61 protein-coding genes and 1 riboswitch (2 of these 62 cut by a window edge) are annotated in these 57671 nt (G+C 45.6%); of the genes, 46 read left to right on the top strand and 15 right to left on the bottom strand.

Annotated features, from left to right (window positions below):
* The 6 genes from FILTAD_RS01470 to FILTAD_RS01495 all read left to right on the top strand — a co-directional run.
* Positions 1 to 277, top strand: partial view of an NADPH-dependent FMN reductase gene (locus FILTAD_RS01470; RefSeq protein WP_124068730.1) — the 3' end only. 287 nt of this gene lie to the left of the window's left edge; only the last 277 of its 564 coding nucleotides appear in the window; the start codon falls outside the window, past its left edge; its stop codon occupies positions 275 to 277.
* A 160-nt stretch (positions 278 to 437) separates the two neighbouring features.
* The gene (locus FILTAD_RS01475) at positions 438 to 2603 is read left to right on the top strand and encodes a DNA topoisomerase III (RefSeq protein ID WP_124068731.1); all 2166 of its coding nucleotides are present in this window, start codon (positions 438 to 440) and stop codon (positions 2601 to 2603) included.
* 96 nt (positions 2604 to 2699) lie between these two features.
* Positions 2700 to 3191 carry a Cys-tRNA(Pro) deacylase gene (gene ybaK / locus FILTAD_RS01480; RefSeq protein WP_124068732.1) on the top strand — a complete coding sequence of 164 codons (492 nt, stop codon included), beginning with the start codon at positions 2700 to 2702 and terminating at the stop codon, positions 3189 to 3191.
* Positions 3192 to 3821: 630 nt separating this feature from the next.
* Complete coding sequence (locus FILTAD_RS01485; protein ID WP_124068733.1) at positions 3822 to 4481, top strand: YczE/YyaS/YitT family protein; 660 nt, start codon at positions 3822 to 3824, stop codon at positions 4479 to 4481.
* A gap of 54 nt (positions 4482 to 4535) precedes the next feature.
* A complete protein-coding gene (locus FILTAD_RS01490) occupies positions 4536 to 5612 on the top strand; it encodes a hypothetical protein (protein WP_148085375.1) in 1077 nt (358 codons plus the stop codon).
* A gap of 78 nt (positions 5613 to 5690) precedes the next feature.
* Entirely contained in the window at positions 5691 to 6881 is a 1191-nt protein-coding gene (locus tag FILTAD_RS01495) for a glycine C-acetyltransferase (protein WP_124068735.1), read from the top strand.
* A gap of 454 nt (positions 6882 to 7335) precedes the next feature.
* Here FILTAD_RS01495 and FILTAD_RS01500 read toward each other — a convergent pair whose 3' ends face one another.
* The gene (locus tag FILTAD_RS01500) at positions 7336 to 8007 is read right to left on the bottom strand and encodes a hypothetical protein (RefSeq protein WP_124068736.1); all 672 of its coding nucleotides are present in this window, start codon (positions 8005 to 8007) and stop codon (positions 7336 to 7338) included.
* Positions 8008 to 8198: 191 nt separating this feature from the next.
* Here FILTAD_RS01500 and FILTAD_RS01505 point away from each other — a divergent pair, with 191 nt between their 5' ends.
* Complete coding sequence (locus FILTAD_RS01505) at positions 8199 to 9149, top strand: L-threonine 3-dehydrogenase (protein ID WP_124068737.1); 951 nt, start codon at positions 8199 to 8201, stop codon at positions 9147 to 9149.
* A gap of 89 nt (positions 9150 to 9238) precedes the next feature.
* Positions 9239 to 9610, top strand: a complete 372-nt coding sequence (locus tag FILTAD_RS01510) for a hypothetical protein (RefSeq protein WP_124068738.1) — start codon at positions 9239 to 9241, stop codon at positions 9608 to 9610.
* An 81-nt stretch (positions 9611 to 9691) separates the two neighbouring features.
* Here the strand turns inward: FILTAD_RS01510 and FILTAD_RS01515 are convergent, their stop codons facing one another.
* The 5 genes from FILTAD_RS01515 to FILTAD_RS01535 form a co-directional block, all read right to left on the bottom strand.
* Complete coding sequence (locus FILTAD_RS01515; protein ID WP_124068739.1) at positions 9692 to 11044, bottom strand: YjiH family protein; 1353 nt, start codon at positions 11042 to 11044, stop codon at positions 9692 to 9694.
* A gap of 168 nt (positions 11045 to 11212) precedes the next feature.
* Positions 11213 to 11896: a bacillithiol biosynthesis deacetylase BshB2 gene (bshB2, locus tag FILTAD_RS01520; RefSeq protein WP_203229615.1), complete on the bottom strand. Its 684-nt coding sequence runs from the start codon at positions 11894 to 11896 to the stop codon at positions 11213 to 11215.
* Positions 11897 to 11909: 13 nt separating this feature from the next.
* The gene (locus FILTAD_RS01525) at positions 11910 to 12260 is read right to left on the bottom strand and encodes a YojF family protein (protein WP_124068741.1); all 351 of its coding nucleotides are present in this window, start codon (positions 12258 to 12260) and stop codon (positions 11910 to 11912) included.
* Between the two features lie 232 nt (positions 12261 to 12492).
* Positions 12493 to 13326, bottom strand: coding sequence for a bifunctional hydroxymethylpyrimidine kinase/phosphomethylpyrimidine kinase (gene thiD / locus FILTAD_RS01530; RefSeq protein WP_124068742.1), 834 nt, complete (start codon positions 13324 to 13326; stop codon positions 12493 to 12495).
* Between the two features lie 63 nt (positions 13327 to 13389).
* On the bottom strand, positions 13390 to 13656 hold the full coding sequence (locus FILTAD_RS01535; RefSeq protein ID WP_124068743.1) for a hypothetical protein: 267 nt from the start codon (positions 13654 to 13656) through the stop codon (positions 13390 to 13392).
* Positions 13657 to 13875: 219 nt separating this feature from the next.
* Between FILTAD_RS01535 and FILTAD_RS01540 the strand changes: the two genes are divergently transcribed.
* From FILTAD_RS01540 to FILTAD_RS01565, 5 genes are all read left to right on the top strand, one after another.
* Positions 13876 to 14640, top strand: coding sequence for a DUF4230 domain-containing protein (locus FILTAD_RS01540; protein ID WP_124068744.1), 765 nt, complete (start codon positions 13876 to 13878; stop codon positions 14638 to 14640).
* Between the two features lie 8 nt (positions 14641 to 14648).
* Positions 14649 to 15335: a uracil-DNA glycosylase gene (locus tag FILTAD_RS01545; RefSeq protein WP_238988117.1), complete on the top strand. Its 687-nt coding sequence runs from the start codon at positions 14649 to 14651 to the stop codon at positions 15333 to 15335.
* A gap of 220 nt (positions 15336 to 15555) precedes the next feature.
* Positions 15556 to 15819: a YwdI family protein gene (locus FILTAD_RS01555; RefSeq protein ID WP_124068745.1), complete on the top strand. Its 264-nt coding sequence runs from the start codon at positions 15556 to 15558 to the stop codon at positions 15817 to 15819.
* Positions 15820 to 15843: 24 nt separating this feature from the next.
* Positions 15844 to 16224 carry a DUF423 domain-containing protein gene (locus tag FILTAD_RS01560; RefSeq protein ID WP_124068746.1) on the top strand — a complete coding sequence of 127 codons (381 nt, stop codon included), beginning with the start codon at positions 15844 to 15846 and terminating at the stop codon, positions 16222 to 16224.
* A 201-nt stretch (positions 16225 to 16425) separates the two neighbouring features.
* Complete coding sequence (locus tag FILTAD_RS01565) at positions 16426 to 17475, top strand: beta-carotene 15,15'-monooxygenase (protein ID WP_124068747.1); 1050 nt, start codon at positions 16426 to 16428, stop codon at positions 17473 to 17475.
* A 182-nt stretch (positions 17476 to 17657) separates the two neighbouring features.
* Here FILTAD_RS01565 and gerQ read toward each other — a convergent pair whose 3' ends face one another.
* The 3 genes from gerQ to hemQ all read right to left on the bottom strand — a co-directional run bounded on the left by gerQ (position 17658) and on the right by hemQ (position 19292).
* Positions 17658 to 18005, bottom strand: coding sequence for a spore coat protein GerQ (gerQ, locus tag FILTAD_RS01570; RefSeq protein WP_124068748.1), 348 nt, complete (start codon positions 18003 to 18005; stop codon positions 17658 to 17660).
* A gap of 24 nt (positions 18006 to 18029) precedes the next feature.
* Complete coding sequence (locus FILTAD_RS01575; protein WP_148085376.1) at positions 18030 to 18398, bottom strand: cell wall hydrolase; 369 nt, start codon at positions 18396 to 18398, stop codon at positions 18030 to 18032.
* Between the two features lie 144 nt (positions 18399 to 18542).
* On the bottom strand, positions 18543 to 19292 hold the full coding sequence (gene hemQ, locus FILTAD_RS01580; RefSeq protein ID WP_124068750.1) for a hydrogen peroxide-dependent heme synthase: 750 nt from the start codon (positions 19290 to 19292) through the stop codon (positions 18543 to 18545).
* A gap of 177 nt (positions 19293 to 19469) precedes the next feature.
* Between hemQ and pta the strand changes: the two genes are divergently transcribed.
* A complete protein-coding gene (pta, locus tag FILTAD_RS01585; protein WP_124068751.1) occupies positions 19470 to 20441 on the top strand; it encodes a phosphate acetyltransferase in 972 nt (323 codons plus the stop codon).
* A gap of 16 nt (positions 20442 to 20457) precedes the next feature.
* Positions 20458 to 21297: an octanoyl-[GcvH]:protein N-octanoyltransferase gene (gene lipL / locus FILTAD_RS01590; RefSeq protein ID WP_124068752.1), complete on the top strand. Its 840-nt coding sequence runs from the start codon at positions 20458 to 20460 to the stop codon at positions 21295 to 21297.
* Here the strand turns inward: lipL and FILTAD_RS01595 are convergent.
* Positions 21249 to 21569: a hypothetical protein gene (locus FILTAD_RS01595; protein WP_124068753.1), complete on the bottom strand. Its 321-nt coding sequence runs from the start codon at positions 21567 to 21569 to the stop codon at positions 21249 to 21251. The two genes, lipL and FILTAD_RS01595, sit on opposite strands and share 49 nt — an antisense overlap.
* A gap of 18 nt (positions 21570 to 21587) precedes the next feature.
* Complete coding sequence (locus FILTAD_RS01600) at positions 21588 to 22223, bottom strand: RsfA family transcriptional regulator (RefSeq protein ID WP_124068754.1); 636 nt, start codon at positions 22221 to 22223, stop codon at positions 21588 to 21590.
* Between the two features lie 178 nt (positions 22224 to 22401).
* Here FILTAD_RS01600 and FILTAD_RS01605 point away from each other — a divergent pair, with 178 nt between their 5' ends.
* On the top strand, positions 22402 to 23700 hold the full coding sequence (locus FILTAD_RS01605) for an HD domain-containing protein (protein ID WP_124068755.1): 1299 nt from the start codon (positions 22402 to 22404) through the stop codon (positions 23698 to 23700).
* Positions 23701 to 23714: 14 nt separating this feature from the next.
* Positions 23715 to 24221 carry a YwgA family protein gene (locus FILTAD_RS01610; protein WP_124068756.1) on the top strand — a complete coding sequence of 169 codons (507 nt, stop codon included), beginning with the start codon at positions 23715 to 23717 and terminating at the stop codon, positions 24219 to 24221.
* A gap of 83 nt (positions 24222 to 24304) precedes the next feature.
* Here the strand turns inward: FILTAD_RS01610 and FILTAD_RS01615 are convergent, their stop codons facing one another.
* Positions 24305 to 24493 carry a 2-hydroxymuconate tautomerase gene (locus tag FILTAD_RS01615; RefSeq protein ID WP_124068757.1) on the bottom strand — a complete coding sequence of 63 codons (189 nt, stop codon included), beginning with the start codon at positions 24491 to 24493 and terminating at the stop codon, positions 24305 to 24307.
* Between the two features lie 68 nt (positions 24494 to 24561).
* Between FILTAD_RS01615 and FILTAD_RS01620 the strand changes: the two genes are divergently transcribed.
* Complete coding sequence (locus FILTAD_RS01620; RefSeq protein WP_124068758.1) at positions 24562 to 25092, top strand: YwhD family protein; 531 nt, start codon at positions 24562 to 24564, stop codon at positions 25090 to 25092.
* 534 nt (positions 25093 to 25626) lie between these two features.
* On the opposite strand, the gene FILTAD_RS01625 is transcribed toward FILTAD_RS01620, so the two are convergent.
* The gene (locus FILTAD_RS01625; protein WP_124068759.1) at positions 25627 to 27684 is read right to left on the bottom strand and encodes a transglycosylase domain-containing protein; all 2058 of its coding nucleotides are present in this window, start codon (positions 27682 to 27684) and stop codon (positions 25627 to 25629) included.
* A gap of 158 nt (positions 27685 to 27842) precedes the next feature.
* Here FILTAD_RS01625 and FILTAD_RS01630 point away from each other — a divergent pair, with 158 nt between their 5' ends.
* The 15 genes from FILTAD_RS01630 (at position 27843) to FILTAD_RS01700 (ending at position 40839) form a co-directional block, all read left to right on the top strand.
* Positions 27843 to 28277: a YwiB family protein gene (locus FILTAD_RS01630; protein ID WP_160117542.1), complete on the top strand. Its 435-nt coding sequence runs from the start codon at positions 27843 to 27845 to the stop codon at positions 28275 to 28277.
* Positions 28274 to 29941, top strand: coding sequence for an arginine--tRNA ligase (gene argS / locus FILTAD_RS01635; RefSeq protein ID WP_124068761.1), 1668 nt, complete (start codon positions 28274 to 28276; stop codon positions 29939 to 29941). The genes FILTAD_RS01630 and argS overlap by 4 nt, the downstream gene beginning before the upstream one ends.
* 309 nt (positions 29942 to 30250) lie before the next feature.
* Positions 30251 to 30437, top strand: a riboswitch (cobalamin riboswitch).
* A gap of 117 nt (positions 30438 to 30554) precedes the next feature.
* On the top strand, positions 30555 to 31517 hold the full coding sequence (locus FILTAD_RS01640) for an ABC transporter substrate-binding protein (RefSeq protein WP_124068762.1): 963 nt from the start codon (positions 30555 to 30557) through the stop codon (positions 31515 to 31517).
* Entirely contained in the window at positions 31510 to 32505 is a 996-nt protein-coding gene (locus FILTAD_RS01645) for a FecCD family ABC transporter permease (protein ID WP_124068763.1), read from the top strand. Before FILTAD_RS01640 ends, FILTAD_RS01645 begins: the two co-directional genes overlap by 8 nt.
* Before the next feature lies 1 nt (position 32506).
* Complete coding sequence (locus tag FILTAD_RS01650) at positions 32507 to 33979, top strand: adenosylcobinamide amidohydrolase (protein WP_124068764.1); 1473 nt, start codon at positions 32507 to 32509, stop codon at positions 33977 to 33979.
* Entirely contained in the window at positions 33979 to 34935 is a 957-nt protein-coding gene (cbiB, locus tag FILTAD_RS01655) for an adenosylcobinamide-phosphate synthase CbiB (RefSeq protein WP_124068834.1), read from the top strand. Before FILTAD_RS01650 ends, cbiB begins: the two co-directional genes overlap by 1 nt.
* On the top strand, positions 34922 to 36001 hold the full coding sequence (gene cobD, locus FILTAD_RS01660) for a threonine-phosphate decarboxylase CobD (RefSeq protein ID WP_124068765.1): 1080 nt from the start codon (positions 34922 to 34924) through the stop codon (positions 35999 to 36001). The genes cbiB and cobD overlap by 14 nt, the downstream gene beginning before the upstream one ends.
* Positions 35983 to 36576: a bifunctional adenosylcobinamide kinase/adenosylcobinamide-phosphate guanylyltransferase gene (locus FILTAD_RS01665; RefSeq protein WP_124068766.1), complete on the top strand. Its 594-nt coding sequence runs from the start codon at positions 35983 to 35985 to the stop codon at positions 36574 to 36576. The genes cobD and FILTAD_RS01665 overlap by 19 nt, the downstream gene beginning before the upstream one ends.
* Complete coding sequence (locus FILTAD_RS01670) at positions 36573 to 37409, top strand: cobyric acid synthase (protein WP_124068767.1); 837 nt, start codon at positions 36573 to 36575, stop codon at positions 37407 to 37409. The genes FILTAD_RS01665 and FILTAD_RS01670 overlap by 4 nt, the downstream gene beginning before the upstream one ends.
* The gene (cobS, locus tag FILTAD_RS01675) at positions 37406 to 38170 is read left to right on the top strand and encodes an adenosylcobinamide-GDP ribazoletransferase (RefSeq protein ID WP_160117543.1); all 765 of its coding nucleotides are present in this window, start codon (positions 37406 to 37408) and stop codon (positions 38168 to 38170) included. Before FILTAD_RS01670 ends, cobS begins: the two co-directional genes overlap by 4 nt.
* A complete protein-coding gene (locus FILTAD_RS01680) occupies positions 38143 to 38733 on the top strand; it encodes a histidine phosphatase family protein (protein ID WP_160117544.1) in 591 nt (196 codons plus the stop codon). The genes cobS and FILTAD_RS01680 overlap by 28 nt, the downstream gene beginning before the upstream one ends.
* Entirely contained in the window at positions 38685 to 39083 is a 399-nt protein-coding gene (locus tag FILTAD_RS01685; protein ID WP_124068770.1) for a bifunctional adenosylcobinamide kinase/adenosylcobinamide-phosphate guanylyltransferase, read from the top strand. Before FILTAD_RS01680 ends, FILTAD_RS01685 begins: the two co-directional genes overlap by 49 nt.
* Positions 39080 to 39670, top strand: a complete 591-nt coding sequence (locus FILTAD_RS01690) for a cob(I)yrinic acid a,c-diamide adenosyltransferase (RefSeq protein ID WP_124068771.1) — start codon at positions 39080 to 39082, stop codon at positions 39668 to 39670. The genes FILTAD_RS01685 and FILTAD_RS01690 overlap by 4 nt, the downstream gene beginning before the upstream one ends.
* Before the next feature lie 3 nt (positions 39671 to 39673).
* Positions 39674 to 40159, top strand: coding sequence for an ECF transporter S component (locus FILTAD_RS01695; protein ID WP_124068772.1), 486 nt, complete (start codon positions 39674 to 39676; stop codon positions 40157 to 40159).
* Positions 40156 to 40839 carry a hypothetical protein gene (locus tag FILTAD_RS01700; protein ID WP_124068773.1) on the top strand — a complete coding sequence of 228 codons (684 nt, stop codon included), beginning with the start codon at positions 40156 to 40158 and terminating at the stop codon, positions 40837 to 40839. The genes FILTAD_RS01695 and FILTAD_RS01700 overlap by 4 nt, the downstream gene beginning before the upstream one ends.
* Here FILTAD_RS01700 and FILTAD_RS01705 read toward each other — a convergent pair.
* Complete coding sequence (locus FILTAD_RS01705; RefSeq protein ID WP_124068774.1) at positions 40833 to 41126, bottom strand: hypothetical protein; 294 nt, start codon at positions 41124 to 41126, stop codon at positions 40833 to 40835. The two genes, FILTAD_RS01700 and FILTAD_RS01705, sit on opposite strands and share 7 nt — an antisense overlap.
* Before the next feature lie 140 nt (positions 41127 to 41266).
* On the opposite strand from FILTAD_RS01705, the gene FILTAD_RS01710 reads away from it, so the two are divergent.
* From FILTAD_RS01710 to pyrG, 10 genes are all read left to right on the top strand, one after another.
* Entirely contained in the window at positions 41267 to 43414 is a 2148-nt protein-coding gene (locus tag FILTAD_RS01710; RefSeq protein ID WP_124068775.1) for a (Fe-S)-binding protein, read from the top strand.
* 168 nt (positions 43415 to 43582) lie between these two features.
* Positions 43583 to 44776 carry an acetyl-CoA C-acetyltransferase gene (locus FILTAD_RS01715; protein WP_124068776.1) on the top strand — a complete coding sequence of 398 codons (1194 nt, stop codon included), beginning with the start codon at positions 43583 to 43585 and terminating at the stop codon, positions 44774 to 44776.
* 21 nt (positions 44777 to 44797) lie between these two features.
* The gene (locus FILTAD_RS01720; protein ID WP_124068777.1) at positions 44798 to 45649 is read left to right on the top strand and encodes a 3-hydroxybutyryl-CoA dehydrogenase; all 852 of its coding nucleotides are present in this window, start codon (positions 44798 to 44800) and stop codon (positions 45647 to 45649) included.
* A 79-nt stretch (positions 45650 to 45728) separates the two neighbouring features.
* Positions 45729 to 46865, top strand: coding sequence for an acyl-CoA dehydrogenase (locus FILTAD_RS01725; RefSeq protein WP_124068778.1), 1137 nt, complete (start codon positions 45729 to 45731; stop codon positions 46863 to 46865).
* A gap of 197 nt (positions 46866 to 47062) precedes the next feature.
* On the top strand, positions 47063 to 48202 hold the full coding sequence (locus FILTAD_RS01730; RefSeq protein WP_124068779.1) for an acyl-CoA dehydrogenase: 1140 nt from the start codon (positions 47063 to 47065) through the stop codon (positions 48200 to 48202).
* A gap of 14 nt (positions 48203 to 48216) precedes the next feature.
* A complete protein-coding gene (locus FILTAD_RS01735; protein WP_124068780.1) occupies positions 48217 to 48852 on the top strand; it encodes a TetR/AcrR family transcriptional regulator in 636 nt (211 codons plus the stop codon).
* A 54-nt stretch (positions 48853 to 48906) separates the two neighbouring features.
* Positions 48907 to 52164: a fused isobutyryl-CoA mutase/GTPase IcmF gene (gene icmF / locus FILTAD_RS01740; RefSeq protein ID WP_124068781.1), complete on the top strand. Its 3258-nt coding sequence runs from the start codon at positions 48907 to 48909 to the stop codon at positions 52162 to 52164.
* A gap of 132 nt (positions 52165 to 52296) precedes the next feature.
* Positions 52297 to 52461 carry a hypothetical protein gene (locus tag FILTAD_RS15735; protein ID WP_160117545.1) on the top strand — a complete coding sequence of 55 codons (165 nt, stop codon included), beginning with the start codon at positions 52297 to 52299 and terminating at the stop codon, positions 52459 to 52461.
* A gap of 66 nt (positions 52462 to 52527) precedes the next feature.
* Positions 52528 to 53091 (top strand): DNA-directed RNA polymerase subunit delta, encoded by a 564-nt coding sequence (rpoE, locus tag FILTAD_RS01745; RefSeq protein WP_203229617.1) that lies wholly within the window; start codon positions 52528 to 52530, stop codon positions 53089 to 53091.
* 160 nt (positions 53092 to 53251) lie between these two features.
* On the top strand, positions 53252 to 54856 hold the full coding sequence (gene pyrG, locus FILTAD_RS01750; protein ID WP_124068782.1) for a CTP synthase: 1605 nt from the start codon (positions 53252 to 53254) through the stop codon (positions 54854 to 54856).
* Positions 54857 to 55311: 455 nt separating this feature from the next.
* Here the strand turns inward: pyrG and FILTAD_RS01755 are convergent, their stop codons facing one another.
* Positions 55312 to 55821, bottom strand: a complete 510-nt coding sequence (locus FILTAD_RS01755; protein ID WP_124068836.1) for a DUF2529 family protein — start codon at positions 55819 to 55821, stop codon at positions 55312 to 55314.
* 340 nt (positions 55822 to 56161) lie between these two features.
* Between FILTAD_RS01755 and FILTAD_RS01760 the strand changes: the two genes are divergently transcribed.
* From FILTAD_RS01760 to fsa, 3 genes are all read left to right on the top strand, one after another.
* On the top strand, positions 56162 to 56521 hold the full coding sequence (locus FILTAD_RS01760) for a response regulator (RefSeq protein ID WP_124068783.1): 360 nt from the start codon (positions 56162 to 56164) through the stop codon (positions 56519 to 56521).
* 107 nt (positions 56522 to 56628) lie between these two features.
* Positions 56629 to 57486: a class II fructose-bisphosphate aldolase gene (locus FILTAD_RS01765; RefSeq protein WP_124068837.1), complete on the top strand. Its 858-nt coding sequence runs from the start codon at positions 56629 to 56631 to the stop codon at positions 57484 to 57486.
* 82 nt (positions 57487 to 57568) lie between these two features.
* A protein-coding gene (gene fsa / locus FILTAD_RS01770) for a fructose-6-phosphate aldolase (protein ID WP_124068784.1) crosses the window boundary here: on the top strand, positions 57569 to 57671 show its start. It continues 545 nt past the right edge of the window; only the first 103 of its 648 coding nucleotides appear in the window; its start codon is at positions 57569 to 57571; its stop codon lies beyond the right edge, outside the window.

Raw genomic sequence — 57671 nt, forward strand, 5'->3', positions numbered from 1 at the left:
CCCACATACGATGCGTTACAAACCGGTATCCATCGTTGCAAATGGCGGTACATACCAGCATCACCTCGTCATCGAGAATCAGCTGAAACCAATCTTGGATTACTTCCGCTGCCTCGTGACACCGAATTATGTTTATACACATAGAAGCCATTTTGATCGTGACAACAACATTATCGACAATGATGTGCACGACCGCCTACGTGAACTCGCAAGGGTCTTTGTGAAATACGCAGAAATGAGCAAAAGGTTATCGAAGGATGCATTGGACGATGACTGATTAAAAACCCCACCAACGCCATGTCAGAATGGTATTGGTGGGGATTTTTTGATTTATGGAAAGGGGGATGTCGGGAATGTTCAGGGTATCTCTATTCGCTCGACATGCAGAAATCACCGTTCTCCCGTATAATCGACTTATGTAGAAGGGGGATTATGTTATGTCCAAATCACTGGTACTAGCTGAAAAACCATCCGTAGCACGCGATATTGCACGAGTGCTCGGTTGCAATAAAAAAGGGAACGGTTTTCTTGAAGGCACAAATTATATCGTCACATGGGCGCTAGGGCATCTAGTGACACATGCAGATCCGGAAGGCTATGGCAATGAATTCAAGGAGTGGAAACTCGAACATCTACCCATTATCCCGGAGCCATTCAAATTGATACCGATTCGTCAAACCTCGAAACAATTCAATGCAGTGAAAGCCCAACTCAAACGCAGTGATGTAAAGGATATCATCATCGCAACAGATGCGGGACGTGAAGGGGAACTTGTCGCACGTTGGATTCTGGAGATGGCGAAAGTCAACAAACCTGTCAAACGGTTATGGATTTCATCCGTCACAGACAAGGCCATTAAAGACGGTTTCAATAATTTGAAAGACGGCCGTGCCTATGAAAACTTGTACCAAGCGGCGGTCGCTCGCGCAGAAGCGGATTGGGTCGTCGGCATTAACGCAACACGCGCACTGACAGTGAAACACAATGCACAACTATCGACGGGCCGCGTGCAAACGCCTACGCTTGCGATGATTGCGGAACGTGAAAAACAAATCCGCGACTTCAAGCCGAAAGCGTTTTACGGTATGCAAGCATTGACGGAAACTGCCAAATTCACTTGGCATGATAGAGCAGGTCAAACACAGTCGTTCGATAAAGAAGCAGTTGAGAAATTAATCGCGAAATTAGATAGCGTACATTCTGGAAAAATAGTAGACGTGAAAACGACACCGAAATCGCAACCTGCACCACATCTATTCGATTTAACGGAGCTGCAAAAAGAAGCCCATCGTCGGTGGTCATGGTCTGCAAAAGAGACGTTATCAACATTGCAAGGCTTATATGAACGTCATAAAGCAGTTACCTATCCACGTACCGATTCGAAACACCTGACATCCGATATGGCAAATACACTAAAAGAACGCATCAAAGCAGTCGATATTGGACCGTATCGAAAATCTGTCAATACACTTCTCCGTTCGGGAGCAGTCAAACCGCAGAAAGGCGTTATTGATGATAAAAAAGTTTCGGATCACCATGCCATCATCCCGACAGAGGAAACGCCGCTTCTTCAAAACTTATCCGATAAAGAGAAACGGTTGTACGACATCATTGTCAAACGTTTCTTGGCTGTATTCTTCGGTGCGTTCCGTTACGACCAAGTGACTGCAGAGCTAGCCGTAGGGACTGAAACATTCAGTGCAAAAGGCCGGACAATCGCTAATGAAGGATGGAAAAAGGTATACAACACGGATGAGGAAGAAGCGGATACCGATACCCTTCCAGCATATACAATTGGCGAAGACGTGAAGATCCGAGCCGTTGTCATGACAGATGGAAAAACGAAGCCACCTGCGCGGTTTAATGAAGGTACGCTACTTGGTGCCATGGAAAACCCTGCCCAGTTCATGCAAGGTGAATCAAAAGACCTCATCAAAACACTGGGTGAAACGGGCGGTCTGGGAACGGTCGCAACCCGTGCAGATGTCATTGAACGTTTATTCAATTCATTTGTCATGGAGAAAAAAGGGAACGATATTTATACGACTTCAAAAGGGCGTCAACTACTTGAACTTGTCCCGGAAGATTTGAAATCTCCTGCACTGACAGCAGAATGGGAACAAGGACTTTCGAAAATCGCGAAGGGCCAAATGAAAAAAGCAGCCTTCATGAAAGATATGATTGGTTTCTCTAAAAAAACGGTTATCGACATTAAAACAGACGATAAAAAGTACAAACATGATAATGTCACTGGGAAAGCATGCCCGGATTGCGGAAAGCTCATGCTCGAAGTGAACGGCAAACGCGGCAAGATGCTTGTCTGTCAAGACCGTGAATGCGGTCACCGGAAAAATGTTTCCACATTGACGAATGCAAGATGCCCGGTATGTAAAAAGAAATTGGAGTTGCGCGGCGAAGGCGACGGGAAAATTTTCGTTTGCAAATGCGGACATCGCGAGAAATTATCAGCATTTGAAAAGCGTAGAGAGAATTCCGGCGGCAAAAAAGCTGACAAGCGCGATGTCCAGAAATTCATGAAAAAACAAGAGGAACCGGAAAATACCGCAATGGCGGATGCCCTAAAAAAGCTATTCGATAAGTAACTGTTATATCCCGCTTATCGCGGGAGGCATCTCCAAGCGCGGAGCGGTGTTAGAAGGATTCTTTAAGTCGACGGGGTTGAAAGGGGATGTAAGAAAATGGCGAAGCACAATAACAAGGCAAAAACAAATGCCGTCCGGATTCTCGATGGAGAAAATATCGCCTACGAACTGATGGAATACGACGTAAACGACGGGCTTCTAGACGGTGTCTCCGTAGCAGAAAAAACAGGACAAGCAGTGGACACCGTTTTCAAAACCCTTGTCACGATTGCAGCACCAAAAGAACTTTTCGTATTTCTAGTGCCCGTTGCACTGGAACTTAATTTAAAAAAAGCCGCAAAGGCAGCCGGCGTCAAAAAACTAGAAATGCTGCCATTGAAAGAGCTAACGAAAGAAACGGGCTATGTACGGGGCGGGTGCTCCGCCATCGGCATGAAAAAGAAATACCCGACAACTATCGACAAATCTGCGGAATCGCTCAACAAAATGATTGTCAGCGCGGGGAAACCTGGAATGCAAATGAAGCTCACTCCTAGTGAGCTTGCTCGTATAGCAGAAGCGACATTTTGCGACATCGTAAAAGAATAGCTCCCTATCTCGAGAACAGCGGACATGCTACAATGAATAGATTAGGTAGATGACCTGAATAGTTTTTTAAATGGCAAGGAAGTAAGCATTTTTCACCCTATTCGAGGCGCTGTCGCTTTTCTTATTGTCTAGCTCCAGCGCCTAGGGGCTCGGGTCATAAGCCATCCCGAATATGTGGCAAAGTACGCCACATTTCCGTGCTGTCTTATGCCTGTCGCCCCAAAACAGGCGCTGTCGCTTTTCTTATTGTCTAGCTCCAGCGCCTAGGGGCTCGGGTCATAAGCCATCCCGAATATGTGGCAAAGTACGCCACATTTTCGAGTTGTCTTATGCCTGTCGCCCCTGAACAGGCGCTGTCGCTTTTCTTATTGTCTAGCTCCAGCGCCTAGGGGCTCGGGTCATAAGCCATCCCGAATATGTGGCAAAGTACGTCACATTTCCGTGCTGTCTTATGCCTGTCGCCCCTGAACAGGCGCTGTCGCTTTTCTTATTGTCTAGCTCCAGCGCCTAGGGGCTTGGGTCATAAGCCATCCCGAATATGTGGCAAAGTACGCCACATTTTCGAGCTGTCTTATGCCTGTCGCCCCAAAACAGGCGCTGTCGCTTTTCTTGATAGAAAGAAGGAATTGTATGAATAAGAACTTAGTATGGAGATGGACATTCTTTATAGGCGGAATGCTTATTCTTTCCCTTGGTATTTCAATGACCATTAAAGGGCAACGTCTGGGTATCGGTCCGTGGGATGTGTTGCATGTCGGTTTATATCGTAATTTCGGGTTAACGATCGGTACATGGGGAATTATCACGGGTTTTATCATAGTTGTGTTGACCGCAGCTATTTTGAAAGAGTGGCCGAAAATTGGTACATGGTTGAATATGATTCTTATCGGTGTTTTCATCGATCTATTCAACTGGTTACTTCCCGAATTCACAACGCTTTGGGGTCAATCAATCATTTTTGCACTGGGCGTTATTGTCATGGGATATGGTATCGGCGTATATGTGTCTCCCAATATTGGGGCGGGTCCTCGGGATAGTCTGATGCTACTTTTCGTAGAAAAACTTGGAATCAGTGTGAAAAAGATTCGGACAGCAATCGAAGTAATTGTTGCTGTATTTGGTTGGCTGCTCGGCGGCCCTGTTGGTATAGGAACGGTGCTGGTTGCCCTTCTTATCGGGCAATTCGTCCATTACACACTCCCTCAATCTCGTAGGCTTTTGTTGAAATTAATGCGAGAGGAAGATGAAGGGGCTTTATTAGAAAGTGAAAAATGTGAAGCACAGGCATAGTCGCCGTGCTTTTTTTCGTTGTCTGTGCATACGTTAACCGTATGTACAGAAAGGATGATCGACATTTACGGATCGATAACTCAATACATGGGGACAGCCTATACAGGCCGAGGAATCTCCCATAAATACGATAAGCTGATTGCATCAGCGGCAGAAACAATTTTCCTGAAATGCCCTCCGACAAATGCACTCTCGGATGTGTTGAATGAAACCGCAATGTACTTTGTGAAACGAGGATTGGACGTTGACAAATTCATGGATCCAGTTCAAATCGAACAGACCCATGCAGTTTACGTTAAAGGACCGAACCTATTTTACCTTCAGGCCTCGCATCCAGTTTCACTTGAACCAACAGATATAGGTGGACGACACCGCGTTATCAGCTTTTACGATATGTACAATGAAACGGAATTACGCGAGCAAAACCAGTTCATTGTGGAAAAACTAGCCGAATCAGAAAAAGCGCTCGACAAAGCATTGCAATCACTCGCGGATGGAAAGAATATACATGATGATTGGGAAAAGGTTAATATCGCGCGGATGCAATGGCAACTTCATGAGGAATTGATTGCTTCATTGAAAGAAGAGTTATTTGGAACAATCGAGCTGAATAAGGAAGCATCAGTATCGCATAGACTCATCGGTTCATTATCGTCTGATGGCGCATATGATTTCATCCCCTCGATTACAAAACGCTTGAATAGACGCATCCTTATTAAAGGACTTGCTGGAACCGGAAAATCCACTCTTATGAAATCACTAGGCGCAGAAGGGGAAAAACGAGGATTCGACGTGCTCTACGGCTGGTGCGGACTTGACCCAAGCGGGGTGGATCTTGTTTTATTCCCCGAGTTATCAGTTTGCTTTCTCGACGCAACGCAACCGCACGCATATGATCCCGAACGTCCCGGTGATGAAGTGCTGGACCTGGTGCATATGTGTAAAGAGGATGCAGATGCGGAGGAAAAAGTTGTCGCAATACGAGATACCTATAAGGAGAAAATGCTTGATGCGGCGGGATATATGCAGTCCTATGCACAAGCTCTAAATAGTTTGCGGGTGGCGATGGATTCAGCCATCAACCCATCTATTTTCAAGGAGAAATCAGAGCGGTTAATCGAACTTTCCTAGCGGCAATGCGCTTCGTTCTACGCAAAAGTCTGCTGTGTGTTAGAATGGAAGCAACATCTGTTTGAAAGGAAGATAGCCTTGTCTAAAATACTCGATGCTTTTTTACAGGAAAATTTAAAAGAACTACGTGACCAAGGATTGTACAACGAAATTGATCCGATTGAAGGACCAAATGGACCCGTTATTAAAATTAAAGGCAAGGACCTCATCAACTTATCGTCGAATAACTACCTAGGCCTTGCAACAGACGAGGATTTGAAAAAGTTAGCGATTGATGCAACGAACAAGTACGGCGTGGGTGCAGGAGCTGTACGTACGATTAACGGAACGCTCGATATCCACGTTGCGCTTGAAAAGAAATTGGCGGAGTTCAAAGGAACGGAAGCTGCAATTTCCTACCAATCCGGTTTTAACTGTAATATGGCGGCTATTTCCGCAGTTATGAATAAAAAAGACGCCATTCTTTCGGATGAATTAAATCACGCATCCATTATCGACGGCTGCCGCCTTTCCGGTGCAAAAGTCATCCGCGTTAATCACCAGGATATGGATGACCTTCGCGCCAAAGCGAAAGAAGCAACAGAATCCGGTCTATATGAAAAAGTGATGTACATCACAGACGGCGTTTTCTCGATGGACGGCAACATTGCCAACCTTCCAGGTGTAGTTGAAATCGCAAAGGAATTCGACTTAATCACTTATGTCGATGACGCACACGGTTCTGGTGTTACAGGTAAAGGGAAAGGCACTGTGAAGCACTTCGGTCTTGAAAAAGAAATCGATTTGCAAATGGGTACACTGTCGAAAGCAATTGGCGTTGTCGGTGGATATGTCGCCGGAACACAGGCGCTGATTGACTGGTTGAAAGTACGCTCTCGTCCGTTCCTATTCTCAACAGCACTTCCAGCAGGTGATATCGCAGCTACCATGGGCGCGCTCGATAAAATTTCAGCGTCCACCGAACTGCACGATAAGCTGTGGGAAAACGGCAATTACCTAAAAGAAGGCCTATCCAAACTAGGCTTCGATATCGGCGTTTCCGAAACGCCAATCACGCCATGCATCATCGGCGAAGAGAAGTTAACACAACAATTCTCTAAACGGCTAGCAGAAGAAGGCGTATACGCAAAATCCATCGTCTTCCCAACAGTCGCCAAAGGAAAAGGCCGCGTTCGCAACATGCCAACCGCAGCCCACACAAAACAAATGCTCGACGACGCCCTCGCCATCTACGAAAAGGTAGGTAAAGAACTCGGTGTCATCTCATAATAAACTCAAAACCAGACAGCCTAGGCTGCCTGGTTTTTTCGATTTCACCAGTATGAATGGCCCGCCGAAACTGTCAAGGCAAATCGCGGAACTGTAAGGGCAATCCGGGAAACTGTCATGGCAAAATGAAAAACTGTAATGGCCCGCTGGAACTGTCATGGCAAATCGCAGAACTGTAAGGGCAATCCGGGAAACTGTCATGGCAAAATGAAAAACTGTAATGGCTCGCTGGAACTGTCATGGCAAATCGCAGAACTGTAATGGCAATCTAGGAAACTGTCATGGCAAAATGAAAAACTGTAATGGCCCGCCGAAACTGTCATGGCAAATCGCGGAACTGTAAGGGCAATCCGGGAAACTGTCATGGCAAAATGCATAACCAAGAATAGACAAGCCACTCCTCGCACACACTTACTACATACAAAAAAGCCCGCCTTTAAGCGGACTTTTACTGTTAAGCTTTTGCAAAACCGACTGTCTCAAATCGATTCAGCGTATGGTGTAAAACATAGCGCTGCATGCCAACCGCACTACTGACGGATTGATCCGCTTCTTGACGAAACTCTTCTTGGGATCCTCGTTTCAGTGCAGCGAATGCTTTTAAAGCATGAATCATCCACGGCGTGCGCAATTTACCAAGGAACTCATTAGCCCTGTCAAAGTTGCCTAACATCACATAGGCAAAGCCACTGTAATAATCTTTGTATTCCTGGCTACTAATGTTATCCACATGCTCAAGTAACTTTTTAGGGTCATTTTGAAATAAGGCAAGATTTGAACCGTATACATCATACATATCCTCTTGTTTATACGTATTCATAATCCGTTTCAACGACTCTTCGATATCACGTTCATTGCCATGCGCCAATGCATAGGAATAACCGAAAATAGGCTTTTTATGATTGCGGGCAACATAGCGATCAATCGAACGAAGGGATTTTGTTTTGTAAATAATATACATCGGTCTGAATGCAGACACTGAAATATATATAACAAGAATAATGATGAAAATAATCCATCTCTGCAAACCGAATGACAGGAGAATAAACGTCAGCAGAATACCTCCAGCAATAAGTAAAACCCATTGGAACACATTTGAAAAAACAGCCGGTTTCTTTTTAGACATCGTACACCTCAAGTTTTCTTTCATTATACCAGAAAAGTCCGACGAGTGGTTGCGGTGCTGTAATTCAATGTTGTCTTTTTAAGAAGAACATTTTATAATGAATTAAAGCCTATAAATCAGTATTTGATATAAAATAAATAACCCAGTGTACTCTCCAAAAACACAATCGTTCCGGAAGCGAGGAATAATAGATGAAAAAGATTATGGTAACAGGTGCCCTTGGGCAAATCGGTTCTGAATTGATTACAAAGCTACGATCAGAATATGGTGCGGACAACGTGTTGGCAACGGATATACGGCATAAGGATTCGGAAGTTACTGCAGGAGGGCCTTTTGAAGTACTTGACGTGACTGACGCAAAACGTATGCATGCACTTGCGAAAGACTTTGGCGCGGGCACGATGATGCATATGGCCGCTTTATTGTCCGCCAAAGCTGAATCCGAGCCACTGTTTGCTTGGAACCTTAATATGGGAGGGCTCATGAATGCCCTTGAAGTATCACGGGAATTGGATATGCAGTTTTTCACACCAAGTTCCATCGGTGCATTCGGACCGTCAACGCCTAAAAAAGATACACCACAAGATACACTACAACGACCGACGACCATGTACGGTGTCAATAAAGTCGCAGGTGAATTGTTGTGTGATTATTACTACAATCGATTTGGTCTGGATACGCGTGGCGTACGTTTCCCGGGTCTCATTTCTTATGTTGCACAACCCGGCGGCGGAACAACGGATTACGCGGTTGATATTTATTACAAAGCATTGCAAGAGGGGAAATACACGTCATTCATCGCCGAAGGCACATACATGGATATGATGTACATGCCGGATGCATTGCAAGCGATTGTCGATTTGCTAGAAGCAGACCCTGAAAAACTTATCCACCGCAACGCATTCAATGTAACGGCGATGAGCTTTGATCCGTCCCAAATCGCAGCTTCCATCAAGAAACAAATCCCGACATTCGAAATGGCCTATGACGTTGATCCGATGCGTCAGGCGATTGCCGATAGCTGGCCTGATTCAATCGATCCATCGGCTGCAATGGCTGAGTGGGGCTTCAAAACCAATTATGATTTGGACAAAATGACCATAGATATGCTTTCAAAACTGAGAACAAAATTGAATATCTAATCACCCAGACTGCGGAATATCACCCGCAGTCTTTTTTGAATCATTCTCGGCCCTATGCTAAAGTGTTGGTAAGAACGGAGGGATTGGGCATGCGATTGTATAGGGAAGCATACATATTTGTTTTAAAGAAAAACTACATGTTGTTGACTATTGCAACGGCTCTATTGATCCTTACGTTTGGATTTTGGATTGGAATTCCCTTGTTTGTGGTCGGAAATATTTTTGCTGAATTAAATGCATCTATACTCATTCAAGGTGTTTGTGTCTTTATCTCTGCCGGCTTATTATTCTCCCTATTTTTCATTCCACTAAATTTAAAAGTTGCAAAAAGAGTTGGGGAAATGAAACAACAAAGTACATTGCAGACATTCATTCGTTTGCATCTAGCATTTATCCTACTCAGTGCAGTCGTTTTATGTCTACTTTTTCTCCTCATTCTTTGGGTAGAAGGAACATTTTAGTGAACAATTTGAAATCTGGATAGGTAATAAAACAAGCCCGATTCTCTTATAGAATCGGGCTTGTTTTTACTAATATCGAATTTAAAACAACAAATGTGCAACCACTGCGATAATCGGTAAGGAGATGATTGTACGCAAAAGGAAAATAACAACGAGTTCAAAGAAGTTAACCGGGATTTTCGACCCGAGAAGCAAGCCACCCACTTCAGCCATGAAAATCAATTGCGTCACAGATACAGTCGCAACAACGAATAAGGTCAAATCAGAAGTGATCATTCCATCCGCCAAAATAACCGGCAGGAACATATCCGTAAACCCAACAACCATAAGCTGTGCCGCATCTGCCGCTTCAGGAATCTGAAGGACAGCTAGCACTGGTTCAAACGGCTTTCCTAAAAACGTGAAGACGCTTGTATATTCCGCAATAATAAGGGCTGTCGTACCAAATGCCATTACAACAGGTATGACACCAATCCACATATCAAGTACGTTCTTCAAGCCTTCTGAAACAGTTTTAATGAATGAACGATTCGTATCGGCTTTCTTCAGCGCGCTTTCCAGTCCGTGGGAAAATACATTGTAGCCTTCCGGCAATTTTTCGTCATCACCCGTAAAGGGCCTGCCATCAATATACTCTTGTTTCTTTCCGACCAACGGATAAATCCGTGGCATAATGAAAGCCAATATAAGACCGGTCAAAATGACAGTTCCGTAAAAGGGTAAGAAGTATTCCCCAAGACCGACTTCTTCAATGATAATAATGGAAAATGTAATAGATACAACGGAAAAAGTCGTCCCGATAATGGCGGCTTCTTTTTTCGTGTAATAGCCTTCCTCATACTGTTTGCTAGTTAGCAGGACACCGATTGTTCCGTCCCCAATCCAAGAAGTTAGGGCGTCAATCGACGAACGACCAGGCAGTTTGAACAATGGACGCATGACTTTCACCATCATTGTTCCGAAAAATTCGAGTAGACCGAAGTTCAGTAAAAGCGGCAATAGAAGTCCGGCAAATAAGAAGATGGTAAATAAAAATGTAACTAGACCATCTGAGCTAAGTAACATACCGCCTGTCGATTCACCCCATATTGCTTCGGGACCCACTTTCAACATAACAAGTACCGCGTAGACAGCCCCCACAATTCGAGTAATCACCCAAACCGGAGAAACCTTAAATAATCCCGTTATAAACGATTGGGAAGAAGTATCTTTTTTAATACCCAAAAATACTAGTGAACCAACTGCAGCGATAATTAAGATAATCGTCGCGACCCAAGGCATAACAGGGCCTATTGCAACGGATAGAATGTCTGCAAGTTTCGCAATTGGAACTTTCCAACCGCCGTTGAACTTTAGTGGAATCATAAATAATACTATCCCAAGAACGGATGGTACTATGAATAATAGCCAAGTAGATAGACTGAACTTTTTCAAAATCATTTCTCCCCTTTTATAAAACGTGCATATTATGTATAAATATACATGATACGCGGTTTTTTTCTCCCTGTAAATAAAGTGTATACCATTTCTACTTTTCAGTCTATTAATTTAACAAAAAAAGAGCCATAGTCAACTTCGACTACGACTCTTTCAAATCGGTTGTTATTCAAAATCCTTGTCCCATTGGTACGTATAGAAACGCTCGTATAAAAGGCGTTGAATGGCTTCGGGATCATTTTCCTGTAATTTTTTCTCCATCTCACGCATCATCCAAACGGTTTGGGAAGCATGTGCGTTCAATGTTGCGATTTTTTTATCAGAAACTGTCGAAACCTCATTAATAACGTCGGGTTCGCCTAATACTTCAGCCGTATTATGTGCAAATGCAATTGTATGCAACACAGGACGTTCGGATTCCGTCATTCTTCGGATAGCCCGAACAACCGCACGTGCACTAGCATCGTGGTCAGGGTGGACAGACAAGCCAGGGTAGAACGAAATGACAAGTGAGGGATTCGTTTCCTCGATTAAATCGGTAACGAGTTGTATCATCTTCTCGTCATCTTCAAATTCAATCGTCTTATCCCGAAGGCCCATCATCCGTAAATCATCAAGTCCCATAGCCTTGCAAGCTTTTTGCAGTTCCGCTTTGCGGATTTGGGGTAATGTTTCGCGATTGGCGAAAGCTGGATTTCCTAAGTTCCGACCCATTTCACCAAGCGTTAGGCATGCATAAGTGACTGGCACACCCATTTCCCTGTAAATTGAGATGGTGCCTGAAACACCGAATGCTTCGTCATCAGGGTGAGGGAATATGACTAATACGTGACGTTCTTTTTTTATCATCAAGATGACCTCCTTAGTAAGTGAACGGCGTTTCACTGATTTCGAGTGCGACCGCCAATTTGCCTTCAGCCTCAAGACCAGCCATTAGTAAACGACCATGTACGTCGACTGTATAATGCGTTATCCCTTGTGCATAAATCCAACCCGAAGGAAGTTTCAATCCAACGCGGTGCGGCGAATCTCCAGCCACTTTTCCCAGTTCGAAATTGACAACAACATTGCGGATAAATGCGCCCGCATTAAAAAAGCCCTCTTTAAAATGACCGGCATACGAGCCGTTTGTCGTCTCCAGGTGGATGTAAACATCTTTATTCGCAAAAGATGTAATGAGTTCTTGTAAATGATCCGGTTTTACGATTTCCATGCAAAATCCTCCTTAAAACTAAAGCACTACTTTACTCTAGTATATAGAATTCATTCCTCGAATGCGATTCCCGCGGCTTGCTGGGAGATAAGAAGTGTCTGATGAAAAGCGTGAAGTCTCCAACGAAACGCAAGTAATGTTTGACAAGTCACCAACAAATCCCCAACCAAAACAAAAAAACGTCAAAAGAGAACATTCTCTCTTAACGTTTTCATTCATTCATCTATCTATCTCACACTTCAGTCAACGTAATTTCCGGTGCGCCGAATTTATTTTTCGCACCGTGCATGACAGGGCCGACGTATTCGTTCAGTTTCCAGCCGTTTGCAATTGCAGCAGAGACAAACTTTTTCGCTTCAATGACAGCTTCTTTCACTTCAAGACCGTTTGCAAGATTCGCAGTGATTGCAGCGGCAAATGTGCAGCCCGCGCCGTGGTTGTAATGCGTTTCCGCTTTTTCCCCTTCAAGAAGTGTGAAAGTCTTTCCGTCATAGAATAGATCTGCCGCTTTATCGTGCTGTAGTTGTTTACCGCCTTTTACAACAACGTTGCGTGCGCCACGTGAATGGATCTTTTCCGCCGCCGCTTTCATATCGTCGATTGTCTTCGGTGTTTTGATACCCGCAAGCTGTCCTGCCTCAAATAAGTTAGGCGTAACGATTTCAGCTTTTGGAAGAAGATATTCTATCATCGCACCTACATTTCCTGGATTAAGAACTTCATCTTCACCTTTACAAACCATGACCGGATCGATGACAACATGATTCAAACCTGACTCTGCAATCGCATTTCCGGCAGTTTTGATCACTTCTTCCGTGCTGAGCATACCTGTTTTAATCGCATCGACGCCTGTCGATAATGCCGTTTTGATTTGCGCTTTCAACACATCAACCGGCAATGAATACACATTATGATTCCAATTATTAGCTGGATCCATCGTAACGACAACTGTTAAAGCCGTCATGCCGTATGTACCGTGTTCTTGGAATGTTTTCAAGTCAGCTTGGATGCCCGCGCCACCTGACGTATCTGAACCTGCTATTGTTAACGTCTTTTTCAATGTCATTATGGAAAGTCTCCTTTTATATGGATTTAATTCACTATTAATCTTAATCAAGTTAAACGAAAATTACAAATCCCTGATATCGTCGGCTTTCATCATTTTAAAGACGGAGTACGTCAACAAGGCAACGATTATGAATGAAACGACAGCGCCCAAAGGATGCCCATTCATGACAAGTCCAATCCCGAAAGCAAGTAAGACAAACATCCCGATTCCGAAAAGTATAAGAAAAACGATAAGTCCCATACTTTTTGAACGCTCGGGCACGTGTTCTCCGTGTTTCACCGCATCCGCTAATGTTCTCATTTTTTCACGTAACTGCATATCTGCCAAGTTGCATCCCTCCTACTCTAATCCTACCATGTCTTGCTGTACATATTGAATAAATGACTTTCTATAGAAACTAAGCGTAGGCGCCTTAAAACGGGTAACCGAGCGCGTAGCGGGTTCAATGAAATACTTTATTTCACCCTATATAGTTGTTTGTTATGAAACTTTTCGAGAGTCTAAACGTACAAATATATGTAGAAAATGATGGAAAAGGGGGATTAAATGTCGAACGAATATAAAAATGAACGTAAAATAGATGAAATCGAACAGCTGTTAAAAGAATTGAAAGCTTCTGAAGAGGAAACTGCCGTCACGGTAGAAGAGGTTGAAAACCGTCCGACCGGATTTTGGCGTGTAGGAAAAGTTTTCTTTTCATTGTGGAAAAAGACATTCATCTCTATTGCACTGATTATACTGCTACTAATTGTTACGATCCCGTTTGCGACAATGCATTTTCTGAAATCGGGAAGTACATTTACGGAAAGTAAAGGTGCATTTCTTGAGCAAATCCAAGAATTGAACGAATTAGCAACAGCGGAAGCTTACACAAAAGTCGTCATCGAACGACAAGACAATACATTATTCGGACAAAGCATCGGCCTTAACTTGCCGGGTACTAAACGGCAATTGCTCGTCGTTGTTCCGGGTTCGATCAAAGCGGGAGTTGACTTGTCCGCGTTGACCGAAGAAGACATCGAGATGGATGAAGCGAATAAAACAGCTAAAATCACACTTCCTCCTGCATCATTTTTAGGTGGCGCAGAAATTTATTTTGATAAAGTCGAAGTGTACTCCTACGAAGGAGCATTCCGTGAGAAAGCGAATATTGAAGAGGCATACGAACTGGCTGAAGAAGCGAAAAAATTGATTTTGGAAGAAACGACTGGACAAGGTGTCTTGACGACGGCACAACAAAATGCAGAACGAACGCTACACGAAATGTTTTCATTTGCAGGCTATGACGTGGCAATTGAATTTAAGGAGTGATGCTATTGTTGGATAAAATCCGTTTCAAAAATGACTGGGATACAGTGCTCAAGAATGAATTCAATAAACCATATTATGTGGAACTCCATGCGTTTTTAACCAAAGAATATGAAGAGCGAACAATTTATCCACAAAAGGAAGAGTTATGGACCGCCTTCAAATTGACACCGTTCAATGATGTGAAAGTCGTTATTTTGGGACAAGACCCATACCACGGGCACGGTCAGGCACATGGGTTGAGTTTTTCAGTGAAACCGGGTGTGAAAATTCCACCGAGCCTTCGCAATCTATTCAAGGAACTCGAGACGGATATGGGGTGTCCACTTCCTGAAACGGGTACGCTAACAGGGTGGGCAAGTCAAGGCGTGCTGATGCTCAACACGGTCCTTACCGTTCGCGAAGGGGAAGCTCATTCCCACCGGGGGCAAGGGTGGGAAACGTTCACTGATGAATTGATCCACAAATTATCAAAGCGCGAAAAGCCTATTATTTTCATTTTATGGGGGCGCCCCGCGCAATTGAAGAAGAAGCACATTGACACATCGCGCCATGCAATTATCGAATCGGTTCATCCGAGTCCGCTTAGCGCACACCGGGGTTTCATCGGCAGTCGTCCATACTCACAAACCAACCAAATTTTAGAATCGTGGAATGAAGCACCAATCGACTGGTGTAAAACGAGCGACTCTCTGTAACTCGTAGAAAAACCGTGGTAAAGTTAGATGAAAAGAGGGTGGTGGCTGTGGCTGTCAATTGTTTTGAATGTCGCCACTTTTATGTGACATGGGACCCGCAGAATCCGCGCGGTTGCAGAGCACATGGTTTTAAAACCCGTGAATTGCCATCGGCCGTTGTCAAACGGTCGTCAGGTATGGACTGCCTATTAGTTGAGCGGAAAAAGGGAGATGGAAAAAGATGATTCCATACGACCGGATCATTTTAGAAATGGAACGTCAACTGTCAATCGCAAAACGAGCTGGAGAAGAGCGTACAATGCGAGAGGCACTGTCCGCCGTCAGATCACTTTGTGAGGTCGCGCTTGGCGACGAAGTAAAGCAGGAAAAGAAGATTGTTCCCAAAATGCTTTCGACTGGCAATGAAGTAAAGCCACTCACATCATTTGAAGGGACACTACTTGAAGAAGAGGACGCGAATGGCGGATCTATCTTTGATTTCTAAAGGAATAAGAAAGAGGGGGAAAACATGCCGTTTTTCATTATCGCGGGAGCTGTCAACGCCGCTATTGCTGTCGCATTCGGTGCTTTCGGTGCGCATGCGCTAAAAGATAGGTTATCGGAGCATTATTTAGCTATATGGGAAACCGCCGTTCAGTACCAGATGTTCCATGCACTTGGCCTCATCATTATCGGTGTACTAATGAGCAAATCAATACTCGGCCCAATTACGCAATTGAGTTGGGCGGGCTATTTAATTCTTGCGGGGATCATCATTTTCTCAGGCAGCCTGTACATACTCAGCCTATCGGGTATCGGTATCTTGGGCGCTATCACACCAATAGGCGGCGTTGCTTTCATCGCCGGCTGGATCATGCTGATTATTGCAGCTGTTAAATTTGGAAAGTAAGACGAGGGGAGTCACCCTTGTCTTTTTTTATTCAATTAAATGTCACAATAATGTAATTCTTGCTTTGTTGTTTTGGTATACTATATATGTAGACATAAAGAATCCTCTCAACAACGCTCAGCTACCCCAGTGAGGCGCCTTCGCTAGAGATTTTATAGAATCATTAGTTCAACATATATAATAGAAAAGGGAGGGGTTTCATTGGTTATAACACGCCCAAAGTCAAAACAATGGCTATTCGGGCTATTGCTGTTGCTTGTCCTTGTTAGTAACTTCCTCGTCTATCGTCTATCCATTATCCCGATGCCGGCGGATTCAAAAGGCGTGGTCATCGGTTCACTAATCGATTTTTTTATTGTTGCACCGCTTCTCATTATTGCGATGACCCGCAACAAAGGATTCAGCGTAAAACGGTTCATCACATTTATGGTACTTGGGATTGTTGCAGCACGTTTTGTCATTCCCGCTGCATACTTCAAGCCATTTGCGTTCATTCCTTATGCGGCAATTGGCTTCGAAGGGATTCTATTAGTTGCGGAAATTGGCCTTATTGTTCTTCTTTTGAAGCATGTGCCGACCATTGCTCGAGAAATAAAAGAAGGGAATACGAGTGTCTTGTTCGCATTTCCTGAAAAAGTAAAAGATAGAGTATCCGCTCAACCAGTTATTACACTAATTGCAGCTGAGGCACTCATGTTTTACTATGCGTTTGCATCATGGAAACAACAACCATCCATTCAAGAGAAAGCATTTTCTTTGCATCAGAAAACAAGCCTCATTGCATTCAATATCATGCTTATCCATGCAATTGTCATTGAAACACTCGGCTTTCATTGGTGGCTGCATGACAAATCAATCATTTTGTCGATTGTACTGCTCATTTTGAATATTTATTCGGTCATCTATGTCATCGCTGATATTCAAACAGTGCGACTTAATCCGCTTACAGTTGAAGATGATAGAATCCGGGTTTCCCTTGGACTTGGAAAGCGAATGGAAATTCCATTTGATGCTATCACTCGGATTGATTGGGGGGAAAAGGCGGCTTCTACTAACATAAAAGAAGAAGGGATAATTGATTTTATCGCCCGCGATTTTGAAGAACTGAAACCCCAATGTGTCATTCATTTCGATCAGCCACAACAGGCAACGCTGTTCCTCGGCATGAAAAAAGAATTTCATGCAGCTGCAATCCGCGTCGATGAGCTTGAAAGATTCCGGCTTACAGTTGAACAAAAAGTGGGGGAATAAAAAAGCCTTTCGCAGAGCCTTTAGTAGGCCTTGCGAAAGACTTTTTAAATTTGGATTACTGTTTAGTTCAAGCGCTTAGTGGCTTGAGTCATAAGTCAGCCCGGCTGCGCAGTAAGGAACGCCGCATAGCCATTTCAACTTATGGTTGTCGTCCCTGACCAAGGCGCTGTCGCTTTCCTTGTTTATGGCCGTTGTGGAAAATAACTAAGCTCGTCATCAAATTTCGCGAAATCGAAATAGATCATTGGAAACAGGTATCGATCCTTTGTCTTCAAATCACTAAGAATGACGTGGTCGCGGCCGGCCGCTTCCACAATACCACGTACAACTTTCGTATTTGAGCCCGCCTCCACAGCGTGTTCAAATGAAAAATGAAAAGTACCAGGCTTACCCCGGTTGAGTCGCAAAATGTTTTCAATGTATGATTCCTCTCGCGGGGGTGGAGCAGTCGGCCGCCCGCTAGGAATTGTCACTGGTGGTGGTCCGACATGTTGATTTTGATAGTTAGGGTTCCAATAATATTGAACCAATTTTTCATCCTTTCATCGTTTGATTTACACTCTTGGGCAATCCTGTTCAGTGGGAGAGAAAAAGCAATGCGCTTTGTATCTGCCGGTATTCCATTGGTTATACCACTGGGCAGGGCATTCCCCGGTCGGTTCGAAAAACCAGAGTGAGCGGCTTGCGGGATGGAAACGTTCGCCTGCAATTACCCGTCTTGCAAGTTTTTTATCCCGTTCACGTGCTCGTTGATAAAAATAAGACTTTGTCGTCGCCTCGAAACCTCCCGGAGACTGGAAGACCATATCCCTTAAGTTGCGGATATTCTTAAAGTCCAGACAATCCGAATACACGCGATTTACTCCCACATTACCAACCATAAGCATTCCCAAATTACCTTCACCTTCCGCTTCAGCACGCATTAATCGTGCAAGCAGCTCGACTTGCTCTTCAGTGGCTCGTATCGCTGGCACGGCACAACCCCCTTGCAACTACTTTATGCAGTATGTAATTCAAATATGTGAACAATAAAAAGAAGCCGCATACAAGATGCGACTTCACTTATATCACACAGTAAAGAATGATGCTTTTTTCTCGTCATCCATAAGTGTACCGACGAAGAACGAACCGAATTCAGCGTAGCGTGCGCTCACTTCATCAAAACGCATTTCATAAATGAGTTTCTTGAACTGGAGTACATCATCTGCAAACAGTGTTACACCCCATTCGTAATCGTCGAAACCGACAGACCCGGAAATGATTTGCTTCACTTTTCCTGCATAACTACGGCCGATTAAACCATGGCTGCGCATCAATCCTTTGCGTTTGTCCATATCGAGCATATACCAGTTGTCATCGCCATCGCGTTTTTTATCCATCGGGTAGAAACAGATATACGGTTTGCGAGGCAATTCAGGATACAAACGTCCGCGTACATACGGATTCTGGTATGGATCTTCATCGGAATCGCCACCAACGTAGTTCGACAGTTCAACGACCGAAACGTATGAATACGCAGGAATCGTGAAATCTGCAATTGCTAGCTTATTGAATTCTGCTTCAAGCTCTTGCAATTCATCCATTGTGGGACGTAAAGTCATCAGCATGAAATCCGCTTTTTGTCCAACAATTGTATAGAATGCGTGGCTGCCTGTTTTTTCGTCATCTGCTTTTTGAAGTTTCTCAAGGTAGACAAGGAATTCATCAACGGCAACTTGGCGCTCTTCTTTTGATAGTAATTTCCAAGAAGCCCAGTCCATTGAGCGTAAATCATGTAATACATACCATCCATCGAGTGTAGTAGCTGCTTCGTTCATTTTGTTTGCACTCCTTCGAATCGAATTATGTGTCCAGTTTAAGTGTAGCACAAACGAACAAAAAACAACCGTGACACGTGGCCCCGTCACGAATTTGACATGAACTGAATCTCTTTTAACACACGGGTGGTTGGTGTATGCTAGGAGCAAACGACTCCCCGAAAAGGTGGCATTAAAATGACGAATCTATTTGATGAAATAAAAACTACTTTGATTGCCAATAAAAAGAAGATTGTACTACCAGAAGGCACAGATTCCCGTGTCTTGGAGGCGGCATCCCGTCTGCATAGTGAAGGATTAGTGGAGCCGGTCTTGCTGGGCAATGAACTCTTGGTGAAGCAAGCGGCATTGGAAACGGGAGCTGAAATAGCGGGAATTACAATTATCGACCCAGTAAGCGCCCCTTATTTAGGAGAACTTGTTGAACAATTCGTCTTGCGTCGCAGTGGAAAAGCGACAGTTGAACAAGCACGTGAGCAAATTTTAGATGTCAATACATTCGGCACGATGCTTATTTACACAGGACGGGCGGATGGTCTTGTCAGCGGAGCTGCACATTCGACGGCTGATACAGTCCGACCGGCTCTTCAAATCATTAAGACAAAACCGGGTATTTCACGGACAAGCGGGGCGTTTATCATGATGAAAGGTGAGGAGCGTCTCGTTTTCGCGGATTGTGCCATCACAGTTGCGCCAACCGCACAGGAACTCGCGGAGATTGCAGTTGAAAGTGCAAAAACGGCTGGGGCATTCGGTATCGAACCGCGTATTGCAATGTTGTCTTTCTCGACGAAAGGATCGGCCGTAACAGAGGAAACGGTTAAAGTGGCAGAAGCTGTAAAAATTGTTGGAGCGCTTGCACCTGATTTAGTGATCGACGGGGAATTCCAGTTTGACGCTGCATATGTTCCCGCAATCGCAGCCAAAAAAGCACCGGATTCAATTATTCAAGGTGATGCAAATGTCTTCATATTCCCGTCGCTGGAAGCTGGGAACATCGGCTATAAAATGACGGAACGACTTGCCGGTTACGAAGCAATCGGACCGATTCTACAAGGATTAAACGCACCCGTAAATGACTTGTCCCGCGGTTGTTCCGCAGATGACGTCTATAAGCTTGCCCTTATCACCGCAGCACAAAGTCTATGAGCAGGAGAACGTTGAAATGACAAACTACGAAAAAGAATTACGTATACCCGAATGGCGTTTCATCGATGAATCGATGACGGCACGCACACGTTCTGCGCTGGAATCATTTGCAGCAGACGATACATTGTGTCACCTTGTCGGCCAAAAAGTCAGCATCCCGACCATCCGGACATGGGTCCATAATCGCACCATTGTCCTTGGCATCCAAGACCACCGACTTCCGCATATCGAAGAAGCGGTGTCGATGATTCAAACGGCTGGCTACACGCCGATTGTCCGCAATTCAGGCGGTCTAGCAGTCGTGTTGGACGAAGGCGTTCTCAATATATCAATCGTCCTATCTGAAAAAGACACTGCAATCGATATTCCAGCGGGTTATGAAGTGATGCTGGCATTCGTTCGCAAGCTATTCCCCGAGGCTGCCAATCAGATAGAAGCTTACGAAATCGTAGGGTCATATTGCCCCGGTTCTTACGATCTCAGCATCGGTGGACGTAAATTCGCCGGCATCTCACAGCGCAGACTACGCCAGGGGATTGCCATCCAAGTCTATTTATGCGTCGAAGGAAGTGGGGAGGAACGAGCCGCCTTCATCCGCGATTTATATGACACTGGCCTGCAAGGCGAAAAAACAAAATTCACATACCCCGTCATTGAACCTGAAGTGATGGCATCACTATCCGAACTGTTAGAAACACCAATCACCGTAAGCGACATTATTATCCGCATCCAACTGGCATTGCGCGAACTCACGGAAAACATTCAAATGGGAAGTTTCAAACCGGAAGAAATGGACTTATACACATTCTATTTAAACCGCGTCGTCGAACGCAACAATAAACTATTAACAAAGTAATAACAAACGGCCGTCCCCCGGAAATCGAGTGGGACAGTCTTTTTTTGTGCAATGAAAAACGGAGACTCACTATGTTTGCGACTCTCGGAAAAACCTCCCAAGGCCCGGGAGAAACTTTGCAACGTTTTCGGGCAACCCGCGCGCTCAAAGCAAGCACCGAAGCGATCAATCCACCAACCCGCGCGCTCAAAGCAAGCACCGAAGCGATCAATCCACCAACCCGCGCGCTCAAAGCAACCAACAAAACCTCCCGAAGCCCAATCAACCCCCATAAAAGAAAAAACCACCCATCAATGGTTGATGGGCGGTTCTTTCGATACTAGATTACCATTCTGTTCCATCTTAAAAACCGGTGCAGTGCGATCGTCTTCTCCGTTAAGTGTGACAAGGCGGCGTGCGCGGTTCATGATTTGGACAAATTGTTCATAATCGGAGCGCAAGGTTTTATTCTCCTGACGAAGTTTTTCAACCTCTTGCTCGAGATTTTCCGCCCGATCATTTGCAAGCTTCGCCGTATGCCGCCAACGTAATGACTCACTGTCGCCGACACCTGTATGGTGCATGCGGACGAGATAAGCGATAACGGTGTCCAGGGAAAGGGCTGATAATGGAACTGCCGCTTTACTATCTTCCTGTTCACCCTGTGAAGGGACATAAAGTTGTTGCCCGCGTCTTTTGAAATCTTTGCCGAGCACACGCATGGCTTGCTTGCGTTCTTTCTTTGCATCTTCTAGTTCTTTTTCATAGTCACGTCTGACAACGGCGTTCCATCTGAATCCGCAAGCTGCCGCCGTACGATTTAATGCGTCACCAACTTCTTCAAATGCACTCAGTTGTGTACTGCCTTCACGCACATGCCGTAAAACTGTGTCTGCTAGTAACGTATCATTTTCTTCAATCCAAGCATCCTGTCTAACTTTCACCATCTCCGTGCCTCCTGCCATGTTCATAGTTTCTTTCTACTGTCAGTGTGGACAGAGTTTCACGGTTTTATTCACAGGGTGAAAGCATTCTATCGATTTAAAAGTGGAATGAGTCTTTTTCATCTTCCTACAAAGCTCTTTATTGTTTATACTAAAGGGAATGAGTTGGAGGAGGTGCACGATGGAATATAGAGATGAAAAACTACCAGAAGAGAAAGTTTTCAAAGATCCGGTGCACCGTTACATCCACGTACGCGATAAAGTGATTTGGGATGTCATCGGTACACGTGAGTTTCAGCGACTCCGCCGGATTAAGCAATTGGGCACGACCTATCTCGTTTTCCACGGAGCTGAGCACAGCCGCTTCCATCACTCGTTGGGCGTTTACGAAATCGTTCGGCGCATCATCGACGACGGATTCAGTGGAAGACGTGAGTGGAACGATGACGAGCGACTTGTAACGCTTTGTGCAGCGCTCTTACATGATCTTGGGCATGGCCCTTTCTCACATGCGTTCGAAAAAGTATTCGATTTGGACCATGAATTATTCACACAACAGATACTGCTTGGCGACACCGAAGTAAATGCGGTACTCAAGCGTGTTGGGACTGAATTTCCGCAAAAAGTGGCAGACGTAATCGGCAAAACGTATCCTGACAAGCTTGTGGTCAGCCTTATTTCAAGTCAGATTGATGCGGACAGGATGGATTACTTGCAACGTGATGCCTATTTCACAGGTGTATCCTATGGCCATTTCGATATGGAACGTATTCTACGCGTCATGCGACCGACGGAGGAGCAGGCAGTTATTAAATATAGCGGTATGCACGCAGTTGAAGATTACATCATGAGCCGTTACCAAATGTATTGGCAAGTTTATTTTCATCCCGTATCACGCAGTGCGGAAGTCATTTTGACGAAAATATTGCATCGTGCCAAACAGTTATATGAAGCTAGCTATATATTTAAATTTGAGCCATTCCATTTCAAGTCGTTCTTTGACAGGACATTTGAGCTGGAAGATTATATTTCATTGGACGAAAGTATATTGCTGACTTATTTCCAAATGTGGATGAAAGAAGTTGACCCAATTTTATCGGACCTTTGCTATCGGTTCATCAACCGAAAATTGTTTCAGCATACAGAGTTTAATCCGGCGACGGAATATCGTAAAATTGGCGAACTGGAACAATTATTCAAAGAAGCGGGAATCGACCCCGCCTATTACCTCGTAGCGGATTCTTCATCCGACCTACCTTATGACTTTTACAGACCAGGTGAGGAAAGTGAACGATTGCCGATCTACTTACAAATGGCGACGGGCGAGCTAAGCGAATTGTCTAGGTCATCGGATATTGTGGATGCCATTTCAGGAAAGCGCCGGACAGACCATAAATTGTATTTCCCGGAAGATATATTGGAACAAGGAAAAGAGGGTAACCCTTTGTATAAGCAAATTTTGGACATGCTAAAAGGGTAGAAAGGAGTGGCATCTTGCTACAAGAACACGCTAGAATCGCGCAGTTCATTTCACTTGCGACTGAAGTGAACGGCCGAAAAAAGCTGCAAAAAATGGTTTTTATCGCAAAAAAGATGAATTTCCCATTCGCTGAAAAGTATGAGCTACATATGTACGGGCCCTATTCGGAAGAGTTGACCTTACGCATAGAAGAGCTTTGCGAAATGGGGTTCTTATCAGAACAATGTTCAGACAAAAAATCTTATATCCAATACACATACCATGTGTCGGATGAAGGAAAACAGTTCCTTGAAACAGCCGAACCGCCGCATGATAAATTGGCACAGTGCATCGAACGGATGAACGGCAAAAGCTCCCGCTTCCTAGAACTTGTATCGACGCTGCTCTACTTCGACCACTTAACAAAAGACGAGCAAATCGCCAAAGTTCACATCGTGAAAAATAAACTGAACTTCACCGAACAAGAAATGGATACTGCATTCACGTTTATCGACGAATTGCAACAAAGCACAGTGAATTGACAATCGAAGCTGCCTACTAGGGTGGCTTTTTGTGTGGCATTAATTGAAAACAAAAAAAGCCGGCAAGCGCCGACTCTTAATCCTTACTCAACATCACTTAAACGTTTTCCACCAAGCGCATAATTATTTTTCGTCATTTCTTCGATGAAAACAGTGATCTTTTCAGTCGGTGCTCCAGTTGTTTCAGAGACGGCCGCCGTCACTTTCTCGCAAAGTGCACGCTTCTGGTCCTCCGTGCGACCTTCAAGCATTTTTACCGTTATATATGGCATTCCATTTCCCCCTCTCCACCATTATCCGTTATAGTATATATACTATCAGAAATGGAGGGGACAGACGAATGGCAAATGAGCAGAAACCGAAACAGAAATTAGGTTTCACGATTATAAAGAATGATCCGACCGATGGACACAAAGGATTCGGCATCGGGGCATTGTCACTGGAAAACGTGTCACCTGTCATTGTTGACATCAATGAAGGAATCGCCAAAATTGAAATTGGTGCTATGCACGCAAGAAGCGATACGGAACGCGGTGTCAAATTCACGTTGAACCGTGAAGATTCCGAAGGTGGAAAACCATATTGGCTCGTCTGGGTCACAATCGATTTCAGAGAAGAAGGTCCATATTATGCAGGTGTCACCGCATGTGAAATGGTCGTCAATCGTGAAAAACGTCGTGGCTACAAAGTGCTTGCAGATCACGTGAACCGGATGGACAAATCGATGAAGCGTCACATTATCGTCGACCAGATGGATGACAAGTCGAAAAAAATCCTCGCCGAATTCCTAGAAAGTCATAATAAGGAAATGTGGGAACGCAGCGAACCGAAACTTCGCATCGATCTTGGCGTGGAATCACCCGGAATATGAACAACATGTGACATCTTTCGCATACTTTTGCTTCCAAGGTTGAATGTCAGCCTAAAACGAAGTAAACTAAAATCATGGCTTGCAGTTGTAAGCTAGGACAACCGGAATCGAATTTGTCCATCCGATTGGTGCATCTTTCAAACCCAAGCAAGATACCCTTTTCAACAGGACGCCGTGAACGGTAAAAAAGCTTTCCAACCTGACTCAACCCAGGTACGGAAAGCTTTTTTGATGGGAATAAATTGCCGAACAACACGCAATCGTCTAAATTAATACGCACCCCGCTCAATAAACGAGAAAAGCGATCAATCCCTCGCGCGCCCCGCTCAATAAACGAGAAAAGCGATCAATCCCTCGCGCGTCCCGCTCAATAAACGCGAGAAGCGATCAATCCCTCGCGCGTCCCGCTCAATAAACGCGAGAAGCGATCAATCCCTCCCGTGCGCCGCTCAATAAACACGATAAGCGATCAATCCTTCGCGCGTCCCGCTCAATAAACCCATAAACCGCTCAAACCAACCAACCTACACATCATCAATCAAAAAACGAAAACGGGAACAAGTCGAACTTTTTGCTATCGTTTTTACCCGAAGACCGTTTTTCCCTTAACGTTTTGTCCGTACATAACTTTTGTGGCATATTTTTCTCCTTCACATAGACAAGTCGTTGCTTTGAACACCCCTCAACTGCAATGCCGCCTGTTAAAACATCGATGACGACGCCATTGACGCCCTCAGGTGGGATGAATGGCTCGGGTTTTTGTCCCTCGTGTGCGGTTTCCATGAATTCAATCCAAATATTTTTAGATGCAGCTTTGTCCTGCTCATCCGTCAATTGTTCACCCACGTCATAGCCTGTCCAGATGCCGGCCGTTAGTGAAGGAGTGAAACCAATCAAGTACTGATCCGAAATCGTCGTTCCTGATTTCGCCGCGTACGGACGAGTCTGTTTTTGCCGCATCGACAAGCCGGTGGAAGACGTGTAATCATTGAATACAGGATCGAACATGCCCGTCATAAGATGAGTTAGAACGAATGCATCCTGTTCCGAGATAACATGTTTTTTGCTCTGTTTCGGATGTTCGTAGACTAATTTTCCTTCAGAGTCGGTAATCGATAAAATCGTCATCGGTTCAACCGCAGTCCCGCCTGAAGCAATCCGGTTATAGGCGTTCGTCATATCGGATAGCGTAACGATGGACGTACCCAACGCAACAGCCGGTGATGGGGGAAACTTCGCGTCAATGCCAAGACGATCTGCCATTGTTCCGAATTCTTTATAACCGATTTCTTCCAGTGTCTTTACCGCGAAAATATTGTCTGAAATGGCTAACGCCTGTGCAAGCGAAATGGGATGATCGGCGAATTTACCATTAAAATTCTTCGGTTCATACTCAGCATTTCCATCGTCATACGTAAAAATTGTCTTCTCAGTTGATAAGAAAGTCAGCGGATTAAAACCGTTCTCAAGCGCAGCAGCATACAATACAGGTTTCATCGCAGAACCTGGTTGACGTTTTGCCATCGTCGCGCGGTTGAATGGACTTTCCTTATAATCCACTCCGCCCACGAGCGATGTAACGGCCCCGGTCTCGGGTTCGATTGACATGAAACCGACTTGTAAGCCACTGTCCGGCATCCACTTTTCAATGACTTCTTCGGCAGTCTGCTGATGATGCTGGTCCAACGTCGTGCGAATCGTCCAGCCACCTTCAGCAGGATATCGACCTTTCTCCGTCAGCACTTTTTCTGCCTCTTTCCATACTTCATCAAGAAAATAGGGGGCGACCCGCTTTGAATCTGCCCATTCACGTGTCTTCAATGCAATTTGCTCATTCTTTGCTCTTGTTTCCTGCCGTTCTGTAATATATCCTTGTTCCTCCATGAGCGATAAAACAACGAGTTGACGTTCCCTCGACTTTTCGGGATTTTCAATGGGTGAATAAATAGAAGGTCCCTTTGCAATTGCGGTAATAATCGCCGATTCTTCAAGTGTAAGATCTTTCGCAGACTTTCCGAAATAAAACTTACTCGCCGCTTCAACGCCATACATCCCATGACCGAAGTAAACGATATTCAAATAGCCTTCCAAAATCGTTTCCTTATCGTAAAATACTTCCATCCGATAAGCATACAGGGCTTCATTAATTTTACGTTTCCACGTTTTTTCGTTTGTCAAATAAAGGTTACGAGCATACTGCATCGTAATCGTACTAGCACCTTCCGTTTTACTACCTGATTTTATATCTTTCAAAAGGGCCCCTGCAATCCTCCGATAATCAAGTCCATTGTGATCGTAAAAACGTTTGTCTTCTGTTGCGATAAAGGCGTCGATAAGGAACGGGGATATTTCATCAAGGTCAACCCAGTATCGTCGTTCTGCCGTAAAACGGTCGCCAATCTGTTTGCCGTTATTATCGAGAAACACGGAGGCTTTAGGTACAGTTAAAGAAGGTGCTCCCGTAATTTGTGCGTAGAGTCGAAGTGAAAGAAAGATGGTCAACACCGCTGTCAGCATCGTAATGATTAAGAGAATCGACCGTTTCAAAGTCGTACGCCTCTTTTTCTTTTTCACATAGACTGTCCGTTGCAAAGCATCACATCCCGTTTTAAGTCGTTGCATCTAGTATGCGACGCACGAGAGGAGATTAAACGGAAATTCATGAAAAACATCCAATGCTCGGAAGATTGATATGTAAGGTGGAAAAGAGCTATAATAAGAAGATATTTTCCAGAAAAGGCGGTGACCAGATGGAATCACGGAAAAACGTGACTATACGGCTCCATTCAACAATCCGTCATCCGGGACAAGACGAGGAAACGCACGACTTGCTTGCTATAGGAGAACTCATCGAAAAAGCAGGTACAGCCTATTTAAAATTTGAAGAAGAACAAAATGGGGATAAAGTCCGTACGACCGTCAAACTTAGTGCAGAAAACGCACTTATTATGCGCAACGGAGCGGTTACGATGCGACTTCCATTTCATCCAAGCGAAGTGAAAGCGGGGAATTTTGGGAGCGGACCTGCGGCATTCAACTTGGTCGTCAAAACGCATCGACTTGAATACAAGGAAGAAGTGAACGGTTCCGAAGGAAGATTCAGCGTGAACTATGCACTGCATGCAGATGGTTCACTACTTGGCGAACACGAACTAACGATTACCTATGCGGAGGGAAAACAATGAATGCAATTGAAAAAATTCAACATGAAGTGAAAACGGCATTGCGTCAAGCTGTAATTGAAGCGGGACTTGCTGCAGAGGCAGACATTCCGGACATTATGCTGGAAACACCCAAGAATAAGGAAAACGGCGACTATGCAACGAACATTGCAATGCAACTGACGAAAATTGCGAAAAAACCGCCACGCGCAATTGCAGAAGCGATTTTGGAAAAACTGAACACTTCCGGCACATCCATCAAATCGATTGAAATCGCAGGCCCCGGTTTTATGAATATTAAACTGAAAACGGATTTCTTAGGCGATATCGTGAAGACGGTTTTAGACCAAAGCGGAAATTACGGTCGATCCAATGCGGGCGAACATGAAAAAATTCAAGTTGAATTCGTCTCGGCAAACCCGACTGGCGACCTTCACTTAGGACACGCACGCGGAGCTTCATTAGGGGATTCCCTCTGCAATATCCTAGACTTTGCAGGATACGATGTTGCACGTGAGTATTATATAAACGACGCGGGCAATCAAGTACATAATCTCGCAAAATCCGTTGAAGTTCGTTATTTCCAGGCACTTGGAGTAGACAAAGAAATGCCTGAGGACAGCTATCGTGGGCCGGACATCATCGAACTAGGAAAGCAGCTTGTTGAAGAGTTCGGCGATAAATATGCCAACGTTCCTGAAGAAGAGCGTTACTCGTTTTTCCGTGCATACGGATTGCAGTATGAGTTGGAAAAACTGAAAAAAGACCTAGCAGATTTCCGTGTTTCATTTGACAATTGGTTTTCTGAAACATCGTTATACGAAGACGGTAAAATCGATGTTGCATTGAACAAACTACGCGAAAATGGCCATGTGTATGAAGAAGACGGTGCCACTTGGTTCCGCTCGACGACATTTGGGGACGATAAAGACCGCGTACTTATTAAAAACGACGGCACATACACATACTTGACACCCGATATTGCCTACCATGAAAACAAATTGTTCCGCGGTTTCGACAAACTGATCAATATTTGGGGTGCAGACCATCACGGCTATATTCCGCGTATGAAAGCGGCAATCGAGGCCCTCGGCTATAACCGTGACACGTTGGAAGTGAGCGTTGCACAAATGGTCCAGTTATACAAAGACGGAGAAAAGTTCAAGATGAGTAAACGGACAGGAAAAGCCGTCACATTACGTGAATTGGTCGAACTAGTAGGCTTGGATGCCACACGTTACTTCTTCGCAATGCGTTCAGGCGACTCGCAGATGGACTTTGACCTGGATCTTGCCATTTCGCAGTCCAATGAAAACCCGGTATACTACGCGCAATATGCACACGCACGGATCTCTTCGATTCTGCGACAAGCTGACGAAGCAGGCATATCCGCATCCGTAGAACATACCTCTTTACTGCAAGCTGAAAAAGAACTTGAATTATTGAAGAAAATAGGGGATTTCCCGAAAGTCATCAGCGATGCAGCAAGATTGCGTGCACCGCACCGTGTCACAACATACATCCAAGAACTCGCATCCACATTCCACAGCTTCTATAACGCTGAAAAAGTTTTGGATCCGGAAAATCGTGAACTATCAGCAGCGCGACTAGCACTGATTACAGCGGTCCGCACAACAATTGCAAACGCCTTGAAATTAGTCGGCGTCTCCGCACCGGAAAAAATGTAAAGTAAATCATCGACCGCCGCACATCCAGTGTGGCGGTTTTTTACGTGAATTACGCTGGTGATAGTTTCTGTATAGGGCTGTGAATGAGTGCGCACCGAAAAGTATTGATCGGAATACCGCCAAGAATGATCGCAAAGCTGCCTTGAATGATCGCAAACCACGTAGTAATGATCGCAACCCGACCGTTATTGATCGCGTACCACGGAACATTGATCGAAACCCGGCCATATTTGATCGCCCACCAATATACAAATACCGCCACCCCTCGACACACTCGAAATATATAGTATAATGAAACCGAACACCAACTACATACCAAAACGTAAAGGTGCCCCGCACTCAAAACGGGGTTAAAAGGGAAGCCGGTTCAATGCCGGCGCGGTCCCGCCACTGTAAGTGTGAGCAAGTCGCAAAAAGTCACTGGATTACTGAATCCGGGAAGACGCGACAAGCGTTGAGCACAAGCCAGGAGACCTGCCTTTGCGAATCAACCGTAAAACCTACGAGGATAGGATTGGTGAAAGTCAACGTAAATCAATCTGATTTTCACTGAAACCATTCTTCCGGCAACACGCGGAGGATTTTTTTTTGGAACAAACAGGAGGAATTAAACATGAAGAAGTTATGGCAATTAGGACTAATGGCTGTCCTAACCGTATTGCTGCTCGCAGCATGTGGCGGAACAGCAACAGATGACAAAAAGAAAGTAGACGACACGCCGAAAGAAGACGTAGTCAAAGCTGATTTCCCGATTACATTAACAGACGCTATTGGCAAAGAAATTACATTCGAAAAGGCTCCAGCGACAATTGTGTCCATGATGCCAAGCAACACGGAAATCCTTTTTGGACTTGGACTTGGAACTGAAATCGTAGGTGTCAATGACTTTGATAATTACCCTGCAGAAGCATTGGAAAAAGAAAAAATCGGCGGTATGGAATTTAACGTTGAAAAAATTGTTGCTATGAACCCTGAAATCGTCTTCGCACACGAATCTGGACTTTCAACGGGCGAAGAAGGCTTGCAACAAATCAGAGACGCGGGAATCCCTGTCTTCGTTGTGAAAAACGCAGCAAACTTTGAAGAAACATACAAAACGATTGAAACAATCGGTCAAGCAACAGGGAAAACAGAAGAAGCTACAAAAATCGTAAGCGATATGAAAGCGAAAGTGGAAGAAGTCGTCGCGAAAACGGCAAAAGCAGAAAACAAAAAAACGGTGTTTGTTGAAACATCTGACGCCCCTGAAATCTACACACCGGGAAAAAATACATTCATGCAAGAAATGTTGGATATGATTGGTGCGGAAAACGCAGTGTCAGAAGAAGGTTGGGTTATGATAGATCCCGAAGCGATTGTTGATAAAAATCCAGATGTCATCATCGTTATGTATAACTATGTACCGGATATTATTGAAAGCGTTAAAAAACGTGCCGGTTTCGATACCATTACAGCCGTTAAAGAAGATGCAGTCGTTCAAGTTGATGAAAACTTGACAAGCCGTACAGGCCCACGTCTGGCTGAAGGTCTTGAAGAAGTTGCGAAAGCCGTTTACCCTGAGGTTTTCGGTGAATAAATCAAGCGTTGCCTACATCGTATCCGCCGCCACACTCATAGTGGCGGTCTGGCTCGGTGTTTCAATCGGTACGGTGAAGTTACCGATTAGTACGTTATGGAATGGGTCGGCAGATGCAACGGCGACAACAATTCTATGGAAAATCCGCATGCCGCGCGTCGTACTTGCTGGACTTGTGGGTGCTTCTCTCGCAATCGCGGGGGCAGCTTTCCAAGGATTATTGAAAAACCCGCTTGCAGATCCATACACACTCGGAGTGTCATCCGGCGCCTCGGTCGGTGCTGTGGTGACACTCTTTTTCAGTATTTCCATCCCGTTCTTAGGCGCATATACGCTGCCCGTATTCAGTATGATCGGCGCCGCTCTGACCATGTTTCTTGTACTCGGTTTCGCCCGTCTTGTCGATCGTTCTATGAAAATGGAAACCATCATTTTAACAGGTATCATTTTCGGTTCATTCCTCGGCTCCGTCTTGTCGCTCATGATAGCGCTGACAGGGGAAGAGCTGCGACAGATCATCGGCTGGCTTCTAGGAAGCGTGTCGATGCGCGGCTGGAACTACATTACAATGATTTTACCGTTTGTTATCGTCGGTTCACTAATGCTGTGGTTCAATCGACGTGAATTGAATGCCATGCTTTTCGGCGAAGAACGGGCGCACCATTTAGGTGTCAATGTAAAGCGACGGAAATTCATGATTTTAATCGGCGGTTCAATTCTGACGGGCGCGGCTGTCGCTGTTTCAGGGACAATCGGTTTCATCGGTCTTGTCGTGCCGCATATGACGCGTCTGCTGTGGGGGTCGGATCACCGTCATCTGCTCACATTGTCATTCATGAACGGCGCAACACTGCTGATTATTTGTGATTTGATTGCCCGCACGATTATTTCACCGACGGAATTGCCGGTCGGCGTCATTACTGCATTCATCGGTGCGCCGGTTTTTGCATTCATCTTTTACAGACAAAGAAAGAAAGGGGCCATGTAACATGTTGCATGTCGAAAACGTAGCGGGCGGATACGGCAAAAAGAATATAGTGAAATCCGTCTCATTTCACGTCAATAAAGGCGAAATGCTCGGCATCCTCGGTCCGAATGGCAGTGGTAAGTCAACGCTTCTGAAGATCATTTCAGGGATTCTCCCCAAAACGCAAGGGACCGTCACCATCGATGGTAAAGACGCATCGAATTACAGTCAAAAAGAATTCGCGCGAAAAGTGGCCGTCTTGCCGCAACTCCATGCACATGCATTTTCCCACACGGTTCTGGAAACCGTTTCGCTCGGCAGATACCCGTACCAATCAGGCCTCTTTTCCTCTTGGTCGAACGAAGATGAACGTGCTGTTACAGAAGCTATAAAACATACGGCGATTACCCGCTACAAAGATACACATATCGAATTGCTATCAGGCGGCGAGCAACAGCGTGTGTTCGTTGCACAAGCACTCGCACAGGAAGCACCGATTTTATTGCTCGACGAACCGACGAACCACCTGGACATCGCTCACCAACAGCAATTGCTCGATACCATCCGCAAACAGGCGGTCGACAAAGGAATCACTGTCATCTCGGTATTTCACGACATCAACCTCGCTTCTTTATATTGCGATCGCCTATTGTTAATGAATAATGGTGAAGTTGCGAACATCGGATTGCCGCTGGATGTCGTCAAAGAAGAGGCGGTGCGCGCTGTCTACCAAGCACGCGTTAAGACGCAACCGCATCCTGAACTCGCAAAGCCGCAAATCACACTTTTATCCGACGCGGATGAAGAACTGAAGCCGTTCAGCGTGACGAAAGCGGATATTAGCATATCGTCGGATTATGTCGCGCTACATTCAGAAAAACCGCTTAAAACACTTTCTTCCGCCGTACATAATGCAGGGATGGGCTGGTTCCGGACATTCGTCAACCGCCATGTCGATGCTGATTACCATTGCGATGATGTCAAAGTAGAAATGGCGTCCTACCTTGAAGGGCAAGGGTTCCACGACACAGACACCGTCGGCATGATGACCGCAGTCACGACGCAACATGCGGAAGTCGAAGAATACCATGCGGATTTTGGCAGTGTCATTATCGTCGTAACAGCAGGTGTCGGTAACGCGGTCGATGTATCTGAAGCACTGACACGCGACCGCGAACACCGCATCGGGACCATCAATACATGGGTCATTGTCAATGGACAGTTGCCCGACGAAGCCTTCATTCAAGCGATGATCACGGCGACAGAAGCAAAAGCCAAAGCGTTGCAGACCGAAAAAGTATTGGACCCGCTTACAGGCACAATCGCAACCGGGACTTCAACGGATAGTTTGCTTGTCGCCGCAACTCAGCAAGGCGAGCATCTGCCGTACGCTGGCCCGATCACTGAACTTGGAAAACGGATTGGCCACGGCGTTTACGATTGCACCGTACGGGCGATTCAAGCTTATAAGAAAGCGAAAGGGTGGACAAATTGATACCTGCACATTTCATCGCCATCGCCGTCGGTTTTCTTCTCGACCGCATCATTGGAGATCCGCCGAAATGGCCGCATCCTGTTCGATGGATTGGCGCGTTCATAACCAAATGCACAACCATGTTGAATAAAGGACGGAACCGCACACTAAAAGGGGCATTCGTTCTTTTCATAACTGTCGTCATTGTATCGATCATCGTCTTTTCCCTCGTAGGAATCGCGTATACTGTCAGTCCGCTAATAGGTATCCTCGTAGAAGGGGTGCTGATCGCCATCGGACTTGCACAGAAAAGTTTGCGGAGTGCCGCACTCGATGTGTATAAGCCGCTTGCTGCTGGGGATTTACCGGAAGCACGGACTAAACTGTCATGGATTGTCGGTCGTGATACGGAAAAGTTGAAAGAAAGCGACATTACACGCGGTGTCATCGAAACCGTCTCCGAAAACACATCGGACGGCATTACAGCACCTCTTTTTTGGGCGTTTCTATTAGGCGCACCAGGCTTATGGATCTACAAAACGGTGAATACGCTGGATTCAATGATTGGTCATAAAGACGAACGTTTTCAGAAGTTCGGTACTTTTTCCGCACGCGCGGACGACGTCTTAAATTTCATTCCGGCACGGATCACAGGACTACTTATTCTTTTATACACGCCGAATGAAGGAAAGGTACCGTTTGGTAAGCGGTTGAAGGGATGGAGCCAGGATTCCAGACGCCATCCAAGTCCGAATAGCGGATTCCTGGAAGCTGCTACCGCCTGGCAACTAGGTGTCAAACTAGGTGGAAAAAGTACCTATCGTGGCGTCGTTTCCAATAGACCGGAACTAGGTCCGGGCACGGTTCCACTCACTGCGGCGCATATTCAATCAGCTATCACACAAATGCATTCAGTATCCATTGTCTTTTGGATCATGATGGCTGTAGTTGGGATGATGATCTATGCAGTTGCCTAATCACGGAGCAAATCCACACCATGTATACGCGAAACTCGGTATCGAGCCGCCGGATACCCTATTGGATTTTAGTGAAAATGTCAATCCAGCTGGTCCACCGCAAGCCGTTAGCGACAGCTGGCCCGCGCTGCTCTCGAAACTGTCTGCCTACCCGGATCCGTTCGGAGAACCTTTCCTATCAGCAGCGGCAAATTTTCACGGCGTTTCTACCCCGTATTTATTCGCAGGGAACGGGGCTGCGGAGTTGCTCGCGCTTATCGCGGAACGCTATCAAGGCAAAAAGGCGCTCATCGTGCACCCGACATTTTCCGAGTATGAAGCGACATTGACTGCGAAGAATGTCGAAGTCATCCAGATTATCGCATCGGAAACGGACGGCTTCGACTTGCCGCTTGCAACGATTTTGGAAAAAATGAAAGAAGTATCCGTTTTGTATCTATGCACGCCCAATAATCCCACTGGTCGCTTGCCGACACGGGACCAATTACAAACGATTGTCCGTCGCGGTGCAGAAGTGGATTGTGACTGTGTATTTGACGAAGCGTTCATCGATTTTGTGGATGAATCCCTGTCTTTCATTCCCGAAGTAGAAAACTATCCACATGTCACAGTTGTCCGGTCCATGACTAAAATGTACGCTATTCCTGGAATTCGACTCGGCTATGTCGTTGCAAGCCCAAGTATCATAATGGACATTAAAGCCCGCGCGCCGCATTGGAACGTCAATGGAATCGCGGCACAAATCGGGGCAGTTTGTTTGCGGGAAGAAACGTATCGGCAACAAGTCATTCACCAAAGTACAGTTGAACGACAACGTTTAACTGAATTTCTACGGCGACACGGCTGCACAGTGACGGATTCCGTTGCAAATTTCCTGTCATTTAAGCCGGGACCGCATCAGCAAGCAAGTAAACTGTTCCAAGATTTATTGCAACAGGGAATCGTACTCAGACACTCTGAAAACTTCCTCGGAATGGATGGACACTGGTTACGCGTCGGCATGAAGAAAGAAGCGGAGATGACACGATTGAAAGAGGTGTTGGCTATATGGTTCGCGGAAAACTGACAGTCATTATAGGCGGTGTGCGAAGTGGAAAAAGTGCGTACGCCGAAAAAATGCTTGTTGACGAAGCCAGCCACGTGGCAGGACGCCTCGTGTACATCGCATCGGGCACAGCGACGGATGCTGAAATGCAGGCACGCATCGATAGGCACAAACAAGACCGTGCCGAAATCGATTGTACAACGATTGAACAACCTGTGGAACTAGCGGGAGTTGTGCCATCCATTCAACAAGGTGATTTGGTTTTATGGGATTGCTTGACCACATGGCTTGCAAATGAATTGTACAGCGGATGGGAAACCGCAACGCCTTGCATCAGCGAACCAGGCTGTATGGAACAGAAAGAAGCACAACTCTATGAAACAATTAATGACATTCTCGCAAAAACGTCACATCTAGTCATCGTTTCCAATGAAGTGCTGGATGAATTACCGTCAACCTACATGGAAACACGTACGTACAGTAAATGGATCGGTCGCATACACCAAAAGCTTGTAGCACAGGCGGACGAAGCAATTGAAATTGATTATGGTCTGGCAACGGATTGGAAAAACGGACAGCGGGAGGTACTTGCATGAATGGATTGATTGTATTAGGCACAGCATCCGATACAGGGAAAACACTGATTGCTACAGCGTTATGCCGCCTATTAGCCGACGAAGGCGTTTGCGTTACGCCGTTCAAATCGCAAAACATGTCCCGCTTTTCATCGATAACGCAAAACGGTGAAGAAATGAGCCGCGCGCAATTCATCCAAGCACATGCCGCTCGAACCGTTCCGTCCATTTACATGAATCCGATATTGCTGAAACCGGGCCAGGATATGAAATCGGAAGTGCTCATTTTCGGGAAAAAACTCGGTCTTCTCGGGGGGATAGCATACCGGGAACAATTTTTCGAACAAGGCATCAAAGCCATCCATCTAGCACTTGCTAAGCTTGGCGAAACATATGAAACCATCATTATTGAAGGTGCCGGAAGCCCCGCGGAAGTGAATCTCAATGATAGGGAAATCGTCAATATGCGCGTCGCGGAAATTGCGGATGTACCCGCTATATTGGTCGCCGACATCGACCGCGGGGGTGCTATTGCGTCGATTGTCGGCACCTTGCAACTTCTTCCACCTGCACATCGATCGCGCGTTAAAGCGATTATTATCAATAAATTCCACGGAGACGTAACTCTATTTCAAGACGGCATTGATTTCATCGAATCCTACACGGGAATACCGGTTGCGGGCGTGATTCCATTCAAAGCGAATCACGGCATTGAGGAAGAAGACGTGGACCGCCCCGTCATCCCAGCACTCACAGGCGTCGATGTCTATGCTGAATGGGCAGCGCATGTGAAAGTGAATCTGGATTGGCCGCTCGTCAAGCGAATCATCGCACAACCAGGCGGTGTAACATGAACGGTATTTTACTGGCGCTTCAATTTTTCACCGCCATTCCAGTCAAGAAAGAATTACCGCTTGGTCGAAAAGAAGTCACGGCAATGTACGTCGCACTGCCTTTTGTAGGCGCGGCAATCGGTCTTGTCATGTACGCCGTCTCGGTGTTGCTGTTGATCAATCTGCATACCGGCACATTGCTCGCGGCTGTATTCGTCGTCTTAACGGCAATTTTCCTGACAGGTGGCTTGCACTTGGACGGCTGGGCGGACGCCGGGGATGCATTCTTTTCCTACAAGGATCGAGCGAAGCGACTGGAAATATTGGATGATCCGCGGCTCGGCGCTTTCGGCACAATGGCTCTCGTCTTGTTGCTCATCGTTAAAATTGCCTTGTTGAATGAAATCCTGATGCGCGGTACGGCAAGTCTCGTATTCTTCATCATGATTCCTTTGTTGGCACGCGCTGGAATGAATGTATATTTCACAACTGTAGGACTTGCTAAAGACAAAGGGATTGCCCATTTCTTCAAAGAGAAGATGGACATGAAATTCGTCGTCGTTCTGTCGTTAAGTACAACTGTGTTGGCTTTAGTCATCCTCGGTTTCATTGTGGAAAGTGTTTTCATTCCGATAACATTATTTGGCGTTCTGGCAGTTGCACTTTACATCTATCGTCGATGGTCGATCCGTCATTTCGGCGGCGTATCAGGTGACTTATGCGGGGCATTCATCGAAGGAATGGAGGCGGTATTATGGCTGACAGTTTTGTTCTTCATCTAGTGCGTCACTTACCGACTCAAGGCAATGAAGACCGGAAATACATCGGCTGGACCGACGAACCTATTTTGGAATCGGCTAAAGCGGTCCATCCACTGGCACTTGCCCGATTTGTTTGCGGAAGCGATTTACTAAGGGCCCGTCAGACGGCCGCACTTTATTTTCCGAATGAAAGGTACAAGGAGGATTGCAATTTCCGGGAATGCAATTTTGGTGAATTTGAAGGGAAAACCTATGCGGACCTTGAAAAGGATACAGATTACCGGCAATGGATTGACGACCCTTACGCAAATGCACCAAGGGGTGGGGAAAGCTTGGTTGAAGTCGAAAATCGTGTAATGTCGGCACTCAAAATGGTACCGAAAGACGCAATTATCGTGACGCATGGCGGTCCGATTCGCATCATTCTAACGAAATTTTCACCTATCCAAAACGAGTTTTGGTCATGGAAGATTCCACGTGGATACTGTTACCGTCTTGAATGGGAAAATCAGCGGGCGTTCAAGGAGGGACAAGCATGCATATCTATATCGGCGGTGCCCACAACGGCAAACGGCACTATGTAAGAACAAAATTTGCACATGAAAAACTGGCATGGTTTGATGGCGAATTACCTGAAACGGATACCTTCATCAACCATAAAATCGTCATCGCGGGCCTCGAAAACTGGCTTGCGCAAACGGATTTGGATGAACAACAAGCTATCGAGCATATCATGAGAGTACAAAAGGATCGTAGCGTTATCATCATTTTGACCGACATCGGACGGGGTATTGTACCGATGGATGCTGATCAGCGCAAGTTGCGGGACACTTGCGGACGGCTCTATCAACGATTAATTGCCGAAGCGGATGAAGTGACGCGCATTTGGTATGGTCTCGCACAAACAGTGAAGAAAAGGGGAGAAAAACAATGAAAATTTACACGCGAACAGGGGATAAGGGGAAAACAGGTTTGATCGGTGGACGTGTCGATAAAGACAGTTTGCGCGTCGAAGCATACGGCACAATGGACGAATTAAATTCGTTTGTAGGAAAAGCAATGATTGAACTTGACGCAAAGACTTTCGCAGATATACTTGCAGATTTGGAAGCGATTCAACACGAATTATTCGACGGCGGAAATGACCTTGCAAACGTCATGAAAGAGCGACACTACAAACTGACCGATGAACCAATCGAAGTACTTGAACAACGTATCGATACATTAATGGAAGAAGCACCGCCGCTAGAGCGATTCATCCTACCGGGCGGCTCACCGGGGGCAGCGTCACTCCATATTGCACGCACTATCGCAAGACGCGCAGAACGGCAAACGGTGACGCTTATGAAGGCGGAAGATGATGTTCCTGCAACTGTCCAACGGTATTTAAACAGACTATCGGATTACTTCTTCGTTGCAGCGCGGATTGTCAACGCACGCCTTCAAGTAAAGGACATCGAATACGTCCGTAGCGCAAAAGTATTCCGTACAGAAGACACAAAAAAGAAAAAGGATAACTAAGTCATGAAGCTCAAACGACTTACTTTAACAGCGCTGTTCGCAGCGTTATGCGTCATAGGGGGACTCATCAAAATCCCGTCCGGCATCGGTTCGCTCGCACTCGACACAGTTCCAGCGCTCGTATCCGCCGCATTCCTGCCCCCTGTTTTCGCAGGGACTGCCGCCATGCTTGGACACGCAGCGTCAGCCATGAACGCGGGATTTCCCTTAGGACCCTTGCATGTAATTATCGCGCTTGAAATGTTCGTCATTGTCATCGCTTTTGCCCGTCTGCATAAGGCGGGGCATGACTTGTTGAAATGGGTATTTTTCATAGTAGCAAATGGATTGCTCGCGCCATTGCCATTCTACTTCCTAATCTCACCGGCATTTTTCATCGGTTCATTGCCATTTTTACTACTGGCAACAATCGTAAACGCGGTTATTGCGGCAGTTGTCATGCCAGTTATTCAACAAGCATTTGCAACTAGAAAGGGTCAACTGCGATGAGAAATGCAATCGATATCGGCGGCGATTTCATCGTGACCACTGATAATTCGGGGGGAATCGGCGAAAAGGCAGCCGATATTGTGCGTGTACCCGACCGCGTCACCGCTTATTTTGCCGCGCGCGTCGCTCTACTCGAACAATGGGCTGCCAATGCCCAACCCATCACCATACTTATCCATAACTTCAGCGGTAGCGAAAGTTGGGAAGAGTACAAAGCGGGTGTCAAGGATTTATTTCACGAGGCGGGCATTCCAACGCCCTCAATCAGCGGCAGCACGGAAACAAATATGCAGCTTCTCCAATCCGCGATGGCCGTCACGATGATCGGCAAACGGACAGCGGCTCCAGCTTTGGGAAAAAGTAAGTGGTTTACATACGGCACACCCCTCGTTGGCAATGAAGTACAAAACCGCACGGGAGAAATCGCATCCGTCAGTACTTTGCGTAAAGCAATTCAACACGGAATCGTCCAACAAATCTGGCCGGTTGGCTCGCGGGGCATCTTGGAAGAAGTCCGCACAATAACAGGAAATCACAAATCGCAAATCGAGACGATACTAGACACCACCAAATCAGCAGGCCCGTCAACCGTAGTTCTCTTAGCAATTGCCAAGACACAAATTGAACAAGCAATAAAGCATTTCGGCACCCTTTTGAATGAACTACAAATCCATCAGTAAAACCTGCATCCGCAGGTTTTTTTGTTTGGAATGAAGTTAGGTTGGCCTGCGCGCTCAAAGAATCCATCGAAGCGATCAATCGCATGCACCGCGCGCTCAAATATGCCGCCGAAGCGATCAATCGCATGCACCGCGCGCTCAAATATGCCGCCGAAGCGATCAATCGCATGCACCGCGCGCTCAAATATGCCGCCGAAGCGATCAATCGCCCGGCCCGCGCGCTCAAATATGCCGCCGAAGCGATCAATCACACCACACCCACACCCCCCAAAATCCCCCTCACCCACACCGAAAACTCAAAACTACCAAAACTTATCATTGACTGAACGCTCATTCATAATTTAAACTATGAATAGAGTATCGACAGAGTAGTTATTTTCAACTACACTATTCATAACGTTTAAACAAATGAAAGGGGAGAAAATGAATGGAGCCACTATTAATAGCCAACTGGGTATTATTCTTAACAGTTGTCGCTTACGCGCTCGCATTGTTCACATATGTACTTAAAACAAGAACACAATGGATCAAACTTGGACGGAAAGAAGAATTTGATAACAATGTAGGCGAACGACTCCGGAAAATTTGGGTCTTCGTATTCGGCCAAAAGAAACTATTGAAAGATAAGAAGAGTGGAGCCATCCACGTGATGTTCTTTTACGGATTCCTGCTCGTTCAATTCGGGGCAATCGATTTAATCTGGAAAGGGTTGAAACCAGGCTCGCATTTACCACTTGGTCCGGTTTACCCGTATTTCACATTCTTCCAAGAAACTGTCGTATTCATGATTCTTGTCGCATGTGTGTGGGCTTTCCACCGTCGTTACGTTGAGAAGCTTGTTCGTCTTAAACGCGGCTGGAAATCAGGTCTTGTCCTTATTTTCATCGGCTCGCTTATGCTTTCAACGCTTGTCGCAAACGGTATGAACATGATTTGGCAAGGACACGAAGCAACTTGGACTGAACCTGTTGCATCTGTCATTTCGATGGTGTTCGGTGCAATGCCGACAGCAGCCGTTGTCACGGTATTCTTCATCGCTTGGTGGATTCACTTACTGAGCTTGCTGTCATTCCTTGTCTATGTACCGCAAGGCAAACACGCCCACTTGATCGCAGGACCAGCAAACGTTTATTTCCATCGACTTGATAATGCCGGCAGACTGAAGCCAATCGATTTTGAAGCACTTGAAAGTGAAAATGAAGAAGACATCCCGCCACTTGGTGTAGGGACAATCACTGATTTCACACAACTGCAAATGATCGACTTTTACGCATGTGTTGAATGTGGACGTTGTACGAATATGTGTCCAGCAACTGGGACAGGCAAAATGCTGTCACCGATGGACCTCATTACGAAACTACGCGATAACCTGACAAATACAGGTGCGCTTGTCACTAAACAACAACCGTGGGTACCGAAGATGGCATTCGGTAACACAAAAGGGAACCAAATCGCACTCGCTGCTGGACTTGAAGGCGCGACGATGGATGACATCTACAACCCGTCACTAATCGGCGACGTCATTACAGAAGAGGAAATTTGGGCGTGCACAACATGCCGTAACTGTGAAGACCAATGTCCGGTCATGAACGAACACGTTGACAAAATCATTGACCTTCGCCGTTATCTTGTTATGACGGAAGGGAAAATGGACCCGGATGCACAACGCGCGATGACGAACATCGAACGTCAAGGAAATCCATGGGGCCTTAACCGGAAAGAAAAAGAAAACTGGCGCGAGGAACGTCCGGATCTTCATATTCCGACGGTAAAAGAATTGAAAAAAGCGGATGAAGAATTCGAGTACCTCTTTTGGGTCGGCTCGATGGGTGCATTCGATAGTCGTTCACAAAAGATTGCCCTTTCATTTGCACATCTTATGAACGAAGCGGGCGTCAAGTTCGCCATTCTTGGGAATAAAGAGAAGAACTCTGGAGATACACCGCGTCGACTAGGGAATGAGTTTTTATTCCAAGAACTGGCGACCTCTAACATCGAAGAGTTCGAAAAAAATAACGTTACAAAAATTGTTACGATTGACCCGCATGCCTACAACATCTTTAAAAATGAATACCCGGATTTCGGATTCAATGCAGAAGTCATTCATCACACAGAAATGCTGTATGATCTCGTTGTGCAAGGGAAACTGAAACCGGAACATGCAATCGATGAAACCGTCGTCTTCCATGACTCTTGTTATCTCGGAAGATACAACGACGTCTATGACCCGCCACGTGAAATCTTGAAAACCATTCCGGGCGTCAACCTTGTGGAGATGAAACGGAATCGTCAAGACGCAATGTGCTGTGGTGCAGGTGGAGGACTTATGTGGATGGAAGAAGATACAGGCCACCGCATTAACGTAGCTCGGACGGAACAAGCACTTGAAGTTAGTCCCGGCATTATCTCATCTGGTTGCCCGTATTGCCTGACAATGTTGTCAGATGGTACAAAAGCAGTCGAAGTTGAAGATAAAGTTGGCACTTACGATATCGCCGAACTACTAGAACGTTCTATTTTCGGTGAAGACTGGAAACCTGTTTTAGAAGAAGAATCGAAAACTATTTCACAATAAGTATGTTGCGACAATTTTGAAAGTCCGCTATACTGATAGATAGTAGATGACATATGATGGGAGTGGAAACACTCCCTTTTTCTTCACATTTCCGTTGAGCGAGCGTTCAGTCGCTTTGCTTAATTGAAAATGAAAACGCTATCAAAAATGGTATTGGAGGCGAATGGAATGACGAAAACAGTCATTATAGATGGAGCACGGACCCCTTTTGCAAAATTGGGCGGCGCATTAATGTCGTTGACTGCAAGTGATTTGGGCGGCATCGCTATTAAAGAAGCGTTGAATCGTTCAGGTGTCAAAGAAGACGAAATCGACGAAGTCATCATCGGAAATGTACTGCAAGCAGGTCAAGGCCAAATTCCTTCCAGACAAGCCGCGACGAAAGCGGGCATACCATGGTCCGTGAAAACGGAAACCGTCAACAAAGTTTGTGCATCAGGCATGCGCAGTGTCACACTTGGCGACCAACTTATCCGCCTCGGAGACGAAGAAGTAATTGTTGCGGGCGGCATGGAATCGATGTCCAATGCACCTTACTATTTACCAAAAGGTCGCTTTGGATTAAAAATGGGGGACACACAACTTATCGACGGCATGGTGTTCGACGGGCTTTCTTGTTCATTCTCACCGGATCACGTCCATATGGGTACATACGGTAATTTAACAGCAGACGAATTTTCATTGTCACGACAAACGCAGGATGAATGGTCGTTACGGAGCCATGAACGCGCATTACAAGCAATTGACGCAGGGATTTTCGCAGAAGAAATAATCCCGGTTGACGTCAAGCAACGCAAAGGGGATCCCATAAAAGTTGATACTGACGAAGCGCCGCGCCGTGATACATCACTCGAAACACTCGCTAAACTACGTCCGGCTTTCGGTAAAGACGGTACAATCACGGCGGGTAACGCACCGGGCGTCAATGACGGGGCATGTGCACTTGTCTTGATGAATGAAGAGCGTGCCGCGAAAGAAGGAAAAACACCACTTGCGACAATTATCGGTCATGCGGAAGTTGCCATTGAACCGCAGAACTTCCCGCAAACACCAGGACTCGTCATCAACGAAATTTTGAAAGAGACCGGTAAAACGCTCGAAGAAATCGACCTGTTTGAAATTAACGAAGCGTTCGCGGCAGTAGCGCTCGCAAGTTCACAAATTGCAAAAATTGACCCTGAAAAAGTCAACGTCAATGGTGGAGCGGTCGCACTTGGACATCCAATCGGAGCAAGCGGGGCACGCATCATCCTAACACTCGCATACGAGCTTAAACGCCGTGGCGGTGGAATCGGCATTGCGGCGATTTGTTCGGGTGGAGGCCAAGGCGACGCAATTATGATAGAAGTAGCAAAATCATAAACGTAACGGGGGAATAAACATATGGACATAAAAAAAATCATGGTCATCGGTGCAGGACAAATGGGCGGCGGAATCGCACAAGTTTGCGCACAAGCCGGCTTCGACGTGAAATTAAATGACATCAAAGAAGAATCTTACGCAAAAGGGCTCGCAGTCATTACGAAAAACTTGTCCCGCAACGTAGAAAAAGGACGCATGACAGAAGATGAAAAAGCGAAAACGCTCGGTCGCATCACTAAGTCATTCGATCTAGACGATGCAGCAGACGTCGACCTAGTTATCGAAGCAGCCGTTGAAAACATGGATATCAAGCGTACAATTTTCGGGCAACTCGATAAAATTGCACCTGCACATACAATTCTTGCATCCAACACATCTTCATTACCCATTACGGAAATCGCGGCAGCAACCAATCGCCCCGAAAAAGTAATCGGTATGCACTTCATGAATCCGGTACCCGTCATGAAACTCGTTGAAATCATCCGCGGTCTTGCAACGGCAGATGAAGTTTACCAAGCAGTAGAAGACATGACGAACAAATTAGCGAAAGTACCCGTCGAAGTGAATGACTTCCCGGGGTTCGTCGCAAACCGCATTCTTATGCCGATGATCAACGAAGCCATCTACACACTTTATGAAGGTGTGGCAAAAGAAGAAGCAATCGACGAAGTCATGAGGCTCGGCATGAATCATCCAATGGGCCCGCTTCAACTTGCAGATTTCATCGGACTCGACACATGCCTCTACATCATGGAAACCTTACATGAAGGATTCGGCGACTCCAAATACCGCCCATGTCCATTGCTTAGAAAATATGTAAAAGCAGGATGGCTCGGTAAAAAGTCAGGTCGTGGCTTCTACGTTTACAACTAATCGGAAGTTCAAAAAAACGGGTGGATGTAAAACGACAGGCCATCTTTTTTGAACCCTTAACTAAAGGAGCACAAACTCAATGGATTTACAGTTCACCCAAGAACAGCAGATGATGCGCGACATGGTTAAAAACTTTGCGAAGACGGAAATAGAGCCTTTCATTCCTAGAATGGAAGCGGGCGAATTTCCACGTGAAGTGTTGAAAAAAATGGCTGCACTCGGACTGATGGGCATCACCGTTCCTGAAGAACGTGGCGGAGCGGGTATGGATTTCGTCTCCTATATTACGGCGATCCACGAACTATCCAAAGTGAGCGCAGTCGTTGGTGTCATCCTTTCCGTCCATACATCGGTCGGTACTAATCCAATCATGTATTTTGGCAATGAAGAGCAGAAAAACCGCTACTTGACGAAAATGGCAAGCGGCGAATACCTTGGTGCATTCTGTCTAACAGAATCCTCAGCAGGGTCGGACGCGGGGTCATTGAAAACACGTGCTGTAAAAAAAGAGGACCACTACGTACTCAACGGTTCAAAAATGTTCATCACAAATGGTGGGGAAGCGGACGTTTACATCGTTTTTGCCTCCACAGAACCCGCAAAAGGAACGTACGGCATCACAGCATTCATTGTCGATAAAAACACGCCGGGTCTCATCATCGGAAAAGATGAACAAAAAATGGGCCTTCACGGTTCGCGGACTGTCCAACTAACTTTCGAAGATATGAAAGTACCAATAGAAAATAGACTCGGCGCTGAAGGCGAAGGATTCAAAATCGCCATGGCAAATCTAGATGTCGGTCGTATCGGAATCGCAGCGCAAGCACTCGGTATTGCAGAAGCAGCACTCGAAGCGGCGATAGACTATGCGAAACAACGTGTGCAATTCGGTAAACCAATCGCAGCCCAACAAGGCGTCGGCTTTAAACTTGCGGACATGGCAACAGCCGTCGAAGCATCCCGGTTACTCGTTTACCGCGCTGCCCAGCTTCGGTCGGAAGGCCTACCTTGCGGAAAAGAAGCATCGATGGCGAAACTATTCGCTTCCCAAACCGCAGTCGACTGTTCAACCGAAGCCATCCAAGTATTCGGCGGCTACGGCTTTACAGAAGACTACCCAGTCGAACGCTATTTCCGCGACGCCAAAGTAACGCAGATTTACGAAGGAACAAGCGAAATCCAACGCATCGTCATTTCAAAACATTTGACGAAGTAAATGCACCGGGTGTTCGCACTCCCCTGCCCAAGAAACACCAGTGTAGGAGTCAAACGGGGTAGCCGAAGCAATAAGACAAGAAACGCACCACCTCTAGGCTTATTGCGAGAGGCATCCCCTGCGACGAAGCGGTCTAAAGTAGGAAATCTATACCTGCTCTCAAGCTACATACAACTAAAAACAAGGTGGGAAACCAAATGAACTTCAAACTATCAGAAGAACACGAAATGATCCGCAAAATGGTACGCGACTTCGCAGAAAAAGAAGTAGCACCATCAGCTGCAGAACGAGACGAAGAAGAACGATTCGACATGGACATCTTCAAAAAAATGGGCGAACTCGGCCTAACAGGTATTCCATGGCCTGAAGAATACGGCGGCATCGGCAGTGACTACCTTGCATACGTTATCGCAGTAGAAGAACTTTCACGTGTATGCGCATCAACGGGCGTCACACTTTCAGCACATACATCACTAGGCGGATGGCCAATCTTCAAATTCGGAACAGAAGAACAGAAACAGAAATACCTTCGTCCAATGGCAGAAGGAACGAAAATTGGTGCATACGGCCTAACTGAACCAAGTGCAGGATCTGATGCAGGATCCATGCGTACGAGCGCAAAACGCGACGGCGACGACTACATTTTGAATGGCTCGAAAATCTTCATTACAAACGGTGGCATCGCAGATACATACGTCGTTTTCGCAGTAACAGATCCCGAGTCAAAACATAAAGGAACTAGTGCATTCATCATCGAAAAAGACTTCCCAGGCTTCTCGGTCGGTAAAAAAGAGCGGAAACTCGGCATCCGTTCATCACCTACTACTGAAATCATTTTCGACAACTGCCGTGTACCAAAAGAAAACCTACTTGGTGAAGAAGGCCAAGGTTTCATCATTGCTATGAAAACACTCGACGGCGGACGAAACGGCATCGCGGCGCAAGCAGTCGGTATCGCTCAAGGTGCACTTGATGCGGCAGTCGGCTATGCAAAAGAGCGCGTTCAGTTCGGCAAACCAATCGCAGTCAACCAAGGTGTCGGCTTCAAACTAGCGGATATGGCTACATCAATCGAGGCGTCACGACTTCTTACATACCAAGCGGCATGGCTTGAGTCGAACAACTTGCCTTACGGAAAAGAATCCGCAATGGCGAAACTGATGGCCGGCGATACAGCAATGAAAACAACAACAGAGGCGGTTCAAGTATTCGGAGGCTACGGTTACACGAAAGACTATCCTGTTGAACGCTTCATGCGCGATGCGAAAATCACACAAATCTACGAAGGAACGCAAGAAGTCCAACGTCTCGTTATCTCCCGCATGTTAACAAAATGATCGGGGGAACTTGAATGGATACAAAACGTGAAGTGAAATCGTCTATAAAAGATGAAAGTCTTATCGAAAAACGACGTGAACAGATGATCCGGGGGGCGGTGAAGCTGTTCAAAGAAAAAGGGTTCCATCGTGCGACGACCCGTGAAATTGCGAAAGCGGCGGGTTTCAGCATCGGAACGCTTTACGAATACATCCGGACGAAGGAAGATGTACTTTACCTAGTCTGTGACAGCATTTACAACGAAGTGAATACGCGTCTTTCCGCACTCGCTATCCAAGACGGTACAATCGAAGGGCTCAAAGCAGCCATCAAGCAGTACTTCAACTTAATTGACAACATGTCAGATGAATTCGTCGTTATGTATCAGGAATCGAAGTCATTGCCGAAAGACGCATTGCAATACGTTTTAACAAAAGAGATGGAAATGGTAGCCTTATTCGAAAATCTAATTCAGTCATGTGTGCAATCGGGAGAATTGCATATCGCTGATGAAGAAGTCGGCATCGCAGCGCACCACGTCGTCGTTCAAGGACAGATGTGGGCGTTCCGCAGATGGGCATTGCATAAAACGTATACAATCGAAGAATACATTGATATTCAGACGGCGCAGCTTTTCAAAGGGCTGCAAGGGGAACCGTCGAAATCATAAGCAGTATAGATTTCAAATATGAACGTTTATTAAAGCAAAAGGGGTGTTCCATATATGGCAACAGTCGAAATTTACGAACCGAAGAATCACATCCGATTTGTCACTGCATCAAGTCTATTCGATGGGCACGATGCATCCATCAATATCATGCGCCGCATTTTACAAGCTAGCGGAGCAGAAGTCATTCATCTAGGACACAATCGTTCTGTTGAAGAAGTAGTCAATGCGGCAATCCAGGAAGACGTCCAAGGTATCGCGATTTCGTCTTACCAAGGCGGTCACGTTGAATACTTTAAATACATGTACGACCTTCTTGAGGAAAAAGGTGCGCCACAGATCCGCATTTACGGCGGAGGCGGAGGAGTCATCATTCCGAAAGAAATAAAAGAACTGCATGACTACGGCGTATCATGGATCTTCTCACCGGAAGATGGCCGCAAAATGGGCCTTCAAGGCATGATCAACCGCATGCTGGAAGAATGTGATTTCCTTACTGCAGTGGATAACGAAATTAATTATCTTGACCAAGTGAGTACGGACAAACCGGAAGTGCTCGCAAACCTTATTTCGTATGCAGAAGAAATGTACGACCAAAACGATGCGGAAGCAAATCGTTTAATCGAAAAAGCCCGTTCACTTTCCAAAAATACGCCAGTCCTAGGAATTACGGGTACAGGTGGGGCAGGGAAAAGTTCTCTGACTGACGAATTAATTCGGAGATTCCTGCACGATTTATCGGACAAAAAAGTGGCAATCATCTCCATTGACCCCACAAAACAAAAAACGGGTGGCGCACTTCTTGGCGACCGAATTCGTATGAATGCCATCTTCAATAACCGCGTCTTCATGCGCAGCCTCGCAACACGCGGATCGCGGACAGAACTGTCAGGAGCACTTAGAGACGTGCTCGATATCGTGAAAACAGCTGGTTTTGACCTGATTATTGTCGAAACAAGCGGGATTGGCCAAGGGGATGCCCAAATCACCGAAGTATCCGATGCATCTATGTATGTTATGACAAGCGAATTCGGAGCGCCTACACAACTCGAGAAAATCGATATGATCGACTTTGCAGACCTTATCGTCATTAACAAATTTGAGCGTAAAGGATCAGAAGATGCGCTTCGCCAGGTCCAAAAGCAGTATCAGCGTAGTCATCTTTTATTCGACAAGGAACTGGACACGATGCCTGTTTACGGCACGATTGCAAGCCAGTTCAACGACAAAGGGACGAATTCGCTTTTCGCAGCCCTCGTCACTGTGTTGAATGAAAAATGCGGACTCGACTGGGAAACGTCATATGCACAATTCGTAAAAACGCAAAAACAGAATGTCATCATTCCAAACGAACGTCACCACTACTTACGCGAAATCGCAGGTACAGTGCGTGATTACCATAAAAAGTCCGGCCAACAAGTCGACTTCGCACGCCGTTTGTTCCAGCTGGAAGGCGCAATCGAAGTTGTCAATGAAAAATCACCTAATGATGCACTTACGTCTTCACTTCAATCACTTGCTGACGGCGTTCGCGACGAACTTTCCGCCGAATCAAAACGGATACTGGCAAACTGGGAACAGCTAAAAGAAGCCTATGCCGGTGACGAATTCGTTACGAAAGTACGCGACAAGGAATTGCGGACAATTTTAACAACAACAAGCCTATCCGGATTGAAGATACCGAAAGTGGCGCTGCCTAAATTCAAAGATTACGGGGAAATCCTTCGCTGGGTCTACAAGGAAAACGTGCCTGGTTCGTATCCGTATACAGCGGGCGTGTTCCCGTTCAAACGTGAAGGCGAAGATCCAAAACGCCAATTCGCAGGCGAAGGAACGCCCGAACGGACAAATCGACGTTTCCATTACTTATCGAAAGACGATGACGCAAAACGCCTATCGACAGCATTCGACTCCGTAACGTTATACGGTGAAGATCCTGATGAACGTCCTGATATCTACGGAAAAGTCGGAGAATCCGGTGTAAGCATCTGCACACTCGAAGACATGAAGAAATTGTATGCAGGTTTCGACCTATGCGCACCTGCAACCTCCGTGTCAATGACCATCAATGGTCCCGCACCGATTATTCTTGCCATGTTCATGAATACGGCAGTGGATCAGCAAGTGCGTCGCAAAGAGGAAGAAATCGGGCGCACACTGACGGTTGAAGAATTTACTGAAATGCGCGAAGCAACTCTCCAAGTTGTACGTGGAACTGTGCAAGCGGATATCTTGAAAGAAGACCAGGGGCAGAATACATGTATTTTCTCGACAGAATTTGCACTCCGCATGATGGGGGATATCCAGCAATATTTCATCGACCAAAAAGTACGGAATTACTACTCGGTTTCGATTTCGGGCTATCACATCGCGGAAGCGGGCGCAAATCCGATATCACAACTGGCATTTACACTGGCAAACGGTTTCACATACGTTGAGTATTATTTGAGCCGTGGCATGGATATTAATGACTTTGCACCAAATCTGTCATTCTTCTTCTCAAATGGTCTTGACCCCGAGTACACTGTTATCGGCCGTGTCGCACGTCGTATCTGGGCCGTGACAATGCGTGAGAAATACGGTGCCAATGAACGTAGCCAGAAATTGAAGTACCATGTCCAAACATCTGGACGTAGCTTGCACGCGCAGGAAATCGATTTCAATGATATCCGTACAACGCTTCAAGCACTTATGGCACTTCAAGATAACTGTAACTCGCTTCATACAAACGCATACGACGAAGCAATCACAACACCGACGGAAGAATCGGTCCGTCGCGCAATGGCCATCCAAATGATTATCACAAAAGAACTAGGCCTTGCGAAAAATGAAAACCCGCTTCAAGGTGCATTCATCATCGAAGAACTGACGGATCTTGTCGAAGAATCTGTATTGACGGAATTCGATCGCCTTAACGACCGCGGCGGCGTACTTGGTTCAATGGAAACACAATACCAACGCGGCAAAATTCAAGAAGAATCGATGCATTACGAGATGAAAAAACATACAGGCGAGTTACCGATCATCGGCGTGAACACGTATTTGAATCCAAATCCGCCATCCACAGATGACATCGATAATATGGAACTCGCACGTGCAACAAAAGAAGAGAAAGAAACACAAATCACCAACTTACGAGCATTCCAACGGACACATGAGGAACAAACGGCAGATGCGCTGAAAAAGCTGAAGGAAGTAGCTGTTTCAGGCGGCAATATATTTGCGGAGCTTATGGAATCTGTAAAAGTTGCAAGCCTAGGTCAAATCACCAACGCACTTTATGAAGTCGGCGGGCAATATAGACGGAATATGTAAGAATAGTTTTGATTAGAAAAATCCACAAGGGCGTAGGTTCCTTGTGGATTTTTACATTCTGCTATGGGACAATGAATACTATATAAGAAGGTTCAAAAGTAAGTGCAACTACAATCCGAAAGAGGCGTTGCCATGAAATTACATCAACATATTTTCATTATCGTGGTCCTTGTTATCCTCACTATTTTGTTATACGATAAAGGTTTCGGAGCCGTTCCATTTTTACTTGCTGCACTCTATCTGGGTTTTATTTCCATGAAAGAACTGAAACACTTCAAAAAGAGTAAAAGAATGTAGCATAATCGGGACAATACTGTTTATAATGGTAGGTATGCTTGTGTTTAGAGAAAGGACGAATGTCAATTGAATATCCATGAAATGACAAAAGACCAACTAAAAGAAGAATCCCTTATTAATATTGCCTTTGAGGTTTTGAATGAAACGCGTCAACCACTTACATTAATACAGCTAATGGATGCAATCCGTAAGTTGAACGGTATCACAGAAAAACAAATGAAACAAAAGATGCAACAATTCTATACAGATATGAATATCGATGGAAGATTCCTTGCTATCAATGATAACCGCTGGGGCTTGCGCGAGTGGTACCCGGTTGACCAAATCGAAGTCGAAACGGCTCCTGTTGTAAAAGTTCGCAAAAAGAAAAAGAAAAAGAAAGATGAACTTGAAGATGAGGATATCGAAGAAGACGATGAGGACGAGGATGAATTGTTCGATGAGGACTTCGATGAATTGGTTGATGACGAAGATGACGAAGATGATGATGACGACGACGAAGATGAAGTCGTAGAAATCGAAGCGGATCTTATTGAACCTGATGACGAACTTGAAATTATCCCTGATGACGAAGAGTTGGAAATCGATGAAGAAGATGAGGACGACGAAGAAGAAGAGGAAGAGGAATAATCTCTTGACATCGTCGGCTTGCCGCTATAAGATTTTACTGGGCCCTTAAAAAGGACAAAATGAAACAATGCATATGCGCTCCTCCTGTAGCAGAGACTACAGATGGGGCGCTTTTTGATTTTTTCAGCTTCTAACTAAAAAGATGACGGAGGAGAAAAATATGACAAAGTATATTTTCGTAACAGGTGGAGTCGTTTCATCACTCGGTAAAGGAATCAATGCGGCATCACTTGGACGTCTGTTGAAAAGTCGCGGGCTTCAAGTGACTATCCAAAAATTCGACCCATACATTAACGTCGATCCAAGAATGATGAGCCCTCTCCAACATGGTGAAGTATTTGTAACTGAAGATGGTGCGGAAACAGATCTTGACCTTGGTCACTATGAACGTTTCATCGACATCAAATTGAACAAGTTTTCTAACGTCACGATGGGGAAAGTATACTCTTCCGTATTGAATAAAGAACGACGTGGTGAATACAAAGGCGCAACCGTCCAAGTCATCCCACATATTACAAATGAAATCAAAAACCTCATCGAACGTGCCGGTAAAGAAACACATGCTGACGTTGTCATAACAGAAATCGGCGGCAGTGTAGGCGACATCGAATCTCTTCCATACTTAGAAGCGCTCCGTCAAATGAAAGCGGACCATGGAAAAAATGATGTCATGTATATCCATAACACACTTATTCCGTACCTAGCGGCGGCTGGCGAGCTGAAAACGAAGCCGACACAGCATAGCGTTAAAGAATTGCGAAGCCTCGGCATTCAACCAAATATGATTGTTGTCCGTAGTGAATACTCAGTTCCGCAAGAAATGAAAGACAAAATCGCATTGTTCTGCAACATTAAGCCGACTGAAGTAATCGAAGCACTTGATGCAGAAACGTTATATGAAGTTCCTTTACGTTTGAATGAGCAAAACATGGACAAGATTGTAGTGGATTTCCTAGAGCTTGAAACGGCAGAACCAGATTTGACAGAAGTGAAAGAACTTGTAAACCTAGTGAAATCACTTTCGACATCCGTTCGTATTGCTCTTGTCGGAAAATATGTCGAGTTGCCGGACGCTTACATTTCAGCAGTCGAATCCCTTCGCCACGCGGGTTACGGTTTCGATGCGGAAATCGATTTGAAATGGATCAATGCCGAAGAAGTAACTGCACAAAACGTTGCTGAACTATTAGCGGACGTAGACGGCATCGTAGTACCAGCTGGTTTCGGAGATCGCGGAGTCGACGGGAAAATCGAAGCAATCACATACGCACGTACAAACCGCGTTCCTTTTTTCGGAATTGGTCTTGGAATGCAATTGGCAGCTGTTGAATTTGCACGCAATGTACTCGGCTTGAAAAACGCAAACTCTGCCGAATTCGACAAAGAAACAGAAGACAAAATCATCGAAAACCATCCTGACAGTGACGGAAGCTGCGATCATGACGACTACTTCCGACTTGGCCTATACCCTTGTAAATTAAAAGATGGTACAAAAACAAAAGAGGCTTACGGCGAAGAATTGGTTTACGAACGTCACCGTCACCGCTTTGAATTTAATAATGCCTACCGTGAGCAATTCGAAGAAGCAGGATTCGTCAGTTCAGGAATCAGCCCTGACGACCAACTCGTTGAAATCATGGAACTGAAAGATCATCCATACTTCATCGGCTGCCAATTCCATGCCGAATTCGCTTCACGCCCAACACGTCCACAACCTTTGATCCGTGAATTCATCCGCGCATCAATCGACAATCAAAAGAAATAATTTGCATACAAACTGCAGAATCCCATTCGAAGGAATGGAATTCTGCAGTTTTTTTCATGTTCGCGCTCAATCCATCGCCCCGCGCGCTCAAAGCATCCAGTTACGCGCTCAAAGAGGTGCCCCACGCGCTCAAAGCACCCAGTTACGCGCTCAAAGAAGTGCCCCGCGCGCTCAAAGCATCCAGTTACGCGCTCAAAGAAGTGCCCCGCGCGCTCAAAGCATCCAGTTACGCGCTCAAAGAAGTGCCCCGCGCGCTCAAAGCATCCAATATCGCGCTCAAAGAAGTGCCCCGCGCGCTCAAAGCACCCAGTTACGCGCTTAAAGAAGTGCCCCGCGCGCTCAAAGCATCCAGTTACGCGCTCAAAGAAGTGCCCCGCCCACTAGAACTAACCAACAAAAAAGCCGTCCAGAAGAAGGTATCCCCTCATCCAAACAGCTCATTCCTCGAAACCCCATCAGTCATCCTTCACCATATCATCATACTCCATCTTCAATGCTTCATAAACGAACAGAGCGGCAAGCGCATGCGGTTGCACGATACGACCGCCATCTTCATCCGGCAATAGCCCTTTCATCAGGCCAGTGGAAATATATGTATAAGAAAGAGTAGCGAGTTCGTTATCCTCACCGGGTTTATCCGCCGCAAGCGTTGCAAATGGGATGAACCGACTCGCAAGAACGTGCGCGAGTTCAAGTGCATCTGAATCTGTCGCAAAACGAGTCAATATCCATACGCGATCTGCTGAACTAATTTCCATTCCAACCCTATAACGGACTGCGCCGCAAAATTGTTCAGCACCCTGTAACGCATTTTCAGTTACCGCGTCTAATCCATTAAAGCCCGCAAAAATCACACGACCTTCACCGATTGTCGCTTGAGCCAAGAGTCGCGCAGTCTCTTCAATCATACTGTCTTCATTCGCAACAATTCGCTGCAGAAGCCCCCCGATTTGTGTGGTTAACATTTTCACGGAAAATCACCTCCTATCTAGTATCTGTTTCTATTATTTTATCATTTTTAGTCCTATCAATGTTGAATGAACGATTCTATGTAATCTCCAGCGAAGGCGCCTAACTGGGGTAGCTGAAGCAATAAGACTGACAGCGGTCCTTTGTCTGGCTTATTGCGGGAGACATCCCCAAGCGCCGAGCGTTGTTGAGGGGATTTCTTTATCTCATCATACACATTAGTAAAAAAGTGGAATAAATAGAATCTAAGAAACTTTTTCATTCAAAATAAAGGGTTTTACAACTTTATTGTCAAATAAGGTATAAATGAGCTTAAAGGGGAAAGAGGGCATGTGAATGAGAAAACTGTTAATCGTAGATGACCAATCAGGCATCCGACTTCTGCTTGACGAAGTGTTTAAGAAAGAAGGGTTTGTGACTCGACTTGCAGCCAATGGGGCGGAAGCACTTGAGGCCGTTCAAGATGAAGTACCGGGCTGTGTATTACTGGATATGAAAATGCCCGGTATTGATGGTATTGAAGTATTAAAAAGCCTGAAAAAGAATTGGCCTGATTTGCCAGTTATCATGATGACGGCATATGGCGAAATTGAACTGACTGAAGACGCATTGAAACTGGGTGCAGTGAAATATTTTACGAAGCCTTTCGATATTTATGAAGTGCGCGATGCAGTCAATGCGCTATTTGTAAACTGACAAAACAGGCAGTGGTAAACACTGTCTGTTTTTGTTATGATAATGGAGGTATATAAGTGAAAGATGACTTTATTATAGATAGTTCAATTTCCGAAGGAGGAATTTGCATGGCACTTGTTTCGATGAAAGAAATGATGATTAAAGGGAAAAAAGAAGGATATGCAATTGGTCAATTCAATATCAATAATCTGGAGTACACACAGGCTATTCTACAAGCCGCGCAGGAAGAGCAATCGCCCGTCATCCTTGGTGTTTCAGAAGGTGCAGCACGATATATTGGTGGATTTACAACAGTTGTCCACATCGTGAAGGGCCTTATGATTGACTATAAAATTACTGTTCCCGTTGCCATCCATTTGGATCATGGCTCAAGCTATGAAAAATGTGTTGAAGCGATTGACGCGGGTTTCACTTCCGTTATGATTGACGCTTCAGCTAAACCGCTTGCGGAAAATATTGAAATTACAAAAAGTGTTGTTGAATATGCTCATGCACGTTCTGTTTCTGTGGAAGCGGAACTAGGTGTCGTAGGCGGCCAGGAAGACGATACGATTGCGGAAGGCGTTATCTATGCGGATCCGGCAGAATGCAAACAACTTGTGGATAATACAGGAATTGATTGCCTAGCGCCTGCACTTGGCTCCGTACATGGACCGTATAAAGGTGAACCGAACCTTGGATTCGAAGAGATGGAGGAAATCTCGAAACAATCCGACTTACCACTCGTCTTACATGGTGGAACAGGAATCCCGACGAAAGATATCCAACGTTCTATTTCACTAGGCACGTCTAAAATAAATGTCAATACAGAAAACCAAATTGAAGGAACGAAAGCTGTTCGCGAAAAACTTGCTGCGGATGCCGAAGTATACGATCCACGGAAATACTTGACGCCGATGCGCGATGCCATTAAAAAAACGGTTATCGGCAAAATGCGTGAATTCGGAAGCTCGCAAAAAGCGTAAAAACGATTGGGGAAAGGAAGGGGGAAGCATCCGATGAAGATGTATTCCCTTCTTTTCCATTCCAAATTAGGGGGAGCTATTCATGAAGTTTTTCATTGACACAGCAAATTTCGAAGAGATTAAAGAAGCGCATAGTTGGGGCATTTTATCAGGCGTTACAACAAATCCATCCCTGGTGGCTAAAG

It is taken from the genome of Filibacter tadaridae (genome assembly GCF_900609045.1).
In the GTDB taxonomy this organism is placed as follows: domain Bacteria; phylum Bacillota; class Bacilli; order Bacillales_A; family Planococcaceae; genus Sporosarcina; species Sporosarcina tadaridae.

Bases quoted from the DNA above. Each gene is read 5' to 3' on its own strand.
- FILTAD_RS01475 (WP_124068731.1), top strand. From the start codon at position 438: ATGTCCAAATCACTGGTACTAGCTGAAAAACCATCCGTAGCACGCGAT.
- ybaK (WP_124068732.1), top strand. From the start codon at position 2,700: ATGGCGAAGCACAATAACAAGGCAAAAACAAATGCCGTCCGGATTCTC.
- FILTAD_RS01485 (WP_124068733.1), top strand. From the start codon at position 3,822: ATGAATAAGAACTTAGTATGGAGATGGACATTCTTTATAGGCGGAATG.
- FILTAD_RS01490 (WP_148085375.1), top strand. From the start codon at position 4,536: ATGATCGACATTTACGGATCGATAACTCAATACATGGGGACAGCCTAT.
- FILTAD_RS01500 (WP_124068736.1), bottom strand. From the start codon at position 8,007: ATGTCTAAAAAGAAACCGGCTGTTTTTTCAAATGTGTTCCAATGGGTT.
- FILTAD_RS01505 (WP_124068737.1), top strand. From the start codon at position 8,199: ATGAAAAAGATTATGGTAACAGGTGCCCTTGGGCAAATCGGTTCTGAA.
- FILTAD_RS01510 (WP_124068738.1), top strand. From the start codon at position 9,239: ATGCGATTGTATAGGGAAGCATACATATTTGTTTTAAAGAAAAACTAC.
- bshB2 (WP_203229615.1), bottom strand. From the start codon at position 11,896: ATGATAAAAAAAGAACGTCACGTATTAGTCATATTCCCTCACCCTGAT.
- FILTAD_RS01525 (WP_124068741.1), bottom strand. From the start codon at position 12,260: ATGGAAATCGTAAAACCGGATCATTTACAAGAACTCATTACATCTTTT.
- thiD (WP_124068742.1), bottom strand. From the start codon at position 13,326: ATGACATTGAAAAAGACGTTAACAATAGCAGGTTCAGATACGTCAGGT.
- FILTAD_RS01540 (WP_124068744.1), top strand. From the start codon at position 13,876: ATGTCGAACGAATATAAAAATGAACGTAAAATAGATGAAATCGAACAG.
- FILTAD_RS01555 (WP_124068745.1), top strand. From the start codon at position 15,556: ATGATTCCATACGACCGGATCATTTTAGAAATGGAACGTCAACTGTCA.
- FILTAD_RS01560 (WP_124068746.1), top strand. From the start codon at position 15,844: ATGCCGTTTTTCATTATCGCGGGAGCTGTCAACGCCGCTATTGCTGTC.
- FILTAD_RS01575 (WP_148085376.1), bottom strand. From the start codon at position 18,398: ATGCGTGCTGAAGCGGAAGGTGAAGGTAATTTGGGAATGCTTATGGTT.
- hemQ (WP_124068750.1), bottom strand. From the start codon at position 19,292: ATGAACGAAGCAGCTACTACACTCGATGGATGGTATGTATTACATGAT.
- pta (WP_124068751.1), top strand. From the start codon at position 19,470: ATGACGAATCTATTTGATGAAATAAAAACTACTTTGATTGCCAATAAA.
- lipL (WP_124068752.1), top strand. From the start codon at position 20,458: ATGACAAACTACGAAAAAGAATTACGTATACCCGAATGGCGTTTCATC.
- FILTAD_RS01595 (WP_124068753.1), bottom strand. From the start codon at position 21,569: ATGGGGGTTGATTGGGCTTCGGGAGGTTTTGTTGGTTGCTTTGAGCGC.
- FILTAD_RS01600 (WP_124068754.1), bottom strand. From the start codon at position 22,223: ATGGTGAAAGTTAGACAGGATGCTTGGATTGAAGAAAATGATACGTTA.
- FILTAD_RS01605 (WP_124068755.1), top strand. From the start codon at position 22,402: ATGGAATATAGAGATGAAAAACTACCAGAAGAGAAAGTTTTCAAAGAT.
- FILTAD_RS01615 (WP_124068757.1), bottom strand. From the start codon at position 24,493: ATGCCATATATAACGGTAAAAATGCTTGAAGGTCGCACGGAGGACCAG.
- FILTAD_RS01620 (WP_124068758.1), top strand. From the start codon at position 24,562: ATGGCAAATGAGCAGAAACCGAAACAGAAATTAGGTTTCACGATTATA.
- FILTAD_RS01630 (WP_160117542.1), top strand. From the start codon at position 27,843: ATGGAATCACGGAAAAACGTGACTATACGGCTCCATTCAACAATCCGT.
- argS (WP_124068761.1), top strand. From the start codon at position 28,274: ATGAATGCAATTGAAAAAATTCAACATGAAGTGAAAACGGCATTGCGT.
- FILTAD_RS01640 (WP_124068762.1), top strand. From the start codon at position 30,555: ATGAAGAAGTTATGGCAATTAGGACTAATGGCTGTCCTAACCGTATTG.
- FILTAD_RS01650 (WP_124068764.1), top strand. From the start codon at position 32,507: ATGTTGCATGTCGAAAACGTAGCGGGCGGATACGGCAAAAAGAATATA.
- cobD (WP_124068765.1), top strand. From the start codon at position 34,922: ATGCAGTTGCCTAATCACGGAGCAAATCCACACCATGTATACGCGAAA.
- FILTAD_RS01665 (WP_124068766.1), top strand. From the start codon at position 35,983: ATGGTTCGCGGAAAACTGACAGTCATTATAGGCGGTGTGCGAAGTGGA.
- FILTAD_RS01670 (WP_124068767.1), top strand. From the start codon at position 36,573: ATGAATGGATTGATTGTATTAGGCACAGCATCCGATACAGGGAAAACA.
- cobS (WP_160117543.1), top strand. From the start codon at position 37,406: ATGAACGGTATTTTACTGGCGCTTCAATTTTTCACCGCCATTCCAGTC.
- FILTAD_RS01680 (WP_160117544.1), top strand. From the start codon at position 38,143: ATGGCTGACAGTTTTGTTCTTCATCTAGTGCGTCACTTACCGACTCAA.
- FILTAD_RS01685 (WP_124068770.1), top strand. From the start codon at position 38,685: ATGCATATCTATATCGGCGGTGCCCACAACGGCAAACGGCACTATGTA.
- FILTAD_RS01690 (WP_124068771.1), top strand. From the start codon at position 39,080: ATGAAAATTTACACGCGAACAGGGGATAAGGGGAAAACAGGTTTGATC.
- FILTAD_RS01695 (WP_124068772.1), top strand. From the start codon at position 39,674: ATGAAGCTCAAACGACTTACTTTAACAGCGCTGTTCGCAGCGTTATGC.
- FILTAD_RS01700 (WP_124068773.1), top strand. From the start codon at position 40,156: ATGAGAAATGCAATCGATATCGGCGGCGATTTCATCGTGACCACTGAT.
- FILTAD_RS01710 (WP_124068775.1), top strand. From the start codon at position 41,267: ATGGAGCCACTATTAATAGCCAACTGGGTATTATTCTTAACAGTTGTC.
- FILTAD_RS01715 (WP_124068776.1), top strand. From the start codon at position 43,583: ATGACGAAAACAGTCATTATAGATGGAGCACGGACCCCTTTTGCAAAA.
- FILTAD_RS01720 (WP_124068777.1), top strand. From the start codon at position 44,798: ATGGACATAAAAAAAATCATGGTCATCGGTGCAGGACAAATGGGCGGC.
- FILTAD_RS01725 (WP_124068778.1), top strand. From the start codon at position 45,729: ATGGATTTACAGTTCACCCAAGAACAGCAGATGATGCGCGACATGGTT.
- FILTAD_RS01730 (WP_124068779.1), top strand. From the start codon at position 47,063: ATGAACTTCAAACTATCAGAAGAACACGAAATGATCCGCAAAATGGTA.
- FILTAD_RS01735 (WP_124068780.1), top strand. From the start codon at position 48,217: ATGGATACAAAACGTGAAGTGAAATCGTCTATAAAAGATGAAAGTCTT.
- icmF (WP_124068781.1), top strand. From the start codon at position 48,907: ATGGCAACAGTCGAAATTTACGAACCGAAGAATCACATCCGATTTGTC.
- FILTAD_RS15735 (WP_160117545.1), top strand. From the start codon at position 52,297: ATGAAATTACATCAACATATTTTCATTATCGTGGTCCTTGTTATCCTC.
- pyrG (WP_124068782.1), top strand. From the start codon at position 53,252: ATGACAAAGTATATTTTCGTAACAGGTGGAGTCGTTTCATCACTCGGT.
- FILTAD_RS01755 (WP_124068836.1), bottom strand. From the start codon at position 55,821: ATGTTAACCACACAAATCGGGGGGCTTCTGCAGCGAATTGTTGCGAAT.
- FILTAD_RS01760 (WP_124068783.1), top strand. From the start codon at position 56,162: ATGAGAAAACTGTTAATCGTAGATGACCAATCAGGCATCCGACTTCTG.
- FILTAD_RS01765 (WP_124068837.1), top strand. From the start codon at position 56,629: ATGGCACTTGTTTCGATGAAAGAAATGATGATTAAAGGGAAAAAAGAA.